At 69.8% G+C, this 56317-nt stretch carries 55 protein-coding genes and 2 riboswitches (2 of these 57 running past the window's edge); of the genes, 26 read left to right on the top strand and 29 right to left on the bottom strand.

Features of this window, described 5'->3' with window-relative positions:
• The 10 genes from typA to Q9S78_RS09975 form a co-directional block, all read right to left on the bottom strand.
• Positions 1-35 carry the 5' end (the start) of a translational GTPase TypA gene (typA, locus tag Q9S78_RS10020; RefSeq protein ID WP_018188281.1) on the bottom strand. 1879 nt of this gene lie to the left of the window's left edge, so 35 of the gene's 1914 nt are visible here — the first part of the coding sequence; it begins with the start codon at positions 33-35; its stop codon lies beyond the left edge, outside the window.
• A gap of 126 nt (positions 36-161) precedes the next feature.
• Positions 162-1847 carry an ABC transporter family substrate-binding protein gene (locus Q9S78_RS10015; RefSeq protein ID WP_311870136.1) on the bottom strand — a complete coding sequence of 562 codons (1686 nt, stop codon included), beginning with the start codon at positions 1845-1847 and terminating at the stop codon, positions 162-164.
• Between the two features lie 65 nt (positions 1848-1912).
• Positions 1913-4042, bottom strand: a complete 2130-nt coding sequence (locus Q9S78_RS10010; RefSeq protein ID WP_311870135.1) for an ABC transporter ATP-binding protein — start codon at positions 4040-4042, stop codon at positions 1913-1915.
• A complete protein-coding gene (locus Q9S78_RS10005) occupies positions 4035-4961 on the bottom strand; it encodes an ABC transporter permease (protein ID WP_018188284.1) in 927 nt (308 codons plus the stop codon). The genes Q9S78_RS10010 and Q9S78_RS10005 overlap by 8 nt, the downstream gene beginning before the upstream one ends.
• 1 nt (position 4962) lies before the next feature.
• Complete coding sequence (locus tag Q9S78_RS10000; protein WP_018188285.1) at positions 4963-5946, bottom strand: ABC transporter permease; 984 nt, start codon at positions 5944-5946, stop codon at positions 4963-4965.
• 228 nt (positions 5947-6174) lie between these two features.
• Positions 6175-6783, bottom strand: a complete 609-nt coding sequence (locus tag Q9S78_RS09995) for a hypothetical protein (protein WP_311870134.1) — start codon at positions 6781-6783, stop codon at positions 6175-6177.
• On the bottom strand, positions 6780-8501 hold the full coding sequence (locus Q9S78_RS09990; RefSeq protein ID WP_116228937.1) for an ABC transporter ATP-binding protein: 1722 nt from the start codon (positions 8499-8501) through the stop codon (positions 6780-6782). The genes Q9S78_RS09995 and Q9S78_RS09990 overlap by 4 nt, the downstream gene beginning before the upstream one ends.
• Positions 8498-9439: an ABC transporter permease gene (locus tag Q9S78_RS09985; RefSeq protein WP_018188288.1), complete on the bottom strand. Its 942-nt coding sequence runs from the start codon at positions 9437-9439 to the stop codon at positions 8498-8500. The genes Q9S78_RS09990 and Q9S78_RS09985 overlap by 4 nt, the downstream gene beginning before the upstream one ends.
• On the bottom strand, positions 9429-10358 hold the full coding sequence (locus Q9S78_RS09980; RefSeq protein WP_311856997.1) for an ABC transporter permease: 930 nt from the start codon (positions 10356-10358) through the stop codon (positions 9429-9431). Before Q9S78_RS09980 ends, Q9S78_RS09985 begins: the two co-directional genes overlap by 11 nt.
• Before the next feature lie 188 nt (positions 10359-10546).
• Positions 10547-12187, bottom strand: coding sequence for a peptide ABC transporter substrate-binding protein (locus Q9S78_RS09975; RefSeq protein ID WP_256335291.1), 1641 nt, complete (start codon positions 12185-12187; stop codon positions 10547-10549).
• Between the two features lie 196 nt (positions 12188-12383).
• Here Q9S78_RS09975 and Q9S78_RS09970 point away from each other — a divergent pair, with 196 nt between their 5' ends.
• Together Q9S78_RS09970 and Q9S78_RS09965 are read left to right on the top strand one after the other, a co-directional pair.
• A complete protein-coding gene (locus Q9S78_RS09970; protein WP_311870133.1) occupies positions 12384-13178 on the top strand; it encodes a CPBP family intramembrane glutamic endopeptidase in 795 nt (264 codons plus the stop codon).
• Between the two features lie 247 nt (positions 13179-13425).
• Positions 13426-14448, top strand: a complete 1023-nt coding sequence (locus tag Q9S78_RS09965) for a hypothetical protein (protein WP_311870132.1) — start codon at positions 13426-13428, stop codon at positions 14446-14448.
• Between the two features lie 189 nt (positions 14449-14637).
• Here Q9S78_RS09965 and gcvP read toward each other — a convergent pair whose 3' ends face one another.
• The 5 genes from gcvP to Q9S78_RS09940 all read right to left on the bottom strand — a co-directional run bounded on the left by gcvP (position 14638) and on the right by Q9S78_RS09940 (position 21840).
• Positions 14638-17427: an aminomethyl-transferring glycine dehydrogenase gene (gene gcvP, locus Q9S78_RS09960; protein WP_376716549.1), complete on the bottom strand. Its 2790-nt coding sequence runs from the start codon at positions 17425-17427 to the stop codon at positions 14638-14640.
• Positions 17428-17480: 53 nt separating this feature from the next.
• On the bottom strand, positions 17481-17861 hold the full coding sequence (gene gcvH / locus Q9S78_RS09955) for a glycine cleavage system protein GcvH (RefSeq protein ID WP_018188294.1): 381 nt from the start codon (positions 17859-17861) through the stop codon (positions 17481-17483).
• Complete coding sequence (gene gcvT / locus Q9S78_RS09950; RefSeq protein WP_311870130.1) at positions 17858-18976, bottom strand: glycine cleavage system aminomethyltransferase GcvT; 1119 nt, start codon at positions 18974-18976, stop codon at positions 17858-17860. The genes gcvH and gcvT overlap by 4 nt, the downstream gene beginning before the upstream one ends.
• A gap of 11 nt (positions 18977-18987) precedes the next feature.
• Positions 18988-20352 (bottom strand): L-serine ammonia-lyase, encoded by a 1365-nt coding sequence (locus tag Q9S78_RS09945; protein ID WP_311857008.1) that lies wholly within the window; start codon positions 20350-20352, stop codon positions 18988-18990.
• A gap of 74 nt (positions 20353-20426) precedes the next feature.
• Positions 20427-20518: riboswitch (glycine riboswitch) on the bottom strand.
• Between the two features lies 1 nt (position 20519).
• Positions 20520-20605: riboswitch (glycine riboswitch) on the bottom strand.
• Positions 20606-20667: 62 nt separating this feature from the next.
• Positions 20668-21840: a MarP family serine protease gene (locus Q9S78_RS09940; RefSeq protein WP_311870129.1), complete on the bottom strand. Its 1173-nt coding sequence runs from the start codon at positions 21838-21840 to the stop codon at positions 20668-20670.
• Positions 21841-21991: 151 nt separating this feature from the next.
• Here Q9S78_RS09940 and Q9S78_RS09935 point away from each other — a divergent pair, with 151 nt between their 5' ends.
• The 6 genes from Q9S78_RS09935 to Q9S78_RS09910 are packed head-to-tail and all read left to right on the top strand — an operon-like array spanning position 21992 to position 28502.
• Positions 21992-22669 carry an NUDIX hydrolase gene (locus Q9S78_RS09935; RefSeq protein WP_311870128.1) on the top strand — a complete coding sequence of 226 codons (678 nt, stop codon included), beginning with the start codon at positions 21992-21994 and terminating at the stop codon, positions 22667-22669.
• Positions 22670-22684: 15 nt separating this feature from the next.
• On the top strand, positions 22685-24013 hold the full coding sequence (gene nadA / locus Q9S78_RS09930) for a quinolinate synthase NadA (RefSeq protein ID WP_311870127.1): 1329 nt from the start codon (positions 22685-22687) through the stop codon (positions 24011-24013).
• Entirely contained in the window at positions 24010-25542 is a 1533-nt protein-coding gene (nadB, locus tag Q9S78_RS09925) for an L-aspartate oxidase (RefSeq protein WP_311870126.1), read from the top strand. Before nadA ends, nadB begins: the two co-directional genes overlap by 4 nt.
• Positions 25542-26399: a carboxylating nicotinate-nucleotide diphosphorylase gene (gene nadC / locus Q9S78_RS09920; protein WP_311870125.1), complete on the top strand. Its 858-nt coding sequence runs from the start codon at positions 25542-25544 to the stop codon at positions 26397-26399. Before nadB ends, nadC begins: the two co-directional genes overlap by 1 nt.
• 1 nt (position 26400) lies before the next feature.
• On the top strand, positions 26401-27540 hold the full coding sequence (locus tag Q9S78_RS09915; protein WP_311870124.1) for a cysteine desulfurase family protein: 1140 nt from the start codon (positions 26401-26403) through the stop codon (positions 27538-27540).
• The gene (locus Q9S78_RS09910) at positions 27540-28502 is read left to right on the top strand and encodes a glycosyltransferase family 2 protein (RefSeq protein WP_311870123.1); all 963 of its coding nucleotides are present in this window, start codon (positions 27540-27542) and stop codon (positions 28500-28502) included. The genes Q9S78_RS09915 and Q9S78_RS09910 overlap by 1 nt, the downstream gene beginning before the upstream one ends.
• A 7-nt stretch (positions 28503-28509) precedes the next feature.
• On the opposite strand, the gene Q9S78_RS09905 is transcribed toward Q9S78_RS09910, so the two are convergent.
• Positions 28510-30387, bottom strand: a complete 1878-nt coding sequence (locus tag Q9S78_RS09905; protein WP_376716548.1) for an ABC transporter ATP-binding protein — start codon at positions 30385-30387, stop codon at positions 28510-28512.
• A 141-nt stretch (positions 30388-30528) separates the two neighbouring features.
• Here Q9S78_RS09905 and Q9S78_RS09900 point away from each other — a divergent pair, with 141 nt between their 5' ends.
• Positions 30529-32007 (top strand): MDR family MFS transporter, encoded by a 1479-nt coding sequence (locus Q9S78_RS09900; RefSeq protein ID WP_020097078.1) that lies wholly within the window; start codon positions 30529-30531, stop codon positions 32005-32007.
• Between the two features lie 48 nt (positions 32008-32055).
• Here the strand turns inward: Q9S78_RS09900 and Q9S78_RS09895 are convergent, their stop codons facing one another.
• Positions 32056-32193 (bottom strand): hypothetical protein, encoded by a 138-nt coding sequence (locus Q9S78_RS09895; RefSeq protein ID WP_311870121.1) that lies wholly within the window; start codon positions 32191-32193, stop codon positions 32056-32058.
• Positions 32194-32279: 86 nt separating this feature from the next.
• On the opposite strand from Q9S78_RS09895, the gene Q9S78_RS09890 reads away from it, so the two are divergent.
• Complete coding sequence (locus tag Q9S78_RS09890) at positions 32280-32828, top strand: type 1 glutamine amidotransferase domain-containing protein (RefSeq protein ID WP_311870120.1); 549 nt, start codon at positions 32280-32282, stop codon at positions 32826-32828.
• Between the two features lie 30 nt (positions 32829-32858).
• Here the strand turns inward: Q9S78_RS09890 and Q9S78_RS09885 are convergent, their stop codons facing one another.
• The gene (locus Q9S78_RS09885; protein WP_311870119.1) at positions 32859-33422 is read right to left on the bottom strand and encodes a copper resistance CopC family protein; all 564 of its coding nucleotides are present in this window, start codon (positions 33420-33422) and stop codon (positions 32859-32861) included.
• A gap of 138 nt (positions 33423-33560) precedes the next feature.
• Between Q9S78_RS09885 and Q9S78_RS09880 the strand changes: the two genes are divergently transcribed.
• Positions 33561-33752, top strand: a complete 192-nt coding sequence (locus Q9S78_RS09880; RefSeq protein WP_020097075.1) for a hypothetical protein — start codon at positions 33561-33563, stop codon at positions 33750-33752.
• A 10-nt stretch (positions 33753-33762) separates the two neighbouring features.
• Here the strand turns inward: Q9S78_RS09880 and Q9S78_RS09875 are convergent, their stop codons facing one another.
• Entirely contained in the window at positions 33763-34686 is a 924-nt protein-coding gene (locus Q9S78_RS09875) for a helix-turn-helix transcriptional regulator (protein WP_311870118.1), read from the bottom strand.
• Positions 34687-34831: 145 nt separating this feature from the next.
• On the opposite strand from Q9S78_RS09875, the gene Q9S78_RS09870 reads away from it, so the two are divergent.
• On the top strand, positions 34832-35161 hold the full coding sequence (locus tag Q9S78_RS09870) for a DUF7882 family protein (RefSeq protein WP_018188311.1): 330 nt from the start codon (positions 34832-34834) through the stop codon (positions 35159-35161).
• Between the two features lie 20 nt (positions 35162-35181).
• Positions 35182-36114 (top strand): helix-turn-helix transcriptional regulator, encoded by a 933-nt coding sequence (locus Q9S78_RS09865; RefSeq protein WP_018188312.1) that lies wholly within the window; start codon positions 35182-35184, stop codon positions 36112-36114.
• A 15-nt stretch (positions 36115-36129) separates the two neighbouring features.
• Here the strand turns inward: Q9S78_RS09865 and Q9S78_RS09860 are convergent, their stop codons facing one another.
• Both Q9S78_RS09860 and ychF read right to left on the bottom strand, forming a co-directional pair.
• Positions 36130-36903 (bottom strand): alpha/beta fold hydrolase, encoded by a 774-nt coding sequence (locus tag Q9S78_RS09860; RefSeq protein ID WP_018188313.1) that lies wholly within the window; start codon positions 36901-36903, stop codon positions 36130-36132.
• A 10-nt stretch (positions 36904-36913) separates the two neighbouring features.
• The gene (ychF, locus tag Q9S78_RS09855) at positions 36914-37987 is read right to left on the bottom strand and encodes a redox-regulated ATPase YchF (RefSeq protein ID WP_018188314.1); all 1074 of its coding nucleotides are present in this window, start codon (positions 37985-37987) and stop codon (positions 36914-36916) included.
• Between the two features lie 110 nt (positions 37988-38097).
• Here ychF and Q9S78_RS09850 point away from each other — a divergent pair, with 110 nt between their 5' ends.
• On the top strand, positions 38098-38688 hold the full coding sequence (locus tag Q9S78_RS09850; RefSeq protein WP_020097073.1) for a 3'-5' exonuclease: 591 nt from the start codon (positions 38098-38100) through the stop codon (positions 38686-38688).
• A 28-nt stretch (positions 38689-38716) separates the two neighbouring features.
• The gene (locus Q9S78_RS09845; protein ID WP_311870117.1) at positions 38717-40057 is read left to right on the top strand and encodes a DNA recombination protein RmuC; all 1341 of its coding nucleotides are present in this window, start codon (positions 38717-38719) and stop codon (positions 40055-40057) included.
• Here Q9S78_RS09845 and Q9S78_RS09840 read toward each other — a convergent pair.
• Positions 40035-40316, bottom strand: coding sequence for a hypothetical protein (locus Q9S78_RS09840; protein ID WP_018188317.1), 282 nt, complete (start codon positions 40314-40316; stop codon positions 40035-40037). The genes Q9S78_RS09845 and Q9S78_RS09840 overlap by 23 nt on opposite strands.
• Positions 40317-40451: 135 nt before the next feature.
• Complete coding sequence (gene glpX / locus Q9S78_RS09835; protein WP_020097071.1) at positions 40452-41441, bottom strand: class II fructose-bisphosphatase; 990 nt, start codon at positions 41439-41441, stop codon at positions 40452-40454.
• Between the two features lie 183 nt (positions 41442-41624).
• Between glpX and fbaA the strand changes: the two genes are divergently transcribed.
• Complete coding sequence (gene fbaA / locus Q9S78_RS09830; protein WP_311870116.1) at positions 41625-42656, top strand: class II fructose-bisphosphate aldolase; 1032 nt, start codon at positions 41625-41627, stop codon at positions 42654-42656.
• A 59-nt stretch (positions 42657-42715) separates the two neighbouring features.
• On the opposite strand, the gene Q9S78_RS09825 is transcribed toward fbaA, so the two are convergent.
• The 3 genes from Q9S78_RS09825 to Q9S78_RS09815 all read right to left on the bottom strand — a co-directional run bounded on the left by Q9S78_RS09825 (position 42716) and on the right by Q9S78_RS09815 (position 46115).
• Positions 42716-44449 carry a peptidoglycan DD-metalloendopeptidase family protein gene (locus Q9S78_RS09825; protein WP_311870115.1) on the bottom strand — a complete coding sequence of 578 codons (1734 nt, stop codon included), beginning with the start codon at positions 44447-44449 and terminating at the stop codon, positions 42716-42718.
• A 110-nt stretch (positions 44450-44559) separates the two neighbouring features.
• On the bottom strand, positions 44560-45084 hold the full coding sequence (locus Q9S78_RS09820) for a DUF6264 family protein (RefSeq protein WP_311870114.1): 525 nt from the start codon (positions 45082-45084) through the stop codon (positions 44560-44562).
• A complete protein-coding gene (locus Q9S78_RS09815) occupies positions 45081-46115 on the bottom strand; it encodes a 4-hydroxy-3-methylbut-2-enyl diphosphate reductase (RefSeq protein ID WP_018188322.1) in 1035 nt (344 codons plus the stop codon). Before Q9S78_RS09815 ends, Q9S78_RS09820 begins: the two co-directional genes overlap by 4 nt.
• Positions 46116-46200: 85 nt before the next feature.
• On the opposite strand from Q9S78_RS09815, the gene xseA reads away from it, so the two are divergent.
• From xseA to Q9S78_RS09780, 7 genes are read left to right on the top strand one after another with little or no spacing between them, the layout of a single operon-like run.
• Complete coding sequence (gene xseA / locus Q9S78_RS09810) at positions 46201-47496, top strand: exodeoxyribonuclease VII large subunit (RefSeq protein WP_018188323.1); 1296 nt, start codon at positions 46201-46203, stop codon at positions 47494-47496.
• Between the two features lie 10 nt (positions 47497-47506).
• The gene (locus Q9S78_RS09805) at positions 47507-47728 is read left to right on the top strand and encodes an exodeoxyribonuclease VII small subunit (protein WP_018188324.1); all 222 of its coding nucleotides are present in this window, start codon (positions 47507-47509) and stop codon (positions 47726-47728) included.
• Positions 47728-48351 carry a DUF4245 family protein gene (locus tag Q9S78_RS09800; RefSeq protein ID WP_020097068.1) on the top strand — a complete coding sequence of 208 codons (624 nt, stop codon included), beginning with the start codon at positions 47728-47730 and terminating at the stop codon, positions 48349-48351. The genes Q9S78_RS09805 and Q9S78_RS09800 overlap by 1 nt, the downstream gene beginning before the upstream one ends.
• Positions 48348-48986 (top strand): carbonic anhydrase, encoded by a 639-nt coding sequence (locus Q9S78_RS09795; protein WP_018188326.1) that lies wholly within the window; start codon positions 48348-48350, stop codon positions 48984-48986. Before Q9S78_RS09800 ends, Q9S78_RS09795 begins: the two co-directional genes overlap by 4 nt.
• 48 nt (positions 48987-49034) lie before the next feature.
• On the top strand, positions 49035-50432 hold the full coding sequence (locus tag Q9S78_RS09790; RefSeq protein WP_026302988.1) for a class II fumarate hydratase: 1398 nt from the start codon (positions 49035-49037) through the stop codon (positions 50430-50432).
• 10 nt (positions 50433-50442) lie between these two features.
• Positions 50443-51423, top strand: a complete 981-nt coding sequence (locus Q9S78_RS09785) for a sensor histidine kinase (RefSeq protein ID WP_018188328.1) — start codon at positions 50443-50445, stop codon at positions 51421-51423.
• Positions 51420-52076: a response regulator transcription factor gene (locus Q9S78_RS09780; protein WP_311870113.1), complete on the top strand. Its 657-nt coding sequence runs from the start codon at positions 51420-51422 to the stop codon at positions 52074-52076. Before Q9S78_RS09785 ends, Q9S78_RS09780 begins: the two co-directional genes overlap by 4 nt.
• Before the next feature lie 63 nt (positions 52077-52139).
• On the opposite strand, the gene phoH2 is transcribed toward Q9S78_RS09780, so the two are convergent.
• Together phoH2 and Q9S78_RS09770 are read right to left on the bottom strand one after the other, a co-directional pair.
• Positions 52140-53450: an RNA 5'-3' helicase PhoH2 gene (phoH2, locus tag Q9S78_RS09775; protein ID WP_018188330.1), complete on the bottom strand. Its 1311-nt coding sequence runs from the start codon at positions 53448-53450 to the stop codon at positions 52140-52142.
• 258 nt (positions 53451-53708) lie between these two features.
• On the bottom strand, positions 53709-54494 hold the full coding sequence (locus Q9S78_RS09770; RefSeq protein ID WP_018188331.1) for an isoprenyl transferase: 786 nt from the start codon (positions 54492-54494) through the stop codon (positions 53709-53711).
• A 119-nt stretch (positions 54495-54613) separates the two neighbouring features.
• Here Q9S78_RS09770 and trhA point away from each other — a divergent pair, with 119 nt between their 5' ends.
• Positions 54614-55318 (top strand): PAQR family membrane homeostasis protein TrhA, encoded by a 705-nt coding sequence (gene trhA, locus Q9S78_RS09765; RefSeq protein WP_311870702.1) that lies wholly within the window; start codon positions 54614-54616, stop codon positions 55316-55318.
• Here trhA and Q9S78_RS09760 read toward each other — a convergent pair.
• Complete coding sequence (locus Q9S78_RS09760) at positions 55290-55571, bottom strand: hypothetical protein (RefSeq protein WP_311870112.1); 282 nt, start codon at positions 55569-55571, stop codon at positions 55290-55292. The genes trhA and Q9S78_RS09760 overlap by 29 nt on opposite strands.
• 60 nt (positions 55572-55631) lie before the next feature.
• Between Q9S78_RS09760 and Q9S78_RS09755 the strand changes: the two genes are divergently transcribed.
• On the top strand, positions 55632-56036 hold the full coding sequence (locus Q9S78_RS09755; RefSeq protein ID WP_311870111.1) for a DUF4307 domain-containing protein: 405 nt from the start codon (positions 55632-55634) through the stop codon (positions 56034-56036).
• A 71-nt stretch (positions 56037-56107) separates the two neighbouring features.
• A protein-coding gene (gene greA, locus Q9S78_RS09750; RefSeq protein ID WP_018188335.1) for a transcription elongation factor GreA crosses the window boundary here: on the top strand, positions 56108-56317 show its 5' portion. Its footprint extends 270 nt past the window's final position; only the first 210 of its 480 coding nucleotides appear in the window; it begins with the start codon at positions 56108-56110; its stop codon lies off the right edge, out of view.

Here is a 56317-nt window from a genome sequence, read left to right as displayed (position 1 = left end):
ACGTTACGGAGGTCAGGACGAAGGGCGTGCGCCATGAAGGGGGTTCCTTGCAGAGAGGGTGATGCCGGGATGCCGGCAGTCCACTTTACCGCAGGTGTCGACACGCCGACGGGGCGAGGACCTTTCGGTCCCCGCCCCGCCGCTGCTGTGCGTCTTGCTGCTTACTCGGCAGCCCAGCCGACGATCGTCCAGTCGATGGTCTCGAACTGGGTGGCACCCCAGTTGACGAGGCCGTCCTTGACCGCGTAGACGTTCGGGAGCGGCGCGATCGGGAACATCGGCATGTAGTTCCAGATCACATCGTTGATCTCCTTGGCGATCTCGATGCGCTTGGCGGGGTCGAGCTCGGAGTTCGACTTGTCGTACAGGTCGCCCAGCTTCTCGTCCGTCGTGCCCGTGAAGTTCGACTCGGAGTCGATCGGGTAGTACAGCGCCTCCGACGACGAGATCGGGAACGGCGTGCCGACCCACGAGAAGGACACCATCTCGAAGTTGCCGGGGATGACGTAGTCGCTGAAGTACGTCGCGGCGGGAACCGTGTCGAGGGTCACCGGGATGCCGAACGCGTTCAGGTCGGCCTGGACCTGCTCGGAACGCTGGATGTTCGTCGCCGTGTCGGCGGGAACGGTGACGCTCAGCTTGAGAGGCGTGCCGTCCTTCGTCCAGCTCTTGCCTTCGCTGCCTTCGTAGCCGGCCTCCTTGAGGTACTCCGCCGCCTTCTTGGTGTCGGTCTTGGGAGCCTTGTCCTCGTAGCCGTTCTGGCCGGGCATGAAGATGAAGTCGCCCTGGGTGATGGCGGGAGCATCGACGGGCGTGTTCGCCGAGGCGGCGATCTGCTCGCGGTTCACGATCGCCTCGACGGCCTTGCGGACGTTGACGTCCGCGAGCGGGCCCTTCTTCGCGTTCATCGTGACGTGCGTCCAGGTCGTGCCACCGGAGGTCTCGATCTTGGCGTCGGAGCGCGTCTTGGCCGTCTGGTACAGGTCGGCGTTCGCCGAGATGTACAGCGCATCGAGCTCCGAGTTCGCGAACGACGCGCCCTGCTGGTCCTGGCTGACCGCGCGGAACAAGACCGTCTCGAGCTTGGGGGTCTCGCCCCACCACTGCGGGTTGCGCTCGAGGGTGACGACCTGACCGGTCGTGTCGATCTTCGAGATCTTGAACGGACCCGAGGACGGGACGGCCTTCGTGCGGTAGCCGTCGTTGTAGGCGGCCGGGTCGCTCGAGATGGACTCGGGCAGCAGTCCGCCCGTGAACATGGCCTGCCAGTCGGCGTAGACCTTCGAGAAGGTGATCTTGACGTCGAACTCGTCCGTACCCTGCTCGACCGACGAGACGTCTTCCCAGCCCGCCGTGGATGCCGGGGTGTAGGCCTTGTTCGTGCCGTTCTGAGCCTTCCAGTAGGCGACGTAGTCCTTGACCGTGATGGGCGAGCCGTCTTCCCACTTCGCCTCGGGGTTCAGCTTGATCTCGACGACCTGCGGGTCGTCGCTTGTGACCTCGGCCGAGGCGGCGTAGTTCTCGTCGACGACGGGCGTGCCGTCTTCCTTGATCTTGAAGGGACCACCGGTGGTCGGCGCCATGATGCTGGTGGTGTCCGACTCGTTGCCGTCGACCTGGCTCGTGTTGAACTGCACGGGCAGCGATCCGACCGCGAGGGTCAGCGTGCCGCCGTCCTTGACCTTGGCCGCGTCAGCGCGAGTCCACGCCGTGGCGGGGAGCTCCGGGGCTGCTGACTCGCTCTGGGTGGGCGCACCGGTGTTTCCGGCAGCACAACCAGAGATCACGAGTGCGGCGACGCCGAGCAGCGCCAAAGACCCGAACGGCTTTGCACCTCGAATCTTCATGTGATTGTTCCTCTCGTTTACCTTTTGGTGACCACCGGCGGAATGGTGCGCCCGCCGGAGGGGGTTCAGGATGCGGTCGACAGCGCGACCTCGTCGACCAGCGTCGAGTCCTCGACGTGGTGGCAGGCGACGCGCGCACGACCGTGGGCGATCAGTTCCGGCTCGGCGGAACGGCACAGCTCCTGGCGCGTCTCGTCGAGGAGCTTGTACAGGGGGCAGCGGGTGCGGAACCGGCATCCGCTGATCTCCTGCGTCGGGCTCGGCAGGTCTCCCTGCAGGAGCACCCGGGCACGACCGCGCTCGATGCGCGGGTCGGGGATGGGAGCCGCCGAGATGAGCGCCTTCGTGTAGGGGTGCTGCGGGTTGTCGAAGACCGTCGACACCGGCCCCTGTTCCACGACGGAGCCGAGGTACATCACGGCAACGTCGTCGGCGATCTGCCGGACGACGGCCAGATCATGAGCGACGAAGAGGTACGACAGCCCCAGCTGCGCCTTGAGGTCCTCGAGCAGGTTGATGACACCCGCTTGGATCGACACGTCGAGCGCCGAGACCGGCTCGTCGAGCACGATGACCGAAGGGTTCGTCGCGAGGGCCCGGGCGATGCCGATGCGCTGGCGCTGTCCGCCCGAGAACTCGTGCGGATAGCGGTCGGCCATGGAGGGATCCAGGCCGACGAGATCGAGCAGCTCGAGAGCGCGCTTGTCGCGGTCTGACTTCTTGGCACCGATCGCCCAGAGGGGCTCGGTGATGACCTCGCTGATGGGCAGGCGCGGGTCGATCGCGCCCATGGGGTCCTGGAAGACGATCTGCACATCGCGACGGAGCGCGTGGCGTTCGCGCGGGCTGAGCGTGCCGACATCCTTGCCGTTGATCTTGATGGATCCGGACTGCGGTGCGGTCATCTCCATGATCTCGAGGATCGTCGTCGTCTTGCCGCAGCCCGACTCCCCGACCAGGCCCATCGTCCGACCCGGCTTCAAGGAGAACGAGACGCCGTCGACGGCGCGGACAGTGCCCACCCGGCGAGGGAAGACCGCGCCCTTCATCAGCGGGAAGTGCCGACGCAGGTCGGTGACCTCGACGACCGGCTCGGCACCGGAATCGACGAGCTCGCCGTCGATGATCGGGTCCGCCACCGTGAAGACCTCACCTCGCGAGATCTCGCCCCGGGCGATCTCCCCGCCGCGGATGCAGGCGGCGACGTGATCGGGACCGGATGCCGGATCGTGGGCGATCAGGTCGGGCTCGACCTCGCGGCACGCGTCCACGGCGATCGGGCAGCGGGCCGCGAAGGGGCATCCCTTCGGCAGGGCCGCGAGGGACGGCGGGCGCCCCTCGAGAGGAACGAGCCGCTGCGTACCGGCGGTGAGCATGTTCGGCACGGACCGCAGCAGCCCGATGGAGTAGGGCATCTGCGGCTCGTGGAAGACCTGATCGGTGGTGCCGAGCTCGACGAGCTTGCCGGCGTACATGACGCCCACCCGGTCGGCGTGACCCGCGACGACACCGAGGTCGTGAGTGATGAGGACGACGGCGGCGCCGGTGATCTCCTTGGCCTTCTCGAGGACCTCGAGAATCTGCGCCTGGATGGTGACGTCGAGTGCCGTCGTGGGCTCGTCGGCGATGATCACCTTCGGGTCGTTCGCGATCGCCATCGCGATCATCGCGCGCTGGCGCATCCCACCGGAGAACTCGTGCGGGAACGCTTTGGCACGCCGATCGGGATCGGGGATGCCGACGGTCTTGAGCAGCTCGACGGCCCGCGCGGCCGCAGCCTGGGACGACAGCTTCGAGTCGTGGAGGCGGAGCGCCTCGGCGATCTGGTCGCCGACGGTGTAGACGGGAGTCAGCGCCGACAGCGGATCCTGGAAGACCATGGACAGCTGCTTGCCGCGGATGCGGGACAGCTTCTTGTCGTCCATGCCCAGAAGCGACTTGCCTTCGAATTCGATCGCGCCGGTCACCTGCGCGTTGCTGGGCAGGAGACCCATGACGGCGAGCGAGGACACGGACTTGCCCGAGCCGGACTCGCCGACGATGCCGAGGAACTCCCCCGGGTGGACGTCGTACGAGATGCCGCGGACGGCCTGCACGTCGCCCGAACCGCGCTGCGGGAAGGTGACGCTGAGGTCGCGGACCGACAGGAGAGGCGTGCGACGGGACTGCGTCGGAGTGGGGAGGGATTCAGGCACGGTTGGCCCCCGAGGTCGGGTCGATCGCATCGCGCAGGGCGTCGCCGATGAGACTGATGGCGAAAAGAAGGACGACGAGGACGCCGGCCGGGAAGACGAACAGCCACGGGCGGGTCAGCGCAGCCGACGTGCCGTCCGCGAGCAGGGTGCCGAGCGAGACATCCGGCTTCTGCACGCCGAAGCCGAAGTAGCTGAGCGACGTCTCCGACATGATCATCGAGACGATTCCGAGGGTCACGTCGATGATCAGCAGCGACGCGATGTTCGGGAGGATGTGGCGGCTCAGGATCTTCCGGGTGGGGAGCCCCATATAGCGCGCGGCGCGCACGAAGTCGCGGTTGCGCAGGGAACGCGTCTGATTGCGCACGACCTGCGCCATGATCATCCAGCTGAAGATCGCCAGGAAGAACGTCAGCGCGATCCACGACAGGCTTTTGAACAGCGGGCTGAGCAGGATGAGGATGAAGAACGATGGCACGACGAGCAGCAGGTGGGTGAACCAGCTGATGACCTTGTCGGTCACGCCTCCGACGTAGCCGGCGACGGAGCCGATGACGGCAGCGAGCAACGTCCCGAGGATGCCGGCGACGAGACCGATGATGAGGGACTTCTGCAGGCCCGCCATCGTCTGGGCGAAGATGTCCTGTCCGATGCTGTTGGTGCCGAACCAGTGGCGGAGCGTCGGCCCCATCCCCATGTTGTACACGTCGCGATCGGTGATGGACCACGGCGTGAGGAACGGCCCGACGATCGACAGGACGACGATCAGGCCGAAGGCGATGGCACCGACCCAGAACCGCGGCATTCCGCGCAGCCGCTGCCAGACGAGCCCGTTGCGGGAGAGCGGTCGCCGCTGACGGGTGATCGTCTTCTCCTCGTCGAGGCCCGCTTCGACGGCTTCTTGTTGAGCGATGACCATGTCAGCTCCTCACACGGGGATCGAGGGCGGCGTAGATGATCTCCGAGAACGTCGAGGAGAGCAGCACGAGGATGGCGACGAACAGGGTGCTTCCCGCGGCCGCGTTGACGTCGTTCGTGTTCACGGCCTGAAGCAGGAACTGCCCCATGCCGCGCCAGCTGAAGACGATCTCGAGCATGGCGGACCCGGCGACGAGTGTGCCGAAGTTGTACGCGAAGAAGGTCGACATCGGGATCAGCGCGATGCGCACGCCGTGTCGGAAGAGGGCCGGCCCGCGCTCCAGGCCCTTGGACCGGGCCGTTCGGATGTAGTCGGCGCCGAGGACGTCCAGCATGACGCTGCGCTGGTAACGCGAATAGCTCGCGGCGCTGGTGAGGATGAGCGCCAGCGTCGGCAGAAGGAGGTGGACCGCTCGGTCGAGGGTCAGGTCCCACCAGCTTCCGTTGATACCGGCGCTGTACTCGCCTGTGAAGGTGATGAGCTGCACGCCGACTGCGTTGTTCAGAGCAGTCGCTCCGATCATCAGCAGGACGCCGATGACGAAGGTCGGCGTCGCGAAGATCAGGAAGGACGAGTAGGTGACGATCTGATCGCTCGCCCGGTACTGCCGGACGGCGCCCCAGACGCCGAGGAGGACGCCGACGATCGCGCCGATGATCGATCCGATGAGCAGGAGCCGAAGGCTCGCACCCGAGCGCGCGATGATCTCCTCGACGACCGGCTGCTTGCCGATCGTGATGCCGAGAGATCCCTGCGTGAACAGGCCGACGAGCCAGTGCCAGAGTCGGACGACCACGGGCATGTCCGGGCTCTGCCCGAGTTGCGCGAGCGAGGCATCGATGGACGCCTGCGGGGGGCGAGGGTTACGTCCGTAGAAGGCGTCGCCGGGCCTGAAGATCGCGCTGGCCAGGACGTAGGCCATACACGTGGCGATCAGGCTCAGGATCGCGTAGTTGACGAACCGGCGGAGGACGTACAGCGTCACCGGGAGATCCCGGTGATTCGGGTCGCTGGCACAGACATGGTGGTGCTCTTTCTCGGGCTTACGCGCTCTTGCGTTGCGTTCGAAGTGCCGGAACCGGGTCCGGCCTCAACGACCCTAACTCGCTCATCAACGCTGACAAGACCGTCTGGAGAACTGTTTGTATGAACGTAACATTGCGTGACCTGCTCGCAAAATGCCTGTGAACGCGCCGCAAAACCGCCAGTACGCTCAGCCCGCAGCGCCGCTGATGATCACGGCGCCCAGTGCCCAGAGCGCCAGTAACAGCAACACGCCGAGGGTGGGGAGATCCCACCTGCGCGAGACCCGTGTGGTGGAACCGGTTTCGGCGGCCGCCAGCCACTGCTCGCGGATCAGCTCGAGGTCACGGAGCGCGGGAGGGATGCGCGCGCGGGGGTTGTCCGCGGGCCGGACGCCCGGGCGCGCCGGGCGACCCGCCACCGGGCCGCCGAACGCATTGACGATCCGCCCGTCATCCAGGGTGAACCTGACCTGGTAACGGACGCCGACGTCGCTCACCCGGGCCCACGGGATGCGCACGATGCGCAGGAGATTCTGCACGGTCGCGCCGTCAGCGTCGATGGAGACATGTGACGCGAACGTCGCGACGTAGATGAACCAGACCACCAGCAGGAGCCAGGGGGCCAGCAGGAGCATCTCGGCCCAGCCCGCGCGCACGACCGCGTCGCCCAGGAGCAGGAGCGCGGCGATCGACGCCAGGATGAGCGCGGCCACCCCCGACGGGGCGCGGAACACTCGCGGCGAGGCGGCCGGGGATGAACCCGAGCCCGCCTCGCCGTGTCGAGGGGTGTTGCTCACAGGTTTCCGCCGAGCGGGATCTCCGCACCCGGGATGGCGGCGAGGAGCCGCTTCGTGTAATCCTCCGTCGGCGACGCGAAGATCTCGTCGACGGTGCCCTGCTCGACGACGCGACCCTGCTCCATGACGCAGACGAGGTCGGCGGCCACACGCACGACGGCGAGGTCGTGCGTGATGAAGAGGTAGGTCAGGTCGAGCTCGGACTGCAGCTCGGCGAGCAGGCGCAGGATCTGGTCCTGCACGAGCACGTCGAGCGCCGAGACTGCTTCGTCGAGGACGACGATCGACGGCTTGAGCGCGAGGGCGCGCGCGATCGCGATGCGCTGACGCTGGCCACCGGAGAGCTCGTTCGGGTAGCGCCAGGCGACCTCACGCGGGAGCGACACCTGGTCGAGCAGCTCGAACACCCTCTCGCGACGCGACTTCTCGTCGCCCACGCCGTGCACGCGCAGCGGCTCGGCGATGAGGGCGCCGATGCTGCGCAGGGGGTCGAGCGAGCCGTAGGGGTCCTGGAAGACGGGCTGCATACGGCTGCGCAGTCCGAAGACCTCCTTGCGGCTCATGCCCGACGTGTCCGCGCCGTCGACGAGCACGGAGCCGCTCGTCGGCTTCTCGAGCTGCAAGACCATCTTGGCGACGGTCGACTTGCCCGAACCGGACTCCCCCACCAATGCGAGGGTCTTGCCGCGCGGGATCTGGAAGGACACACCGTCGACCGCACGGAACGGTTCGCTGCGGAACCCGCCCGAACGGATCTTGTACTCCTTGACGAGATCGCGGACCTCGACGACGGGCTTGGCGTCCACGACCTCCTCGAGGTGCTCGACACCGCGACGCTCGGCGACCGCCTGGATGCGCTGCGAGGCGATGCTCGGGGCGGCCGCGACGAGGCGCTGCGTGTACGGATGCTGCGGAGCCTCGAGGATCGCTCGGCTCGGACCGGACTCGACGATCTCGCCCTGGTTCATGACGATGATGCGATCAGCACGCTCTGCGGCGAGGCCGAGGTCGTGCGTGATGAACAGGACGGCCGTCCCCTTCTCGCGGGTCAGCGAGGCCAGGTGGTCGAGGATGACGCGCTGCACGGTGACGTCGAGCGCACTCGTCGGCTCGTCCGCGATCAGGAGCTTCGGGTCGGCTGCGAGGCCGATGCCGATGAGCGCCCGCTGACGCATCCCGCCGGAGAACTGGTGCGGGAACTGGTGCATGCGACGCTCGGCATCGGCCAGCCCCGCCTGCTTCAGGACCTCGATCGCGCGGGCGCGGGCCTCCTTGCGGTTGGATGCCAGGCCGTTGGCGCGGACCGCCTCCTCGACCTGGAATCCGATCGACCAGACCGGGTTCAGGTTGGACATCGGGTCCTGCGGGACGTAGCCGATGTCGCGGCCGCGGATGGACTCCATCTCACGGCGACTGGCACCGAGGAGGTCCACGCCGTCGAGCGTGACGGATCCGCCCGTGACCGCTCCCGTACCGGGGAGCAGGTTGATGACGGCCGCTGCCGTCGTCGACTTGCCCGACCCGGACTCCCCGACGATGGCGACGGTCTCGCCCGGGAAGACATCGAGGTCGACACCGTGCAGGACCTCGCGCGCCTTCTTGCCCGTGCCGAACGACACGGTGAGGTCACGGATCTGCAGAAGGGGCTGCGACACGACGCTCTCCTTGGTGCTGCTGCGCAGACGCGCGCGGCTGGTGGGGTTCTCGATATCGCTCATCGCTGGGCCCTCGACTTCGGGTCGACGGCGTCGCGGAGGAGCTCACCGAGGGTGATGAACGCGAGCACCGAGATCGTGAGCGCGAGAGACGGCCAGAACAGCGCCATCGGCGCCGACCTGATCTGGTTCTGCGCCTGGCTGATGTCGAGGCCCCAGGAGACCGTCGAGCCCCCGAGACCGACGCCCAGGAAGGACAGCGTCGATTCGGCGACGATCGCCGTGCCGAGGCTCAGGGTGGTGACGACGATGACGGGTGCCATCGCATTCGGCAGGACGTGCGTGACCATGGTGCGGAACCGCGACAGCCCGATCGAGATCGACGCGGTCACGTAGTCGGACTGCTTGACCCGGAGGACCTCGGCACGGGCGATGCGCGCCGTGCTGGCCCACGAGAATCCACCGATCGCGAGGGCGAGGACGAATTCGTTCCGGTAGTCCGCCAGGACGGACATGACCACGACGGCCGCGATGATGTAGGGGATCGTGAAGAAGACGTCGCCCACGCGGGAGAGCACCGTGTCGAGGAATCCGCCGTAGAAGCCGGCGAGAGCGCCCATGATGACACCGATGACCGTGGAGATCAGCGTGGCCATCACACCGACGATCATCGACGTGCGCGTGCCGTGGACGACGCGCGACCAGATGTCGCAGCCCTGTCGATCGAAGCCGAGCGGGTGTCCCGCCGTCGGGTCGCCGTTGCTGTTGTCGAGGGTGCAGACACCGCCGGACGGCGCCACCGAGGTGAAGAGTGTCGGTGCGACCGCCATGGCGACGATGATCGCGCACAGCACGACCGAGATCCAGAACGTCGGACGGCGGCGCAGGTCGCGCCACGCGTCGATCCAGAGATTGCTCTTCTTCTCGCTGAGGCGGAGCTGGTCGACCGGGACCGATTCCGTGTTCGTCGGTGCGACGTAGTGTGCGGAGTTACTTGACATAGCGGATCCTCGGGTCGAGCAGGCCGTAGAGAAGGTCGACGACCAGGTTCACCAGAACGTAGATCACGACGAAGATCGTGACGAAGGAGACCACCGTCGGCGTCTCGCGCTGCGTGATCGCCGTGAAGAGGGTGTTGCCCACGCCCGGCACGTTGAAGATGCCCTCGGTGACCGTGGCGCCGACCATGAGGATGCCGAACTGGGTGGCCGTGTCGGTGACCATCGGGATCATCGAGTTGCGCAGGACGTGCACGGGGATGACACGACGACGCGAGAGGCCCTTCGAGTAGGCCGTGCGGACCCAGTCCTGACCGAGCGTCTCGATCATGGAGGCACGCGTCAGTCGCATGCTGGACGCGTAGATGCTGAGACCCAGCACGATCGCGGGAAGCCACAGATCGCCCCAGTCGTTGCGTCCACCCACCGTCGGCCGGAACCATCCCAGCTGCACGCCGAGGAAGTACTGCGCGAGGAAGCAGAGGACGAAGATCGGGATCGCGATGAAGATGAGCGCCGTCACGAGCGCGCCGTTGTCGAAGATCGACCCCTTCCAGATCGCCGACAGCGCGCCGATGATCAGGGCGAGCACGAAGGCGATCGCGACGGACATGACCGCCAGACGCATCGTGACGGGGACCGTGCGGGCGAGCACGTCGTTCACGCTCTGGCCCGAGAACGTCGTCCCGAAGTCGAGGCGGAAGATGCCGCCGAGGTAGTTCGCGTACTGGACGATGAACGGCTCGTTGAGCTTGTACTGCTCGCGAAGCGAGTCGATGACAGCCTGCGGCGGCTGCTTGTCGCCGAACAGTGCGGCGACCGGGTCTCCGGGCAGTCCGAAGACCATGAAATAGATCAGCAGTGTGGACCCGAGGAACACGGGAATCACCTGCAGGATCCGTCGGAGGATGTAATAGGCCACCCTCGGCCCCCTTTCAGGGAAAAGACGTGATCAGTGCTCACGCACGAAGAAGGGCCCCGCAACGCGGCGCCCCTGAGTGTCCCATCCTCAACCTCGTTTCCTGAGAGAAAGGTGAGATGGACGGGTCACGCCACGAGGCGGTGACGGGTGACCGTCACCGCCTCGTGTGAGGTGATGCTGAGAGCAGATTACTTGGTGATCTCGTAGTACAGCGGCACCGAGTTCCAGCCGAACTCCACGTTCTTCACGCCGTCGGCCCAACCGCCGTTGACGTTGGAGTACCAGAGCGGAATGGCGGGGAGGTCCTCGAAGAGGACCGACTGGGCCTCGAGGAGGGTGGAGTTGCGCGCAGCCTCATCCGTCTCGCTGATGCCCTTGGCGAGCAGGTCGTCGAACTTCTTGTCCGAGTACTTGCCGTCGTTGGAGCCTGCACCGGTCGCGTAGAGCGGGCCGAGGAAGTTGTACAGACCGGGGTAGTCCGCCTGCCAGCCGGAGCGGAAGGCATCGACCTTCTCGTTGTCGCGGGCGTCGAGGTAGGTCGCGAAGTCCGGGAACGGCTTGCCGACGGCCTTGATGCCGAGGACCTTCGAGACCGAGTTCGATACAGCGTCGACCCAGGCCTGGTGCGGACCGTCAGCGTTGTAGGAGATCGTGAACTCCTTGCCGCTGTACGGCTTGATCGCGTTCGCCTGGTCCCACAGCTCCTTGGCGAGCTCCGGGTCGTAGTCGAGGACGTCGTTGCCGGGGACCGAGTCGCTCCAGCCGTCGATGACCGGCGACGTGAAGTCCTTCGCGGGCGTACGGGTGCCCTTGAAGATCACGTCGGTGATCTGATCGCGGTTGATGGAGTGCGAGATCGCGGCGCGGCGGAGCTTGCCCTCTTCGTCGGTCTGGAAGCCGTCGAGCCACTCCGGGATCGTCAGCGACTGGAAGATGGCGGCCGGCTGGTTGACCGAGCGACCGTCGAGGTCGGTCTTGTAGTTCTCGAGAGCGCTGTCCGGGATGGAGTCGAGCACGTCGAGGTTGCCGCCGAGCAGGTCGGTGTAGGCACCGTCCGGGTTGGCGTAGAAGACGATGTCCAGGCCGCCGTTCTTCGGCTTGCGCGGTCCGTCGTAGTCCTCGTTGACGACCAGGTCGATGCGGACGTTGTGCTGCCACGCGCCGTCCTTGGCCAGCTTGTACGGGCCGTTGCCGATCGGGTTCTCACCGAAGGCCTTCATGTCGTCGAACGCGACGGACGGGAGCGGCGCGTAGGCCGAGTAGCCCAGACGCTGCGCGAAGTCGGAAGCCGGCTTGTTCAGCGTGATGGTGAAGGTCAGGTCGTCGACCTTCTTCAGACCGGTGAGCTCGGAGTCCTTCTCATAGCTGAAGCCCTCGATGTCCTCGAAGAAGTAGGAGGAGTTCTGCTTGTTGGATGCCAGTGCACCGTAGTTCCACGCCTTGATGAAGCTGTCAGCGGTGACGGCTTCGCCGTTGGTGAACTTCAGGCCATCGCGGATCTTGACCGTCAGCTGGGTGGGCGAGTCGGTGGTGATGGACTCTGCGGCGTCGTTCTCGACCGAGCCGTCGGCCTTGTACGAGATGAGGCCGGCGAAGATCGAGTCGACGACCTTGCCGCCACCGGTCTCGTTCGTGTTGGTGGGGATGAGCGGGTTCTGGGGCTCCGAGCCGTTGGTCGTGATGACCTCGGTCGTGGTGCCGCCGGACGAGTTGTCGTCCGTGTTGGTGTCGCCACCGCTGCTCGCGCAGCCTGCGAGAACCAGGCTGGTGGCGCCGAGCAGGGCGAGGCCCGCCACGCCGATCTTGTTGCGCTTCAAAGTGTCCTCCATGAGACCTAATGAAAGCCCGGGTCGAGGCTTAGCGACCCAGGCGTGATGAGAAGCACACTAAGCAGGCTGAGCGCAATGCGACAAATCCCTCACAAGACCGTTACACAGCCTTTACTTGGGAACCTCTGGATAAAGCAGTCTGATCGGTGGGGCCCCGCAGCATCCCGCACTCGTGCGGACGTGGCATCCTGACCGGATGGCCGCTTTCACGAACTCCCCCGCCGCCACGTCCACGCCGTCACGCGCGCGTCTGTGGTGGGAGATCGGGATCGTTCTCGCCCTTTCGCTGGGCCGGTCGGCGGTGTATTCGGTGCTCGCACTCATCGAGGCGCTGACCCGCGCGCCCCTCGGCGATCAGCAGACCTCGCTCAATCCGGGTGCGGCGCCGTCCGCGGTGTGGGACGTCATCGGCCAGTTCCTCGACTCGTTCTTCGCCTTCGCGCCCGTGGCGCTGGCGATCTATCTGCTCTGGGAGCCGGCCCGTTCCGGCTTCGCCAAGATCGGCCTGACCTTCGAGCGGTTCGGACGCAACCTCGGTGGTGGCGCGCTCCTCGTCCTCGTGATCGGCGTGCCGGGTCTCGGTCTCTATGCGCTCGGCCGCGTCATGGGCATCACCGTCCAAGTGGATGCCTCGCCGATCGATTCCTCCTGGTGGACGGTGCCGCTCCTGCTTCTCGCCGCGCTCCGAGCCGGCCTTCTCGAAGAGGTCATCATGGTGGGATACCTGTTCGACCGGCTGCGTCAGCTGGGCTGGAACACGTGGGCGATCATTCTGTCGACCGCCGCGCTGCGGGGCTCGTACCACGCGTACCAGGGCTTCGGTCCGCTCGTCGGCAACATGGCGATGGGGGTCGTGTTCGGCTGGGTCTACTCGCGGTGGGGCCGGGTCATGCCCCTCGTCGTCGCGCACGTGCTGATCGACATCGTGGCGTTCGTCGGGTACCCCCTCGCCGCCGCGTGGTGGCCCGGGGTGTTCGGACCGCCGGCGTAGGGTTCCGGGGTCGGGTTCCGGGTTCCGCGAGACTGCACGCTCGCGCCGAGACTGCAGGCGCGCGCCGAGACTGCACGCTCGCGCCGAGACTGCGGCGTGGGGCCGCGGTCTCGTGGTCCGCGTGCAGTCTCGTGGAGGGGACCGGGGGCGGCGGGCGGTTCCTCCACCGCGAGGGCGGCGGGCGGGGTGTCCACGGGGCGTGCTGCTGTGGCGGTCAGGACGGTGACGGCTCGGGACCATCGGGGCCATGCCCGTGATCGCCGATCCCCTGCCCGTCGTCCGTCGCACTCCCGTCGCGTGCCCCGTTCCGCTCCTGCGGGCGCGGGACGTGCCCCACGCCGCCCGCATCGCGGCACGCGGCGAGCTCGTGTCCGTCGTGCGCGGCGTCTACGCGCCGACCACGGAGTGGCGACCGCTGGCCCCGTGGGACCGATACGTGGCCCGCATCCACGCCACGATCCTCGTGCACCCGGGGCTCGTCCTGAGCCATGAGTCGGCCGCGGCGATCTGGGGGATGCCGATCCTCGGCGATCCCGGCGTCGTCCACGCCCTGAGCGATCCGACCCGCACCTCGCGCCTGCACGCGGGCCTCCGCATGCACACGACGACGGGCGCGCGGGACGTCGTGGACCTCGGCGGGTTCGCCGTCGTCTCGCCGTCGGACTGCGCCGTCGATCTCGCGCGAGCTCGGCACGTCGTGGTGGGGCTCATCGCAGCCGACGCCGCCCTGCGACTGGATCCGGCGGCATCCGTGGAGTCGCTCGTCGAGCAGAACGAGCAGCGACCGAGTTCGCGGGGGCGCCGCATCGCCCGGTGGCCCTTGCATCGTGCCCGGGCGGAGGCGGAGTCCACGCTCGAGTCCGCGAGCCGGGCGATCATCGAGCTGCTCGGCTACGAGGAACCCGAACTGCAGACGGAGTGGAGCGGACCGGGCGCGACCTATCGCTCCGACTTCTGGTGGCCCGGATCGGAGATCGTCGGCGAGGCGGACGGCGACCTCAAATACGACGGCCGGTTCGGCGACCCGGCGTCGTTGTTGCGCGCGCGCCGTGAGCGGGACCACAGACTCCGGTCACGCGGCATCCGGTCGGTCCTGCACTGGGGCTGGTCGGACCTCGTCGACCCCGATGCGCTGGACGGGATCCTCCGCGGCGCGGGTCTTCCGCGCATCGCGCTCCCCGACCCGTACCGTCTCGCGACGGCTCGCGCCGCGCTCGCGCCGCGTCTCCCCGCCGCGAGACTGCACGCACGCGCCGACACCGGGGCCTGAAGCCGCGGTCTCCTACGCTGCGTGCAGTCTCGGGGGCGGGGCGGGCTCGTGCGACGGCGCTCCGGGGTCCGCGGGGGCGGCAGCATCCCTCGCCGCGAGACTGCACGGACGCGCCGAGACCGAGGTGTTAGCCCGCGGTCTCGGCGTCAGCGTGCAGTCTCGCGAAAAGGGGCCGGGCGCCCGGCCGCCTCAGGCGAAGGCCTCGATCGGGGGGCAGGCGCAGACGAGGTTGCGGTCGCCGTAGGCGTTGTCGATGCGGCGGACGGGCGGCCAGTACTTCGTGCGCACGATGCCGGGTACGGGGTACACGGCGATCTCGCGGGGGTACGGATGCGCCCACTCGCTGGTGATGACGGATGCCGCGGAGTGCGGCGCGTTCACCAGCGGATTATCGTTCGCCGGCCACTCCCCCGCAGCCACGGCATCCGCTTCGGCCTTGATCGCGATCATCGCCTCGACGAAGCGGTCGAGCTCGGCGAGGTCCTCGGACTCCGTCGGCTCCACCATGAGAGTCCCCGCGACCGGGAACGACATCGTCGGGGCGTGGAAGCCGTAGTCGATGAGCCGCTTGGCGACGTCGTCGACCGTGATGCCCGTGGACTCCTTGAGCGGACGCAGGTCGAGGATGCACTCGTGCGCGACAAGCCCGCCCTCACCCGCGTACAGCACCGGGTAGTGGCCCTCCAGGCGACGCGCGACGTAGTTCGCCGCGAGCACCGCGGCGGCGGTCGCCTGCCGGAGTCCGTCGGCGCCCATCATCCGCACGTACGCCCACGAGATCGGCAGGATGGATGCCGAGCCGTAGGGCGCCGCCGAGACCGGACCGCCGTCGAACACGTGACCGCCGGCGTGCTCGGCTCGCTGCGCCATCGGGTGGGAGGGCAGGAACGGGGCGAGGTGCGCTTTCGCCGCGACGGGGCCCACACCGGGTCCGCCGCCGCCGTGCGGGATCGCGAACGTCTTGTGCAGGTTCAGGTGCGACACGTCGCCGCCCAGGTCGCCGAAGCGGGCGAACCCGAGCAGCGCGTTGAGGTTCGCACCGTCGACGTACACCTGACCGCCGGCGGCGTGGACGGCGCCGGTGATGTCCATGACGTCGTGCTCGTAGACGCCGTGCGTCGACGGGTACGTGATCATGAGCGCCGCGAGGCTGTCGGCGTGCGTCTCGACCTTGGCTCGTAGATCCGCCAGGTCGACGTTGCCGGCCTCGTCGCACGCGACGACGACGACCCGCATCCCCGCGAGGACGGCGGATGCCGCGTTGGTGCCGTGCGCGGACGACGGGATGAGGCAGACGTCCCGATGCAGGTCGCCGCGCGAGTGGTGATAGCCGCGGATGGCGAGGAGCCCCGCGAGCTCGCCCTGCGACCCGGCGTTCGGCTGCAGCGAGACCGCGTCGTACCCGGTGACCTCGGCGAGCCACGCCTCGAGCTGCTCGATCATGACGAGGTAGCCCGCGACGTCGTCGGCCGGCGCGAACGGGTGGACCCGCGCGAACTCGGGCCACGACACCGCCGCCATCTCGGTCGCCGCGTTGAGCTTCATCGTGCACGAGCCGAGCGGGATCATGCCGCGGTCGAGCGCGTAGTCGCGGTCGGCGAGCTGCTTCAGGTACCGCATCATGGCGGTCTCGGAGCGGTGCGTGTTGAACACCGGATGCGTCAGGTACTCGTCCACGCGACGGAGAGCCGCCGGCAGGTGGGCGTTCCGGTCCCGGAGGGGAACGAAGACCTTCGACGAGTCGACGCCGAAGACGGATGCCACGGCCTGCAGGTCCGCGACGGTCGTCGTCTCGTCAACCGAAATCCCGACGGAGTCGCTGTCGCGGAACCACAGCTGGTAGCCGCGGCGGCGCGCATCGGCGATGACGTCCTCCGCGCGTCCCGGAGTGCGGACCACGAGCGTGTCGAAGTACGCCTCGTGCAGGACCTCGGCGCCCGACCCGACCAGCCAGTCGCGCAGGAGCGACGCCTTGGCGGTGGTCTCCTCGGCGATCCGCTTGAGCCCGTCGGGGCCGTGGTAGACGGCGTACATCGCGGCCATGACGGCCAGCAGCACCTGGGCGGTGCAGATGTTCGACGTCGCCTTCTCGCGGCGGATGTGCTGCTCCCGGGTCTGCAGCGACAGACGGTAGGCGGGCTGGCCCGCGGCATCCATCGACACGCCGACCAGGCGCCCCGGCAGCTGACGCTCGAGACCGGCGCGGACGGCCATGTAGCCGGCGTGCGGTCCGCCGAAGCCCATGGGCACGCCGAAGCGCTGCGTCGTCCCGACGGCGACGTCCGCGCCCATCGATCCCGGGGAGCGGAGGAGCGTGAGCGCGAGGAGGTCGGCCGCGACGACGACGAGTCCCTTCTGCGCCTGCACGGCGGCGATGACGTCGGACGGGTCCCAGACCCGACCGGTCGCGCCGGGGTACTGCACGAAGGCGCCGAACGCCTCGGGGACCTCGGAGAAATCGGTCTCGAGGATCTCGACGCCGACGGCGGCGGCGCGGTGGTGCAGCAGCGCTTTCGTCTGCGGCATCGCGTCGGCGTCGACGAGGAACACGTTCGACGCGGACTTCGAGGCGCGGCGGGCGACCAGCATCCCCTCGACGACGGCCGTCGACTCGTCGAGCATCGACGCATTGGCGGTCGCGAGTCCCGTGAGGTCGGTCACCATCGTCTGGAAGTTGATGAGCGCCTCGAGACGGCCCTGCGAGATCTCGGGCTGGTACGGCGTGTACGCCGTGTACCAGGACGGGTTCTCGAGGACGTTCCGCTGGATGACCGACGGGGTCAGCGTGTCGTAGTAGCCGAGGCCGATCATCGCGCGCGCGGAGCGGTTCTGCGACGCGAGTTCGCGGAGCTCCGCGAGTGCCTCCGCCTCGGTCGCCGCGGGCGGGATGATGCTGTCGCGCTCGGCGACGTGGATCGCATCGGGCACAGCCGTGTCGACGAGACCCTCGACCGAGTCGCGGCCGAGGACGCGGAGCATCTCGGCCTGCGCGGCCGAGTCGGTGCCGATGTGGCGGTCGCGGAAGGTCGAGCTCACGCGTCGCCGCCCGTCAGTGCGACGTAGGCGTCGCGATCGAGGAGGTCGCCCGAGGGCGCCCCGTCGACCTTGATCTTGACGAGCCACGCGTCGAAGGCACCGGCGTTGACGGAGGATGGGTCGTCCACGACGGCGTCGTTGACCTCGACGACCTCTCCGGTCAGCGGCGCGTAGAGCTCGCCGACGGACTTGGTCGACTCGATCTCGCCGCAGGTGTCGCCCGCGGTGACGGCGGTGCCGACGGCGGGGAGCTCGACGAAGACGACGTCACCGAGCTTCTCGGCGGCGTAGTCGGTGATGCCGACGGTCGCGACGTCGCCGTCGAAGGCGATCCACTCGTGCTCGGCGGTGTAGGACAGGGCGGTGAGGTCGGTCATTTCTGTCTCCGGTAGAAGGGGAGGGCGGTGACGGTCGCGGGGATGCGGGTCCCCCGGACGTCGATGGTCAGGACGGTGCCCTCAGCGGATGCCGAGGGGTGGACGAGGGCCATCGCGACGGGATGGCCGAGGGTCGGGCTGAGGGCTCCCGAGGTGATCTCGCCGACGGTCTCGTCGCCGGAGAGCACGGCGTAGCCGGCACGACCGGCGCGGCGGCCCTCGGCGGCGAGACCGACGAGGACGGAAGCGCCGTCGAGGTCGCGGGTGGCGAGACCGTCCTTGCCGACGAACTCCTCCTTGTCGAGGGCGACGACGCGGCCGAGCCCGGCCTGCGCGGGGGCGATGTCCCGCGAGAGCTCGTGGCTGTAGAGCGGCATCCCCGCCTCCAGGCGGAGCGTGTCGCGGGCGGCGAGGCCCGCGGGCACGAGCCCGTGCGCGGCGCCCGCCTCGGAGACGGCGTGCCAGAGGCCCTCGGCGGTCTCGTTCGGCACCATGAGCTCGAAGCCGTCCTCGCCGGTGTACCCGGTGCGGGCGACGAACAGGCTCCGACCCTGGAACGACCCGAGCGCCCAGGAGTAGTAGGTCATGTCCGCGAACGCGGGATCGACGTCCTCGATCCCCGCGGTGGCTTCGAGGATGCCGCGGGCCGCTGGGCCCTGCACGGCGATGAGCGACATCCGGTCGGTGATGTCCTCGATGCGCGCGTCACCGGCCTCGACGGCGGCGAAGGCGGCCGCGACCTCGGCACGGTTGCCCGCGTTGGAGATGACGAGGAACTCGTCCTCGGTGATGCGGTACACGATGACGTCGTCGACGATGCCGCCGTCGTCCGCAAGGACGAGGGAGTACTTGGCCTTTCCCACCTTCATCGTCGAGAGCCGACCCGCGAGGGCACGGTCGAGGAAGTCCGCCGCCCCCGCACCCTCGATGCGGAACTCCGCCATGTGCGAGATGTCGAACAGTCCCGCGCTCCCCCGCACGGCGTGGTGCTCCGCGAGGTCCGACGTGTAGCGGACGGGCATCAGCCAGCCGCCGAAATCGGTGAAGGATGCGCCGAGCCGCTCGTGCAGCTCATGCAGCGGCGATCGCCGCGGCTCGGTCGTGGTCTCGGTCATGCCGTCTCCGCTCAACATTCCACGACGCTGACCGCGAGGCCGCCGAGCGCCGTCTCCTTGTACTTGCTGCTCATGTCCCGCCCCGTCTCGCGCATGGTCACGATGACCTCATCGAGCGAGACGCGATGGGTGCCGTCGCCCCACAGCGCCATCTTGGCGGCGTTGATCGCCTTCGCCGCGGCGATCGCGTTACGTTCGATGCACGGGATCTGCACGAGACCGCCGATCGGGTCGCACGTGAGGCCGAGATTGTGCTCCATCGCGATCTCGGCGGCGTTCTCGACCTGCCGAGGCGTCCCTCCCAGGACCTCCGCGAGTCCCGCGGCCGCCATCGACGACGCGGAACCGACCTCGCCCTGGCAACCGACCTCGGCACCCGAGATCGAGGCACGCGCCTTGTAGAGGACGCCGATCGCGGCCGCGGTGAGCAGGAAGGGGATGACGACCTCGTCGCGAGACCGCCCCTTCGCCGCGTAATGGGTCGCGTAGTGCAGGACGGCGGGGATGATCCCCGCGGCGCCGTTCGTCGGTGCGGTCACGATCCGCCCGCCGGACGCGTTCTCCTCGTTGACCGCGAGGGCGACGAAGTTCACCCACTCCTGCCAGAGGGCGGGATCGTCGCCCGTCGGGTCGTCGAGGCGCAGCCTGTTGCGCCAGGCGGGCGCGCGGCGCGGGACCCGCAGGCCGCCCGGCAGCATCCCCTCGCGCGAGGCACCGGAGACGACGCTCTCGCTCATGACATCGGCGAGATGCAGGATGCCGCCGTCGATCTCGTCGCCGGTGCGGGAGACGAGTTCGTTGCGGCGCTGGATCTCGGCCATCGACAGGTCCTCGCGGTCGCAGTGGGCGAGGAGCTCCGCCGCGGTCTCGAAGGGGAACGGGACGGATGCCGTCGCCGCCGCCTGCGCCTGCTCGCCGTCGCGCACGATGAAGCCGCCGCCGGTCGAGTAGTAGACGGCGTCGTCGAGGAGGACATCCGCGGCATCCCAGGCCCGCAGCCGCAGCCCGTTGGTGTGCCCCGGGAGGATCGTGAGGGGGTGGAGGATGACGTCGTCCTCGCACAGCGGGACGGCGCCCGTGCCGCCCACCCGCACCCGACGCTCGTCGGCGATCGCGGCCGTCCGCTCCTCGACCTGGGCGGGCAGGACCACGTCGGGCTCGAGGCCCTCGAGCCCGAGCAGGACGGCGGTCAGCGTGCCGTGTCCGCGACCGGTCGCCGCGAGGGAGCCGTACAGATCGACCTGCACGCGGTTCGCCGCGTCGGCATCGATGCGGGAGACGAAGTCCGCGGCGGCTCGCATCGGTCCCACCGTGTGCGAGCTGGACGGCCCGATACCGACGGTGAAGAGGTCGAAGACGCCGATGCTCGGAGTCATCGCGATGATCGAGCGGGTGGGTGTGACGGTGGGAACAACGGAACTCCTGACGGCGCAGCGGGATGCGGGTGAGTTCCTCCCCCTCTGTCATCGGCCTGAGAGATTTCACGGGCGATGCCCGCTTGCCCCGTCGGCGGGCATCCGAGAATGCCGCTTTTCAGAGTGACCATGTCGGCTCGGTACGGGGGCCTGAGAGATTCCGGGGAGGGATTGCTCCTTCGGCAGCCACGAGGGCTTCTCCCGAGCAGACGCGATGGTCCGGTGTGCGATTGTGAGCGCGAGCCTATCATCGGGGCCCGCTGCGCCGATACGGCGTCAGTCGCTCGTGCACTCCCCCGACGAGACCGTCGCCGCGTCGGGTGAGACCTCCAGCGCGGGGCGGAGCTCGTCGGTCGTCATCGCGTAGCCGCGCGATGCGTCGTCCTGGCCTCGGGCGAAGACCACACCGGTTACTTCGCCCGCCTCGGTGAGCAGCGGTCCGCCCGAGTTGCCGGGCCGAACGTCCGCCTGGAGCGCGTAGATCTCGCGGGGCTGCGAGCTCTTCTCGTAGATGTCCGAGACGATCGCGTCGCCCACCGACAGCACGTATGCCGCACTGCTGGTGAACGGACCGCCGAGGGGGTACCCCTGCACGGCGACCGGTGTGCCGGCCGCCACGTCGCCCACGATCGGGAGCGGGCGGGCGTCGAGCCCCGAGACGCTGATGACCGCGAGGTCGTCGATCGGGTCGAAGTAGACGATTCGCCCCTCCTCGGCATCGCGACCGGGGAGCTCCACGAGCGGGGTGTCGACACCGGCCACGACGTGGGCGTTCGTGACGACGAGGTCGGTCGCCACCACGAAACCGGATCCCGTCAGGGACGCGCCGCACGCGTACGCGTTGCCGCTGATGCGGGCGACGGATGCCCCGGCCCGCTCGAGCTGCGGATCGTCGAGCGCCACCGGGGGCGCCGTCGGCTCGACTTCGGGGGCGAGCAGTTCGCCGACGCGCGGGATGCCCTCGTCGACGATGAACCCGCGGAACTCGGCGAGCGCCGAATCGACCGCCGGCGGGGTCAGCGCGTCGATGGCGCCGAGCACGCGCGAGGAGGCGACGGCGGGGGCGACCACCGGCATCCCGGATCCGACGATCGCCCCGCTCGCGAGGAGGAGGACGAGGGCGGCTGCGGCGGTGTTGACGAGACCGCCCAGGATGCGGTCGAGCGGGGCGAGTTTGACCCGATCGACCCGTCGGCGCACGCGAGCGCCCACCGCCGTGCCGAGGGAGGCGAGGAGGACCACGATGGCCAGCGCGATGATCGCGAGCACGAGGCTGCGGTACTCCCACCCCGCGAAGGTCGGAGCGATGACGGGCGCCAGCCAGACAGCGAGGACGGCGCCGAGCACGACGCCGATCAGCGTGCCCGCCGTCGCGACGAGACCGCGCAGGAGTCCGCCGAACAGTGCGGCGATGAGCACGAGCACGACGATGATGTCGACGACGAGCACGGCGGCCTCCCTTGACGAGTCCGCCCGGGAGAGCCGGCGGTCACTCGTGATCAGCGTAGGACGCGGCTGCTGGGAAATCGGTTCGTGTCATCGTCCATGTTGCGGTTCGTGTCGAAGTGACCTTAAGATCGGTCCCGTACTTAAGGTCACCATGACAAGAACAACTCCCCCCGCTTCCATCGGCGTCGCCGTGTCGACGGTCATCTTCCGCCTGCGCCGCGAGGCCGACGACGCCCGCATCGAGCTGCCGCTCGTGCGCCGGACGCGCGACCCGCACGAGGGTCAGTGGGCTCTGCCCGGCGGGTGGGTGGACCCCGCGGAGAACCTCGAGGCCACGGCATCCCGCACCCTCGCAGAGACGACCGGGCTCTCACCGAGCTATCTCGAACAGCTCTACGCGTTCGGCGACCTCGGCCGCTCCCCCGGTCGGGTCGTCTCGATCGTGTACTGGGCGCTCGTGCGCGAGGATGTCACCGAAGCGACGGAACAGCACAATGTCGCCTGGTTCGATGCGACGGCCCTCCCCGCGCTCGCCTTCGATCACAACCACATCGTCGACTACGCCCTGTGGCGGCTGCGCAACAAGGTCGGCTACAGCCGCATCGCCCACGGCTTCCTCCCGGCCCGCTTCACGCTCGCCGAGCTGCGCGAGGTCTACGAGGCGATCCTCGGCAGGCGCCTCGACCCCGCCAACTTCCGCCGCCAGGTGGAGGGATCCGACACCCTCATCCCCACCGACGACTTCCGCACCGGAAGCCACCGGCCCGCCCGCCTCTACCGCTACAACCAGGACGTCGAGTTGGCCGACCGCGGCCCGCTCCCGCAGTGAAGGACCCGAACCGACATGAGCGCAACCCCCGTCACCCTGCAGCCGCGACCGATCGATACCCGACCGATCGATCCCAGCGTCGATCACGAGATCCAGGCGATCGTCGCCGGCGAGACCACCGCCGAGACCTGCAACACCGACCTCGCGGCCGGCCCGTGGACCTTCGACACCCGCCCCGGTTACGGACCCGGCTCGTCGATGGGCGACGTCATCCCGACCGGTGCTCCGCGACAGGGGCAGCTCCCGGCCGAGTACCGCGAGGCGGATGAGGCCGAGCTCGCGGCCCGCATCGTCGCCGCGAAGCACACCCTCGGCGAGCGCGTCGTCGTGCTGGGCCACTTCTACCAGCGCGAGGAGGTCGTCACCCACGCGGACTACGTCGGCGACAGCTTCCAGCTCGCCAACGCCGCCCTCGAGCACCCCGACGCCGAGGCGATCGTCTTCTGCGGTGTGCACTTCATGGCCGAGACCGCCGACCTCCTCTCCCGCCCCGAGCAGGCCGTCATCCTCCCCAATCTCGCCGCCGGGTGCTCGATGGCCGACATGGCCGACATCGACCAGGTCGAGGAGTGCTGGGAGCAGCTCTCCGACGTCTACGGCGACATGGATGCTCCGGATGCCGAGGGGCTGCTCCCCGTCATCCCCGTGACGTACATGAACTCCTCCGCCGCGATCAAGGGCTTCGTGGGCCGACACGGTGGGATCGTCTGCACCTCGTCCAACGCGCGGACGGTCCTCGAGTGGGCGTTCGCCCGTGGACGTCGCGTGCTCTTCTTCCCCGACCAGCACCTCGGCCGCAACACGGCGAAGGCCATGGGCGTCCTCCTCGAGCAGATGCCGATGTGGAATCCGCGGAAAGCGCTCGGCGGATCGAGCGAGGCGGAGCTCGCCGACGCCCGGGTCATCCTCTGGCACGGCTTCTGCTCGGTCCACCGCCGGTTCACGGTCGACCAGATCACCGCCGCGCGGGCGGAGCACCCCGGCGTCCGGGTGATCGTGCACCCCGAGTGCCCGATGAACGTCGTGGACGCGGCGGACGAGGCGGGATCGACGGACTACATTCGCAAGGCCATCGCCGCCGCCACCGAGCCCACGACGTTCGCGATCGGCACCGAGATCAACCTCGTCCAACGCTTGGCGGCGCAGTTCCCGCAGCACGAGATCTTCTGCCTGGACCCGGTCGTCTGCCCGTGCTCGACGATGTACCGGATCCACCCGGGCTACCTCGCCTGGATCCTCGAGGGGCTCGTCGCCGGAGAAGTCCGCAACCGGATCACCGTGCCGGCCGATGTCGCCCAGCCGGCGCGCGTCGCCCTCGAGCGGATGCTGGCGGCCAAGCCGTGACCACCGTCGTCGTGGTCGGCTCGGGCATCGCCGGGTTGACCGCCGCACTCCATGCGGATGCCGGTGGCTCGACGGTCACGATCGTCACCAAGAGCGAGCTCGCCGAAGCCAACACACGGTACGCGCAGGGCGGCATCGCGGGCGCGCTCTCCCCCGACGACCGGCCGATCGACCACGCGCGCGACACCCTCGTCGCCGGAGCGGGACTCGCCGATCCGGGCGCCGTCGACGTCCTGGTCACGGAGGGCCCCGATCGCATCCGGGACCTCATCGCGGCCGGCGTCCGGTTCGACCGGGACGCCGACGGGACGCTCCGCGCGGGCCTCGAGGGAGCGCACTCGTTCCCCCGCATCCTGCACGCCGGGGGCGACGCGACCGGTGCGGAGATCGAGCGCGCCCTCGTCGAGCAGATCCGCCGGAGCGGTATCCGCGTCCTCGAGCACACGTACGTGACCGACCTGGTCCGCCGGGAGGGTCGCGTCGCCGGTGTGGAGACCCTGGGCGGCGGGCGCCTCGAGGCGGACGCCGTGATCCTCGCGACCGGTGGCGCAGGCCGGCTGTTCGCCCACTCGACCAACCCCGCCGTGGCGACGGGTGACGGCATCGCCCTCGCCGCCCGGGCGGGCGCTGCCGTCCGAGACCTCGAGTTCGTGCAGTTCCACCCCACGGTGCTCGCCACGGGCGACGCTTTCCTCGTCTCGGAGGCCGTGCGCGGCGAGGGCGCTGTCCTCCGCGACGAGAGCGGACGCCGGTTCGCCCTCGACGTCCACCCGGACGGCGAGCTGGCGCCCCGCGACGTCGTCGCCCGTGCGATCACCGCCGCGATGGCGCACCAGGGCGGGCGTCCCGTCCTCCTCGACGCCACCGCGGTGCACAGCTCCGACCCCGACGAGCGATCACGGTTCCTCGCCGCCCGGTTCCCGACCATCGACGCCGCGGTCCGCTCGCGCGGGCTCGACTGGGCGCGCGAGCCGATCCCCGTGACGCCGGCCGCGCACTACCTGATGGGCGGCGTGGTCACCGACCTCGACGGCCGCACCGACGTTCCGGGCCTGTACGCGGTCGGAGAGGTCGCGCGGACCGGCGTCCACGGGGCGAACCGTCTCGCCTCGAACTCCCTCCTCGAAGGCGCCGTGTTCGGCGCCCGCGCCGGTGATGCCGCGGCCACGGACGGCGCGGCGTGGCCGGTGCCCGCCGGCACCGCCGCCGTCGTCGATGCGGCACCCGACGGCATCCCGCACCCGCCCTTCACCCGGCGCGCACTGCAGGAGCTCATGTGGGCGGATGCCGGGGTGACGCGTGACGGCGACGGCCTCCGCCGCGCGGCCCGCACCCTCGCGGCCTGGCGCACCTCCGCCACGCCGCCGGTGTCCCTGGCGGAGCACGAGGACGCCAACCTCCTGCTCGTCGCGGAGCTCATGGTCGCCGCCGCGCTCGCGCGGACCGGCTCGGTGGGTTCCCACCAGCGCACGGACGACCCGGCCTCCGCCGATGCGCGCGTCCGAACCGACCTGGAAGGGGCTGCGTGATGCTCTCACCCGCCGTCATCGAGACCACCGTCCGCGCAGCGCTCCTCGAGGACGCCCCGTGGGGCGACATCACGAGCGAGGCGCTGATCCCGGCATCCGCCACCGCGACGGCCGAACTCGTCGCGCGCGAAGCCGGCGTGTTCAGCGGCGGAACCGTCTTCTCCGCCGCGTTCACCCTCACGGACGACCGGGTCGAGGTGGACGTGCGTGTGACGGACGGCGCCCGCTTCGCGCGGGGCGACGTCCTCGCGGTCGTGACCGGACCCGCCCGCGCGATCCTGACCGCGGAGCGGATCGGCCTGAACTTCGTCCAGCGCATGTCGGGCATCGCGACGGTGACGGCCGCCTACGCGGATGCGGTGGCCGGGACGGGCGTGCGCATCGCCGACACCCGGAAGACGACACCGGGCCTGCGCGCCTTCGAGCGCCACGCGGTCCGCAGCGGCGGCGGCGCCAACCACCGTCATTCGCTGTCGGATGCCGTCATGGCCAAGGACAACCACCTCGCCGTCCTCACCCGCTCGGGGCTGTCGGTCACCGAGGCGATCGTCGACGCCAAGACCCGCCTGCCCCACACCGCCCACATCGAGGTCGAGGTCGACCGTCTCGACCAGATCGAGGCGGTGCTCGCCGCCGGCATCGGCACGATCATGCTCGACAACTTCACGCTCGAGGGCCTCCGGACGGGAGTCCTCCAGGTGGCGGGGAGGGCCACCGTCGAGGCGTCCGGCGGGGTCACGCTCGACACCGTGCGTGCGATCGCCGAGACCGGGGTCGACGTCATCTCGGTCGGTGCGCTGACACATTCCGCGCGGGCTCTCGACCTGGGACTCGACGTCCGCATCGACGAGGCCTGAGGTGCTCTACCTCGATCACGCGGCGACGGGCCCCGTCCGTCCCGAGGTGCGGGAGGCGATGCTGCCCTTCCTCGGCGAGCGCTACGGCAACCCGTCGAGCCACCACACGGTCGGAGAGGACGCCGCCGCCGTCCTCGCCGATGCGCGACGTCGCGTCGCGACCGTCCTCGGGATGCGACCGGGCGACGTGATCTTCACCTCGGGCGCGACGGAGGCGAACAACCTCGCGATCAAGGGTGTCGTCCTCGCGGGACTCCTCCGTCACGGCCGTCCCGGACACGTCGTGACGAGCGCTGTGGAGCACGAATCGATCCTCGCCTCCGTCGACTACCTCGAACGGGTCCACGGCACGGCGGTCACGCGACTCCCGGTCGATGCGGACGGCCTCGTCTCCCCCGAGGTCCTCGCCGACGCGCTGCGCGACGACACGGCGCTCGTGTCGCTCGGCTACGCGAACAACGAGATCGGGACGGTGCAGGATGCCGCCCGCCTCGCCGCCGTCACGGCGAACGCACGCGTCCCCTTCCACCTCGACGCCGTTCAGGCCGCCGGTTGGCTCCCCCTCGCGGGAACCGGCGCCGACGCTCTGTCGATCGCCGGCCACAAGATCGGCGCACCGCAGGGCATCGGAGCACTCGCGATCCGCGGCCGCATCCCCCTGGAACCGCTCCTCCACGGGGGCGGCCAGGAGCGCGATCGCCGCAGCGGCACGCAGAACGTCGCGGGCGCCGTGGGACTGGCGGTCGCCCTCGAGCTCGCCGAACGGGAACGCGGAACGTCGTCGGAGCGGGTCTCGGCGCTCCGACAGGCTGTCACCGAGCGCGTGCTCGCCCTCGTCCCCGAGGCCCGTCTCACGGGGCATCCGTCGCGCCGGCTCCCCGGGACGGCCAGCTTCACCTTCGCCGGGGTCAGCGGAGAGGCGGTCCTCCTCGAGCTCGAGCGTCGCGGTGTCGTCTCTTCGAGCGGATCCGCGTGCGCGGCCGGCAGCGACGAGCCGTCGCACGTCCTCCTCGCTCTCGGCGTCGCCCCCGAGGTCGCGCAGACGTCGGTCCGGTTCAGCTTCGGGCACCGCGCCGAGATCGACCCGGTGCCCCTCGCCGACGCGGTCGCCGCATCGGTCGCGGCGGTACGATCGCGGTGATGAGCACCCCGACCGTCACCGTGATCGTGCCCGGACGCGACGTCGGCGCGTTCGCCGAGGAAGCCCTCGCCTCCCTGCGCGCACAGACGCGTACGGATTTCCGCGCCCTCCTCGTCGACGACGCCTCCCGCGACGCGACGGCGGAGATCTTCGCCGCCACCGCCGCCGACGACCCGCGCTTCACGCTCTTGCGCCACGAGGTCGCGCAGGGACTCGGCGCCTCGCGCAACGAGGCGCTCGCCCTCGTCGACACCCCCTACGTCGGGTTCTTCGACGCCGACGACGTCATGACCCCCGGGGCGCTGGACCTGCTCGTCGGCAGCCTCGAGGACTCCGGCAGCGACATCGCCGTCGGCGCCTACGTGCGGTTGCGCGCGGATGCCGCCGGTCACTACTCCCCCGGTGTCGTCCAGCCGTGGGTCGCGGCATCCACCTCCCCCGGCCGGCGACGCACGACCCTCGCAGACCACCCCGACGTGTCGGGGAACATCGTCGCCTGGTCGAAGGTGAGCCGCACCGACCTCTGGCGTCGCGCAGGACTCCGCTTCACCGAGGAGCGCGCCTACGAGGACCAGGTGGTCGCGCAGCAGATGTACGTCGCCGCCTCGGCGATCGACGTGGTCCCCGACGTCGTCGTCCATTGGCGCGAGCGCGCCGACGGCACCTCGATCACCCAGCGCCGTCACGCCGTGTCGGTGCTGCGGGACTACCTCGATGGGATGCGCGGCGGGATCGACGTCCTCGACACCGCCGGATACCCGGCCGCCGCTCGCTCCCGCGTCCGCCTCATCCTCGACATGGACGTCCCGGGCCTCGTCCGGGTCGCCGAGCATCACCCCGACGACGCGTACCGGCAGCTGCTCGGCGCCTTCACACGCGATCTCGCCGATCGCGCCGCGCGCGAGGGCGTGACGGTCGACGAGTCATCCGCTCCGCTCGTGACCGCCGCGAGCGGGTGGTGAGCGCGCTCTAGCCCGCGCCCTCGATCCGGCCCGCCGCGACCTGTTGCGCGGCGAGCTCTGCATAGAGGCCGCCGGCGGCCAGCAACTCGGCGTGGGTGCCGGATTCGACGATGCGCCCCGCCTCGACGACGTGGATGACGTCGGCGGCGATCACGGTCGACAGTCGATGCGCGATCGACAGTGTCGTCCGGCCCCGCGCCGCCTCGTCGATCGCCTCTTGGACGACCCGCTCCGAGACGGTGTCGAGCGCGGAGGTCGCCTCGTCGAGCAGCAGCACCGGCGGGTCCTTCAGCAGCACGCGGGCGATCGCGATCCGCTGCTTCTCGCCGCCCGACAGGCGGTATCCGCGCTCTCCCACGACGGTGTCGTACCCGTCCTCGAAGCCGGCGATGACGTGGTGGATGTTGGCGGCGATGCACGCCGCCTCGATCTCGGCATCCGTCGCGTCTGGCCTCGCGTACCGCAGGTTGTCGCGGATCGTCGCATGGAAGAGGTAGGTCTCCTGCGACACGATCCCGATGCGGTCGATCACCGACGCCTGCGCGAGCGAGCGCAGGTCGGCTCCGGCGAACAGGACCGTCCCCGCGGTGGGCTCGTAGAGCCGCGGCGCCAGGTACAGGATCGTCGTCTTGCCGGCACCGGACGGCCCCACGAACGCGACATGCTGCCCCGGCTCGGCGACGAAGGACACGCCGTCGAGTGTTGCCGGGCTGTCGGGGCCGGCATCCGGATACCGGAACGACACGCCCCGGAACTCGATCCGCCCGACCGGGCCGGGTGCGTCCGCGACGTCGACCGCGGCCGCGGTGTCGGCGATCGCCGGCCGCAGGTCAAGGTACTCGAAGATGCGGGCGAACAGTGCCCGCGAGGTCTGCACGTCCAATGCGACGCGCATGAGCCCCATGAGCGGCATGAGAAGACGCGCCTGCACCGTCGTGAAGGCGACGACCGCGCCCGCGGTGATGGGCACGGCGTCCCCCGCGATGAAGAAGCCCGCGACGAGGTAGATGATCGCCGGGACCGACGACATGATGATCTGCACGACGGCGAAGAAGCCCTGCCCGCTCATCGCCTGCCGCACTTGCAGCCCGATCTGCGTACGGTTCTCGGTGGCGTAACGGTCGGACTCGGCCCGCTGGCGGTTGAAGGACTTCGACAGCAGGATGCCGGAGACGCTCAGGGTCTCCTGCGTGATGGCGCTGAGCTCCGACAGGGACTCCTGCGTCTGTCCGGCGATGCGCGCGCGCACCTGACCGACGCGTCGCTGCACGAGGATCAGCACGGGCATCATGACGACGGCGATGAGGGTCAGCCGGACGTCGATGAGGAGCATCGCGACGAGCGCGGAGATCACCGTGACCGTGTTGCCGAGGATGCTCGTGACCGTGTTGGTGAGGACGCCGGACACCCCGCCCACGTCGTTCTGCAGCCGCGACTGGATGACGCCCGTCTTCGTCCGGGTGAAGAAGCCGAGGTCCATGGCCTGCAGGTGGGCGAACATGCGCACCCGCAGGTCTCCCGTCACCTGGTTGCCGACGGTCGAGGTGAGCCAGGTCTGCGCGATCCCGAGCGCCGCGCCGAGGACGAACAGCCCGATCATCGAGAGGACCAGGACGCCCAGGAGCCCAAGCTGCGGCGCCGACCCGTCGACGGGGAAGAGCGCGTCGTCGAAGATGCGCTGGACGAGCAGCGGCGGGATCACCCCGACCGCCGCACCGAGGACCACGAGGATCGCCGTGACGACCAACCGGCGACGGTAGGGACGGAAGAGGGCGACCACGCGTCGACCGAGATCCGGGATGCGGGGAGCCGACGCGTTGCGCTCTCGCTGCGCCACCTCGTCGACAGCGCGGAACCCGCCGCGACCGCCTCCGGGTCCGCCCATGCTCATCCCGTCACCCTAGCCCCGCCGCGACACCACCGGCCGCGCGGGAATGCGCGGCGGTGCGCGCCGGTTAGGCTGAACGACCCGCGTCGCATGCGCTCTCTCGCGCCAGCTGCCCCGCCCCTCTGTCGAAGGACTCACGTGCCCCTGTCGGACACCGCCTCCACGCCCACCCTCTCGTCCGAGTCGGCTCCGCGCCGGACCGGGCCGGTCATCGCCCTGCTCGTCGTCGCCGCCTTCGTCGTCATCCTGAACGAGACGACCATGAGCGTCGCCCTGACCGACATCGTCGCCGACCTCGGGATCACCGTCGCCACCGGCCAGTGGCTCACGACGGGCTTCCTCCTGACGATGGCGGTCGTCATCCCGCTGACCGGTTTCCTGCTCGAGCGCTTCCCCCTCCGCACGGTCTTCTTCACCGCCATGAGCCTGTTCGCGGCGGGCACTCTGATCGCCGCCCTCGCCCCCGACTTCGGGTTCCTCCTCGCGGGGCGCATCGTGCAGGCGAGCGGCACCGCGATCATGATGCCGCTGCTGTTCACGACGGTCCTCAACATCGTCCCGCCGTCTCACCGCGGCCGGATGATGGGCACCATCACCGTGGTCATCGCCGTCGCCCCCGCGATCGGACCCACGGTCTCGGGTCTGATCCTGTCGACGCTGACCTGGCACGCGATCTTCTGGGTGATGCTCCCCATCGCCCTCATCGCGATCGCCCTCGGCGCGGTCTGGGTGAAGAACGTCACCGAGACGCGCGCCGACGCCCGCTTCGACGTCCTCTCCGTTCCGCTGTCCGCGCTCGGCTTCGGCGGGCTCATCTACGCCTTCAGCGCGATCGGCGAGTCCGCGTCGGGGCACGCTCCCATCCCCGTCGCGATCCCCCTCGCGGTCGGCGCCGTGGCCCTCGTCCTGTTCGTGCTGCGCCAGCTGCACCTGCAGAAGACCGACAGTGCACTCCTCGACCTCCGCACGTTCCAGACCCGGACCTTCTCGCTGGCGGTCGTGCTGGTGGTCGTGGTCTTCGCGGCGCTGTTCGGCTCCATCGTCCTGCTGCCGATCTACCTGCAGCAGGTGCTCGGCCTCGACGTCCTCGGCATCGGGCTCATGCTGCTTCCCGGCGGCATCCTGATGGGTGTCATGGCGCCGTTCGTCGGCAACGCCTTCGACCGTTTCGGCCCCACGCCCCTGGTGATCCCCGGCATGATCATCGCGGCCGCCGCCCTGTGGGGCATGACGCTGTTCGACGTGAACACCGGGGTGCCCTTCGTCATCGCGGTGCACCTCGCCCTGAACCTCGGACTCGGCCTGACGTTCACGCCACTGCTGACCTCGGCGCTCGGCTCACTTCCCCGCCGGTTCTACCCGTACGGGTCGGCGACCGTGGGGACTCTCCAGCAGGTCGCCGGTGCTGCCGGGACCGCGCTCTTCGTGACGATCATGACCGTGACCACCGCCGCGCGGATGGCGGACGGGACCGATGAGGTGCTCGCGAAGGCGGACGGCGTCCACGCGGCGTTCGTGGTCGGGGCCATCGTCGCGACCGCAGCGGTCGGGCTCGCCCTGTTCGTCCGCAAGCCCGCCGAGACCGACGCGGACGGAGCCCCTGCGCTCGCGCACTGACCGCGGCGAAGCGACGCCTCAGGCCGCCTCAGGCTGAGGCAGCGCGGGTCAGTTGGTGCTGCAGCAGCCCCCGCCGCAGCACGATGCGCCCTCGTCCAGGAGTTCGAGGGCGTCCGTGTCCTCCGTCACGTTCGACAGCGTCGAGATCGGCTGCAGGGACGGGGTCGGCAGGTTCGAGGTGGCCATGCCGTCCATGCTACGCCGCGTAACCGGCACCGGCTCAGGGGTCAAGGGCCTGAACCTCCCGCGCCGCGCCGCTTAGCGTCGAGGGCATGAGCACCCTCACCGGAAAGCGCGTCGCCTTCCTCGCGACCGATGGATTCGAAGACAGCGAACTGACCTCCCCCTGGCAGGCCGTGACGGATGCCGGGGCCGCAGCGATCATGATCGCTCCCGACTCGGGCAGCATCACCGGCAAGAAAGGGCACGAGCAGCGCGTCGACGTCACCTCCGACGACGCCGACGCAGCCGAGTACGACGCGCTCGTCCTCCCCGGAGGCGTCGTGAACGCCGACGACCTCCGACTGGATGCCTCGGCCGTGCGCTTCGCCCGCGACTTCTTCGCCCAGCACAAGCCGGTCGGGGCGATCTGCCACGCGGCGTGGCTGCTCGTCGAGGCGGACGTCCTCGGGGGTCGCACGCTCACGAGCTACCCGAGCCTGCACACCGACCTCGTCAACGCCGGGGCCACCTGGCACGACGAAGAGGTCGTCGTCGACGCCGGGCTCGTCTCGAGCCGCACGCCCGACGACCTGCCGGCCTTCAACGCCAAGCTGGTCGAGGAGATCGCCGAAGGACGTCACGCGGCGCAGACCGTCTGATCCCCCGCGCTCGACGCCCCCGGCCGCGACTCAGTCGCGCGGGGGCGTCGTGCGTCGACGGGCCACCGCGATCGCGACGACCACCGCGACGACGACCACGACCACGATGCCGCCCACGACGAACGGCACCACAGAGATGCCGTCACCACCGGCATCCGGGGTCGCCTGCGAGGACTGCAGAGGCGTCGCGTCGCCGACCGCGAAGGGGATCGTGCCGCTGATCGGGTGACCGTCGCTGGAGACGACCCGCCACTCCACGAGGTACCCCGCCTCGGGCATGCCCGAGGCGACGGGGACGGTGAGCGTGTTCGTGTCGATGGCGGGGTCCCCGTCGGTCCAGTCCTTGCCCGAGGCATCCAGCACGACGATCTCGGCCCCCTCGTGCAGGATCGCGGCGGAGTAGGTGAGGACGACCGATGTGGGGGCCGTGCTCAGCTGCTCGTTCGGCGAGGGCGTGCTGCCGAGGAGTTCGTCGTGCGCGGACGCGGGGCCGGCGACCGTGAAGATGAGGAGTGCCGCGAGACCGGCCGAGAACGCGGCGATACGGGACCACGCGGATCGAACGGACGTCGGAGGCGGCGAGGCGACGGGCATGCGTCCAGCCTGCCATCCCCGCCTGTGCGTCGCCTGCCTCGCGGCGGCTTACCCGGGGTCCCGGTCCGGAGCAAGCCCCGAGCACCGCCTCGGCGCGGCATCTATCGTGACGACCGAACCCACCGGAAGGACACCGAGATGGACACGACCGACAGCGGACCCGAAGACCTCGCCCCCGACGTGGAGGGTCCCGAGGACCGGGGCGCCCCCTCCGCCGAGGCGCATTATCTGGTGACGGAGCACGATGGCGTCACCCGGGTCGACATCGCCGACGATGCCGCGTTCCGTCCGGGACCCGGACAGGGGCAGCCCGAAGCCGACGCGGAGTAGGGCTGGAGCGTCAGACGCCGAGCAGATCCTCGGGGCGGGTGCCGTACGCGGCCAGGTGATGCCGACGGAGCCCCTCCTCCGTGAACCCCCACCGCGACGCGATCTCACTCAGATCGTCGACCGACCCCATCGCGGTTCCGACGATGTCTGCGTGGGCGGCGTCCAGTCGGACGGCCGTGAGGTGTTCCAGTGGAGAGCGCCCCGCGACAGAGTGCGCCCGGAATGCGCGTCGGAGCGCACCGCTTCCGACACCGGCCGCCGCCGCCGCGTCGTCGACCGTGATCGGGAGTGAGGCGTTCTGCTCGAAGAACGACACCGCAGCGCGGTAGGCCCGCTGCTGCTGGGCGACGCTCTCCACGCGCTGGGCGCGATCGCCGATGAGCGGGAACGCTTCGAGCGTCGACACCGCGATCGAGCGGAACATGGAGGCGCGCGCGAGATCGTTGTCGAGAGTCGCCTCAGCGGAGAACGCCAGAGCGGACGCCGATCGCCAGGCACGCAGGAGCGTCGGGTCGGCGGGACGCGTGCCGTCGAAACGTACCGCGAGGGTGTCATCGTTGTAGACGGTCCGGGCGAGGTCCGTCAACGCGTCCATCGGCAACGCGACCACCTGCACGCGAGTGTCCTGGAGGCGGCAGGCGAGGGTCGATCCGGGTTGGAAGAGGACGGGATCCGCCGCGTCGCCGCGTTCGCCGTCGATCTCCCACTCGTACCGTGCGTCGCTGTGCACCACGATGATCGCGTCGAGGTCGCACTCCGCGCTGTACCCGCCACCGATGTTCAGCCGCCGCAGCGCGAATCGCTCGTCCCCGACGCTCGATTCCTCGAACGTGAGGTCTTGTGCGTCGAGATCGACGCTCCCGTAACTGCGGGTGATGTAGGCCTCCGCCTCACCGAGATCGGCGGAGCGGAAATGCTCACGGAGCGCGGGCACGCTGTCCTTCTCTCCCCTGTCGACTGCGGTCCGACGGGACCCTCGTTCCCAGGGTACGTCCCGCGGTGCATCTCGGGACGACTCTGATACTGCGTATTACGGATGATGTGCGCATAATGGATATCACGAACCCCGAAAGGACCCCGTGGGCAAGTTCATCTACAACGACCGCATCCGAGCCGACTTCGAGGATCGCCTGCTGGCGCACCTGCAGCTGGTCATCACCACGAAGCTGCGCCGCGGCGAAGCGTTCACATTCATGTGGCGGAACGATCAGAGCCTCGGCGACGGGCGTCAGGTCGTGTGGCTGCATCCTGGTGCAGACCTGCACTGGCAGTACTTCGGCAGCCGACAGCCTTCGCTCAACCCCGCCTGGCTCGACGCGCTGAGCCACGTCGCGAACTCCCCGACGGGCCTGTACGTCGTGCCCGAGCCGCAGGGCGCCTCGGTGCCGGCATCCAGCGGATCCATCTGATGAGGTCGAGAAGATGAGGCATGCCAGCTGACGGCGCCTCCCGCGTCCTCGACACGACGCGCGAGGCGTTCGACATCAAGTCCGCCGGAGAGGCGCTCCGTCATGTCGCCTCGGGCGTGACCATCCGCGAGGCGGATTCGGCCTTCTCACTGCATCAGCGGACCCTCGGGGACGACAGGCTCAGACTCACCCGGCTCCGCACCACGGGCTTCCTCCACGCGCACGTCGACGTGTCGGGATACGTCGCCGTGGGTCGCGTCGCCAGCGGCGGGGTCCGCGCCGTGAGCAACGACTCACCTCTGGACGTCAGTGCCCCCTTCCTCCTGACGCCCGGCTCAGCCGAGACATGGTCCTCGACGGCCGATGCGGAGGCCATCGGCCTCGATCTCGCGGCGCTCGGAGCGTTCTCGGGCCGTGACCTCAGCTCCGCCGGACGCTTCCCGCATCGGGGCGCCCTCACGTCGGACCTGCAGGACCACTGGGAGGCGACGATCGCTCATGTGAGTCGGATCTTCGACGACGAAACCCTCCTTCGCAACGACCTCATCCGACAGGCTGCCGTCGACGCCGTCTTCGCCGCGACGGTCAGCACCTTCGGCATCGACGCCGAAACGGGCGAGTCGACTGGCGGCTCCGCGGCCGTCACCCGTGCGACGGACTTCATCGACGACCACCTCGGCGAGCCGCTCAGCGTCGCCGACATCGCCGCCGCGGCCCGTCTCAGCGTCAGGGGCCTCCAAAGCGCCTTCCAGCGGACGCTGGGCGTGACGCCCGCGTCGTACGTCCGTGCGGCTCGGCTCGTGGCTGTGAACCGCGACCTGACGTCAGCGGATGCCGAGGCGATCACCGTCGCAGAGATCGCCCGACGGTGGGGGTTCGCCCACCTCCCGAGGTTCGCTCAGCACTACCGGGCGGAGTTCGGGGAACTCCCCCACGAGACGCTTCGCCGCTGACCGGCGCCGCGGGCGTCAATCCCAGCCGAGGTAGTCCTCGATCTGGAACGCCGTCTCACCGGGATGCGTCATCGGGAACAGGTGTCCCGCATCCGGCAGACGGACGACGCTCGTCCGGTCTGCTGCGGTCGCCTGGAGGTCATCGCCGTTCGCGGGCGGCGTGATCGGGTCCACGGCGCCCTGGATGATGAGGATCGGCAACGACGACGCGAGGCTCGCCCATTCGGCGACCGGCGTCGAGGCGAGCGCGGCGCTCTGGAGTTCCTCGACGTCGAGGTCGCGCGACCGCGCGAAGACATCCCAGGCCACCGGGATGGAGATCCCGGGCCCGACCAGGGCGCGGACGGCGTCGGTGTCCGGCGCGTCCACGGGGGCGGAGAAGGCGCTGTGCAGGGCACGGGCCGCGTCGTCATCGAGGGCGCGGGCCGCTTCGACGCCGAGCAGGAGCACGCCGCTGGCGCGACCGGGGTGATCGAGCGCCACGGTGCGCGCGACGGCGCCGCCGAAGGCGTGACCGCCGATCCACGCGGAGCCGACCCCGAGGTGGTCGAGGACGTCGACGACATCCTGCGCGAGATCGTGCATGGACGCCGCGGCGCCGCCGGGACGGCGGGAGCCGATGCGGACGATCCGGAACCCCTCCTCCTCGAGGATGCTCGCGAGGCCGCCGAGGTAGGCGACGTCGAGACCCTGCGCGGGGATGAGGACGAGAGCGGGACCCTCTCCCTCGTCGATGAACGGGATGGCACGAGCCTCGGCGTCGAACACCTGGCGCTGAATCTGTGTCATGGGAGGATCCTCAGTTGTTGAAACGGAACTCGACGACGTCGCCGTCCTGCATGACGTAGTCCTTGCCCTCGAGGCGCGCCTTGCCCTTGGCGCGGGCCTCCTGGACCGAGCCGGTCGCGACGAGGTCCTCGAACGAGATGACCTCGGCCTTGATGAAGCCCTTCTCGAAATCGGTGTGGATGACGCCCGCAGCCTGCGGCGCCTTCCAGCCCTTTCCGATGGTCCAGGCACGGGCCTCTTTGGGGCCGGCCGTCAGATACGTCTGCAGGCCCAAGGTGTCGAACCCGACGCGGGCGAGCTGGTCGAGGCCGGATTCCTCCTGACCGGTCGACGCGAGCATCTCCGCGGCGTCCTCCGGGTCGAGCTCGGCGAGCTCCGACTCGATCTTCGCGTCGAGGAAGACGGCCTGAGCGGGCGCGACGAGGGCGGCGAGTTCCGCCTTGCGGGCAGCATCCATCAGGACGGCCTCGTCCACGTTGAAGACGAAGATGAACGGCTTGGCGCTGAGCAGGCCGAGCTCGCGAATGGGGGCGAGGTCGATGCCGGATGCGGCGAGGAGCTCACCGCGCTGGAGGGCGTCCTGCGCGGCCTTCGCGGTCTCGAGCACCGAGGGGTCGAGCTTCTTGCCGCGGACCTCCTTCTCGTACCGCGTGATCGCCTTCTCCAGCGTCTCGAGGTCGGCGAGCTGGAGCTCCGCGTTGATCGTCTCCATGTCGTTCTTCGGGTTCACGGCCCCGTCGACGTGGACGACGTCGTCGTCGGCGAAGCCGCGGACCACCTGCGCGATGGCGTCGGCCTCGCGGATGTTGGCGAGGAACTTGTTGCCGAGGCCCTCACCCTCGCTCGCACCGCGGACGATACCGGCGATGTCGACGAACGAGACCGTCGCGGGGAGGATGCGCTCCGAGGAGAAGATCCCGGCGAGCACGTCCAGACGCGGGTCCGGCAGGTTCACCACGCCGACGTTCGGCTCGATCGTCGCGAACGGGTAGTTCGCCGCGAGCACGTCGTTCTTGGTGAGGGCGTTGAAGAGGGTGGACTTGCCGACGTTGGGCAGTCCGACGATTCCGATGGTGAGAGCCACGGGCATCCACTCTACGCGGCGGGCGGGCCGCCGCCGTGCGGTCCGCCGGTCCGGACCGGCGGCGGCGCGCCTCCGCATCCCCGTCGGGATCGGCGGTGAAGGTGGATCACATGGGCCTGGACTTCACCGCGATCGACTTCGAGACGGCGAACTCCTCGAACGCCTCGGCCTGCGCGGTGGGGCTCGCCCGGGTCCGCGACGGCCGCGTCGTCGCCTCCGAGGGCTGGCTCATCCGCCCTCCCGCGGGTCACGACCGGTTCTTCGAGATCAACGTCGGCATCCACGGCATCCGAGAGAGCGACGTCGCATCAGCCGCGACGTGGGTCGAGCAGTTGCCGCGCCTCCTCGACTTCGTCGGCGACGACATCCTCGTCGCCCACAACGCGGGGTTCGACATGCGGGTGCTGCGCAGCGCCTGCGAGGTGACGGGACACGTCGCCCCGCCCGCGCGCTACCTGTGCAGCCTGCACGTCGCACGGAAGACCTACGACCTGCCGTCCTATCGCCTGCCGTTCGTCGCGGCGGCCGCCGGTCACCTCGACTTCGCCCACCACGACGCGACCGCCGATGCCCTGGCGTGCGCACAGATCGTCATCGATGCGGGCGCGCGAGCCGGTGCCGGCGACCTCGTCGAGCTCGCGATGCTGCTCGGCGTCCGCATCCCGCAGATCCCGCAGCCGGTACCCGCCTCCGCGTCCTGAGGCCCTGCCGCCGCGCGGCGACGGGGCGATGTCCGACCCCTCGGGCACGATGAACGTCATGGATGCCGCTTTCGCCACCGTGCTCGCCGTGATCTGCCTGATCGCCGGCGCCCTGGCCGCCGGTGCGTTCGTCGCCGCTCGTGAAGCGAACCGCCGCACGGACCTGCAGGCGCGCGCCTCGGCCGCCGAGGCGGCACGGGACGCGCTGCAGACCCAACTTGACCAGCAGCGGGCTCTTCACCGAGAGGTCACGAGCCGGGTGCACGCCGAGCAGGCGGCTCGGGACGAGCGGGAGCGTCGCGAGCAGACGGTGCTCCGCGCCCTCGCCCCCGTGCAGGAGACCCTGACGGCGATGCAGCAGAAGGTGGATCACCTCGAACGCGACCGGCAGGAGCAGTTCGGCTCGCTCGCCGAGCAGCTGCGACGGTCGCAGGAGTCGGACGAGGCGCTGCGAGCCACGACGGAGTCGCTGGCGGGCGCCCTCCGCTCCAATGGGACGCGCGGTGTCTGGGGCGAGACGCAGCTGCGCCGCATCGTCGAGTCCGCCGGCCTCACCCGCTACGTCGATTTCGACACGCAGGCCTCGATCTCCTCCGACGCCGGCAGCGGTCGCCCCGACCTCATCGTGCGCCTCCCCGGCGAGAAGGCCCTGGCCGTCGATGCGAAGGCGCCGTTCGACGCCTATCTCGAAGCCAGCGCGATCCCCGTCACGGCGGTGGGCGAAGAGGGTGCACGGCGCAGCCGCCTGCTCGCGAAGCACGTCGCCGCGGTCCGCGCCCACATCGACGCTCTCGCGAAGAAGCGCTACTGGGCGGGGATGCCGTCGAGCCCCGAGTTCGTCGTCTGCTTCATCCCGAGCGAGTCCCTCCTCGCGGCGGCCCTCGAAGAGGATCCCGCCCTGCTGGAGTACGCGTTCGGACGGAGGGTCGCGCTCGCGTCCCCCGTGAACCTCTGGGCGGTCCTCAAGACGGTGGCCTACACGTGGACGCAGCAGGACGTGTCGACCGAAGCGCGCCGGCTGTTCGATCTGGGCAACGAGCTGTACCACCGGCTCGGGTCGCTCGCCGGCCACGCCGACGATCTCCGCCGCGCCATCGAACGGACAATCGACAGCTACAACCGCTTCGCGGGCTCCCTCGAGACGCGGGTGCTCGTCAGCGCACGGCGGTTCCCCGGCATCGACGACACCCAACTCGACACGCTGTCGACACCGCGTCCCATCGAATCCACGACGAGACGGCTGACCGCTCCCGAACTCCTCGACGGAGTCGAGCGCGGTGACGGTTCCGCGCACACGTCGGCCGACCTCGGAGCTCTCCGCGACCGGTTGACCGACGAGGGTGAGCTCAGGAGGGGAAGAACGTCATGAGGCCGACGACGCCCAGTGACACCGCCACGAACGCGCCGATCATCCACCATGCGCTGATCTCGTGCCCGGGAGGCATCCGTCGACGCAACAGCACGTCCGGACGACGTGCGGGGTCGTCGATCACCGGGATCTGAGCCGTCACCGGACGCGGCCCCGCTGTCGTCTGCCCCACGACCGGGATCTGTCCCGTCGGCGTGACGGGCAGGTGACCGGTGAGCGAGAGCTGACCCGTGCGCGGATCGCTGGATGCGGTGGACATGTGGACTCCTGAGGGGCGGTGGCGAGTGCCGGGGATCTCTGACACCACGGCCCATTGTGCCAGAGGCCTCGTCCGCGATCCTGGGTTGACGCCCGGCGCGTGTCCGCTACGCGGTCGTCCGGCGAGCGACTCGACTCAGAGCCACTTCGAGGTGAGGTGCTCCGACGAGATGCGGCGAAGCGTCCCGGATGCCCCGCGGAGCACGACGCTCTCGGTGTAGACGAAGTCACCCGCGCGACGCACCCCCGCCACGAGTTCGCCGTTGGTGACGCCCGTCGCGACGAAGAGCGTGTTGTTGCCGCGGACGAGGTCATCCGCTTCGTAGACGTGGTCGTCGAGCTTCAGGCCCGCGTCGATCCCGCGCTGCTTCTCGTCGTCGTCGCGCGCCCACAGACGACCTTGGATGTGGCCGCCGAGCGCCTTGATGGCGCAGGCGGTGACGATGCCCTCGGGGCTGCCGCCGACACCCACGCACATGTCGGTGCGCGCGTTGTGACGCGCGGCGTTGATGCCGCCGGCGACGTCGCCGTCGCTCATGAGGCGCGTGCCGGCACCGGCATCCCGGATCTCCTCGATAAGCCGCGCGTGCCGGGGGCGGTTCAGCACCGAGACGACGAGCTCGTCGACGGGCTTGTCGAGCGCCTTCGCCAGGCGGCGGATGTTCTCCGCGATCGGCAGGCGGATGTCGACCACTCCGACGCCCTCGGGACCCGTCACGATCTTGTCCATGTAGAAGACGGTCGAGGCGTCGAGCATCGCGCCGCGGTCGGCCACGGCGATCACCGAGAGGGCGTTGTTGCGTCCTTCCGCGGTGAGCGTCGTGCCGTCGATCGGATCGACCGCGATGTCGCACTGCGGCCCCCGCCCCGTGCCGACACGCTCGCCGTTGAAGAGCATCGGGGCGTTGTCCTTCTCCCCTTCGCCGATCACGATGACACCGTCGAAGTTCACCGTGGTGAGGAACGCCCGCATGGCGTCGACGGCGGCGCCGTCGGCGAGCTCCTTCTTCCCTCGCCCGATGAACGGAACGGATCGGATCGCGGCTGCCTCGGTCGCGCGAACGAGCTCCAGCGCGAGGTTGCGGTCGGGATGCAGCGGACTCATGTCGGCAGTCAGGCTCACCATGGGCTCAGCCTAGGACCGTTGCCGCCGCCGACCACGTGTTTCCCGGCCTCGCCTGACGAAGGAATGCGGAATCTTTCCCATCCGGAAGGGAGGCTGTCTTCTTGGCGAGCGTGCCGGCTCGGGAGGGAGCGGCATCCCTTCGATAGAGTTGCGGTGAATCACTGACTTTCCCGAGGAGCTGACATGCCCGTCGCCACACCCGACCAGTACGCCGACATGCTGGAGCGCGCGAAGGCAGGCGGCTTCGCCTACCCCGCGATCAACGTCTCGAGCTCGCAGACCATCAACGCCGTCCTCCAGGGCCTGACCGAGGCCGGCTCCGACGGCATCCTCCAGGTCACCACCGGCGGCGCGGACTACTTCGCCGGCCACACGGTGAAGGGTCGTGCGACCGGCGCCCTGGCGTTCGCCAAGTACGTCACCGAGGTCGCAAAGAATTACCCGATCACGGTCGCCCTCCACACCGACCACTGCCCGAAGGACGCCCTCCCCGGCTTCGTGCTGCCGCTCATCGAGGCCTCCGAGGCCGAGGTCAAGGCGGGCCGCAACCCGATCTTCCAGTCGCACATGTGGGACGGCTCGGCGGTTCCCCTCGACGAGAACATCGAGATCGCACGGGACCTGCTCCCCCGGATGAAGAACATCAACGCGATCCTCGAGATCGAGGTCGGCGTCGTCGGCGGCGAAGAGGACGGCGTCCAGCACGAGGGCTCGAACGACGCGCTCTACACGACCGTCGCCGACGTGACCAAGGCCGTCGAGGCCCTCGGTCTCGGCGAGAACGGCCGTTACATCTCGGCCCTCACCTTCGGCAACGTGCACGGTGTCTACAAGCCGGGCGGCGTGAAGCTCCGCCCCGAGCTCCTCGGTGAGATCCAGGAGGGCATCGCCGCGCACTTCGGTACCGGCCCGAAGCCCCTCGACCTCGTCTTCCACGGCGGCAGCGGCTCGTCGGACGATGAGATCGCCACCGCGGTCGCCAACGGCGTCGTGAAGATGAACATCGACACCGACACGCAGTACGCCTTCACCCGCTCCGTCGCCGGCTTCATGCTCGCCAACTACGAGGGCGTCCTGAAGCTCGACGGCGAGGTCGGCAACAAGAAGCAGTACGACCCGCGCGCGTGGGGCAAGGTCGCCGAGTCGGCGATGGCGCAGCGCGTCGTCGCCGCCACGCAGCAGCTCGGCTCGGCGGGCAAGTCGCTCGGCGTCTGACCTCCCTCGTACGACGAAGCCCCGGTTCTCTGCGGACCGGGGCTTCGTCGTGCGGAGCGTCAGTAGGAGGCGGTGCCCAGGACGTCGCGCGGGTAGAGCTCGTAGCGCACCCCGTCCACGGCGAACGCCGTGTGGAGGTGCGGCCCGGTGGAGCAGCCCGTCGAGCCGACCGAACCGATCCGCTGCCCGGCCGCCACGGACTGGCCGGTCTTCACCGAGAACGCGCTGAGGTGGGCGTACACCTGCTCGAAGCGGTGGCCGTCGACGGTCGAGGTGACGACGACCTCCTTCTGCTTCGTCTTGTTCGGAGCCCACGAGGGGCATCCGCTCGTGATCCACACCTCGCGCACCGAGACCGTGCCGCCGCGCATCGCGTAGATCGGCGTCCCCGTGGGAGCGGCGATGTCGTCGCCGCTGTGGCCGGCGTAGGTGGTGAACTTCCCGTTCGGGCGCAGCGGGTACGCCCAGCCGTAGCGCCCCGGGACGGATGCCGCGGCTCCCGTCGCGTCCGGCAGCGCCGCCATCTTCTCGCTCGTCCACACATCGTCTCCGTTGCCGTCGACCAGGCGCAGGACACCGTCGTTGCCGAGCACGGCGCCCGTGGCTCCGAGGCCGGCCGTCCGCGAGCTCCAGAGCACGACGTCGTACTGGTTCAGCAGGAGGAGTTCGCCGTCCTTGGTGAACGAGAGCCGGCCGTCGAAGGCGAACGTGGTCCTCGCGGTCCTCGTCAGTGCGTATCCGCGGGTGAGGCCGACGTTGCCGTCGCCGAGGATGCCGAAAGCGGAGCGACCGTCGGGAGAGGTCAGCTTCACTCCGGGCCGGAGCATCGTCCCCGGGGTCATGGATGTCCCGAGCGACCACGACACGGACCGCGCTGCGGACGTCTTCGTGACCGGCCGATGGTTCGCGCGGTACGCCGTGACCGAGACGGACACCGACCGCCCGGCGACCCCGGTCGGCACTTCCCAGCTCGTGCCCGTCGCACCGTCGACGGGGTTGCCGTCGACGCGCCACTGGACGCCGAACTGCGTCGGCGCAGGCTGCCAGGTGCCGGTGTTCACCCGGAGCACACCGCCCGCGGTCGCGGAACCGGAGATCGTCGGCGTCGGCGTCGTCGTGAAGGAGGCGAGGACAGCGACCCCGCCTGACGTCCGGGACGCGGTCGTGTACCCGGACTTCACGCCCGTCACGCGGACGGACACGGTCGTGCCCGCATCGGCGGCAACCATCCGGTAGGTGCGAGCCGTCGCTCCCGGGATCACCCCGCCGTTGCGCAACCACTGATACCCGACGGTCACGCCCGCGGGCGTCCACGTCCCCGGGTTCGCCGTGAAGGTTCCCCCGACCGTTCCCGCCCCCGAGATGGTGACGCCCGACGGCGCGCCGAGGACGCGCTCGACCGTGACGCCGCTGCTCGAGCGGACGAGCGACGTGTATCCCGCCTTCGACACGGTCACGCGGACCGAGACCGTGGCCCCGGCATCCGCGGAGACGAGTGCGTAGGTCGACGCCGTGGCTCCCGGGATGGCCGCCGTGCCGCGCAACCACTGATAGGTCAGGACGACCGGGGCGGGCCCGAAACCGGCGACCGCGGCGGTCAGCGTGCGGCCGACGGCGGGAGCACCCGTCACGGCCACGGTGCCGGGCGTCAGCGCGGCGGCTGTCGCTGCGGGGGTGGCGATCGGGGCCGGCGTCGCCGCCGTCGCCGCCGCCGACGGCGAGGCGAGCAGCAGCCCGACGGTGCAGGCCACGGCGATGGCGGTGGAGGCGAACCTCCGGTGTGTGCCGGTCACAGTTCCCCTCCCGAGATGAGCGCGCGAGGGAGAACCCGCAGCAGCCGTAAAAGTATCAGGCAGGGAAGGCGTTCTCCAACCGTCCGGAGCGGCGGTCGGGGCCGCCGGCCTCAGGAGGTGAGCGCCAGTCCGCGGACGAGCCCCGGGTCGCCGAACAGCGGCACGACGAGGCAGATGCTGACGATGACGAACGTCACGATCGCTCCCACGAGCGGGATCCACCAGCTCACTCGCCCGCGTGCGAGCGACCACCACGACAGAACGGCGGTGAGCACCCACCCGACGGCGAACACCGTCGCGCCGACGCCGCCCCACAGCGCGCCCTGCGCCGTATTGGTGAACTCGCCCTCGACGCCCGCGACCTCCATCCACGTCTTCGCGAACGCGGTGAAGTCGACGAGTTGCGGGATCGCGCTCACGACGGTGACGAGCCCGTACACCAGGAGCGCGACGGTGATGATGCGGTCCGCCGTCCGGGTCGGGCGCGCCGCGACAGTGGTGGCGGGAGCCGTCGGCGGATGCGGGGCGTCGACGGGTGCCGGCGCTGCCGGCTCGGGCTGACGGATCGCCGCCCGCTGCTGCTCGGGCGTCGCGTACTCCCCGTACTGCGGTCGCGGTCGGGGTTCCTCGCTCACGAGCGGTTCCGTCCCCCGAGAGCGCGCTCGTCACGGCGACCTTCGAGGTCCTGACGCAGTTCCTTCGGGAGCGAGAACATGAGGTCCTCCTCTGCGGTCTTCACCTCGGCGACGTCGCGATAGCCCGCTCCGGCGAGATCCTCGAGAACCTCGGTCACGAGGACCTCGGGAACGGATGCGCCGGACGTGACGCCGACTGTCTCGACACCGTCGAGCCACTCCTGCTTGATCTCGTGCGAATAGTCGACGCGGTAGGCCGCCTTCGCGCCGTACTCGAGGGCGACCTCGACGAGACGGACGCTGTTCGAGGAGTTCGCCGAGCCGACGACGATCACCAGGTCGGCATCCTGCGCGACCTTCTTGATCGCGACCTGGCGGTTCTGCGTCGCGTAGCAGATGTCGTCCGACGGGGGGTCCTGCAGGTTCGGGAACCGTTCTCGCAACCGGCGGACGGTGTCCATCGTCTCGTCGACCGACAGCGTCGTCTGCGAGAGCCAGACGACCTTGTCGGGGTCCTTCACGACGACGCGGTCCGCCTCGTCGGGCGAGTTCACGACGGTGACGTGATCCGGTGCCTCCCCGGCGGTCCCCTCTACCTCTTCGTGGCCGTCGTGCCCGATGAGGAGGATCTCGAAGTCGTCGCGGGCGAAGCGGACGGCTTCACGGTGGACCTTCGTCACGAGAGGGCAGGTGGCGTCGATCGCCTGCAGTCCGCGGTCCGCGGCGGCGTTGACGACGGCGGGCGACACCCCGTGCGCGCTGAAGACGACGTGCGCACCCTCGGGGACTTCGTCGACCTCGTCGACGAAGACCGCGCCCATCGACTCGAGCTCGGTCACGACGTGGATGTTGTGGACGATCTGCTTGCGGACGTAGACGGGGGCGCCGTACCGCTCCAGCGCCTTCTCGACGGCGATGACGGCACGGTCGACACCCGCGCAGTACCCGCGGGGTGCGGCGAGGAGGACGCGCTTGGCGCCCTGGACGGGAAGATCGACGAGCCGCCCGCGGGCTCCCGGGATCCGGGGCATCGGCAGCGAAACGGCAGGTGAGGTCACCCCTTGATTGTACGAACCCCGGGCTGGGTGGGGGACGTGTGCGCCAAGATGGGTCACCGTGACGACTTTCCAGACCGAGGCGGGTGCCGTCCCGCCGCCGGATGCGGTGCACCCGCGGGACTCCTCCCCCGACACCCCGACTTCGGTCTCCCGTCTGAACGAGACCATCCGCGACTTCGTGCAGAAGTGGGGCGCGGTCTGGGTCGAGGGCGAGATCACCGCGTGGAACCTCCGCGGTGGTCACGTCTTCGGACGATTGAAGGATGCCTCGGGCGACGGCATGCTCTCGTTCCGCATGTGGTCCTCCACGCTGCAGCGCACCCCCGGCGACCTGAAGATCGGCGACCGTGTGGTCGCGTGCGTCAAGGCCGACTACTTCGTGAAGACGGGCGACTTCAGCTTCACCGTCTCCGCCATGCGTCACACCGGTCTCGGGGATCAGCTCGAGCGGCTCGAGCGACTGCGCGCGACGCTCCGCGCAGAGGGTCTCTTCGACCCGGCACGCAAGCAGCCGCTTCCCTTCCTGCCCCACGTCATCGGGTTGATCACGGGTGAGCGCAGCGACGCGGAGAAGGACGTCCACCGCAACGCGGAGCTGCGCTGGCCGCACGTCCGGTTCCGGACGATCCATGCGGCCGTACAGGGCGACCGCTGCGTCCCCGAGACGCTGGCCGCTCTCCGCGAGCTGGACGCCGATCCCGAGGTCGACGTCATCATCATCGCCCGCGGCGGCGGCGATCCGCAGACCCTGCTCGGCTTCAGCGACGAGAGGCTCGTCCGCGCGGTGGCCGCGGCATCCACCCCCGTCGTCTCCGCCATCGGACACGAGAACGACCACCCGCTCCTCGACGAGGTCGCCGATCTCCGGGCCTCCACGCCGACGGACGCCGCCAAGCGGGTCGTGCCGGACGTGTCCGAGCAGCGGGCGCTCGTGCAGCAGTTGCGGAGCCGCGCTCGCACCCGGCTGACCCAGCGTGTCGGCCACGACATCGCCGCGCTCGCCCAGCTGCGCTCGCGCCCGGTCCTGCGGGATCCGGAGTCCCTGCTGACCGGCCGCGCGCAGGAGATCGTCGCGCTGGCGTCCCGCGGTCGCGACGTGATGACCCGCAGATGGGATGCCGCGGCCCGCTCGACCGCTGAGCTCCGGGCATCCCTCCGCGCCCTCTCCCCCGGCGCCACCCTCGACCGCGGCTACGCGATCGCGCACCTCCCCGGCGGCGGCATCGTCCGCGACGCGGAGCAGGCGCCCGCGGGGACCGACGTCGTCGTGACGGTGGGGCGCGGCTCGTTCGCGGCGCGCTCGGCGGGCGAGATCGCCGAGACGGGGGCGGATGCCGCTCCCTCCGCGATCTAGGATGGGAGCCATGACGAGCGACGCGGGTGATGTCTCGAGCCTCACTTTCGAGCAGGCCCGCGACGAGCTCGTCCAGGTCGTCGCGAAACTCGAGCAGGGGTCGCCCACGCTCGAGGAGTCGCTCAGCCTGTGGACGCGCGGCGAGGCCCTCGCGGCGCGCTGCGAGGAATGGCTGCTGGGCGCCAAGCGGCGGCTCGACGAGGCGCGTCCCGACGGCGGGACCGCGTCCTGATGGCCAAACCCCGCGTCGTCGCCGAGCTCGGCCGACCCGAGACACCGGACGAGACCGCAGCCCGCAAGGCCGCGTCGTCGCAGCGCTACCGCTCCAGCAAGACCTTCCGCAACCTGATCGCCGCGCTCATCGTCTGCCTCGGCATCATGGCCGTCGTCTACCTCGGCGTGCCACGGGGCACCCCCGCCGACACTCCCGAGGCGGATGTCCCCGCCGCGGCAGCGGCGGCCGAGAAGACCGTCGGACGCGGTGTGATCGTCCCCGAGGTGCCCGGATCGTGGCGCGCCAACTCCGCGCTCGTCGACGGCGGTGAGTGGCGCATCGTCTACGCCCCGTCGAGCGGCTACGTCGAGGTCACCCAGGCGTTCGACCCGCCCGCGCAGTGGGTGTCGCGAGAGCTGGGCGGCTACGCACCGACCGGCACGTCGACCATCGACGGCATCGAGTGGGACGTCTACGACCTGCCGTCGTCGGTGGAGAAGATCACCTACGCACTGTCCACGACCATCGGCTCCGACACGGTCGTCATCGGCCTGGCCGAGTCCACCGACCAAGGCGCCGCCACGACGGTCGCCGAGAGCCTCGGCGATCAGATCCGCACCCTGCGAGAGGAAGCGCGATGAGCGAGAACCCCCGCCCGTCCGACGTCTGGTCCGCCATGCTCGCCGGCAACCGCCGATTCGTCGCCGGAGAGCCCCAGCACCCCCGACAGGATGCGGAGCGTCGCCATGAACTGGCGCACGTGCAGCGTCCCACCGCAGCCCTGTTCGGCTGCTCCGACTCCCGCCTCGCGGCGGAGATCATCTTCGACGAGGGACTCGGCGACCTGTTCGTCATCCGCAACGCCGGGCAGGTGATCTCCGACTCCGTGGTCGGCAGTCTCGAGTACGCCGTCGCCGTGCTGGGTGTGCCGCTGATCGTGGTCCTCGGGCACGACGAGTGCGGCGCCGTCCGCGCCGCCATCGAATCGACGGCTCCCGACGCGCCCGCCCTCCCGGCCGGCATCTGGCGCCAGGTCGCACCGATCGTCCCCGCCGTCCGCCGCGTCCTGCAGGCCACCCCCGGCTCGAGTGCAGCGTCGGTGGATGCCGAGGAGGTCGGCCGCGAGCACCTGCGCGACACCGTCGCCGGCATCCTGCACTCCTCCGAGCTGATCAGCGACGCCGTGGCCGAGGGACGCGTGGCGGTGGTCGGGGCGAACTATCGCCTGGCCGACGGCACCGCGATCCCCGACGTCGTGGTCGGCGAAGCCGGCTGACGCCCCCATCCCCCTTCCGCAGACACGTGAAACGAGGACGTGAACGACATGACTGACGAGACCGACTACCGCATCGAGCACGACACGATGGGTGAGGTGCGCGTGCCGAAGGACGCGCTCTACGCCGCGCAGACCCAGCGCGCCGTCGAGAACTTCCCCATCTCGGGCTCGGGACTCGAGTCGACGCAGATCGCGGCCCTGGCGCGCATCAAGAAGGCCGCCGCGCTGGCCAACAAGGACCTCGGCACCCTCGACGGTTCGATCGCCGACGCGATCGCCTGGGCCGCGGACGAGGTCGTCACCGGCGCCTACGACGCGCAGTTCCCGGTCGACACGTACCAGACCGGTTCGGGCACCTCGTCGAACATGAACATGAACGAGGTCCTCGCGACCCTCGCGACCCGCAAGCTCGGTTCGAGCGTTCACCCGAACGACCACGTCAACGCGTCGCAGTCGTCCAACGACGTGTTCCCCACGTCGGTGCACATCGCCGTCACCCAGGCCCTCATCGACGACCTGATCCCCGCCCTGGACCACCTCGCCGTGGCCTTCGAGGAGAAGGCGCAGGCGTGGAAGAGCGTCGTCAAGAGCGGCCGTACGCACCTCATGGACGCGACACCGGTCACCCTCGGTCAGGAGTTCGGCGGCTACGCGCGTCAGATGCGTCTCGGTATCGAGCGCGTCCAGGCCGTCCTCCCGCGCGTCGGCGAGGTCCCCCTCGGCGGCACCGCCGTCGGCACGGGCATCAACACCCCCCTGGGCTTCCCGCAGAAGGTCATCGAGCTCCTGGCCGCCGAGACCGAGCTGCCGATCACCGAGGCCAAGGACCACTTCGAGGCGCAGGCCAACCGCGACGGTCTCGTGGAGGCATCCGGGGCACTCCGCACCATCGCCGTCTCGCTCACGAAGATCAACAACGACATCCGCTGGATGGGGTCGGGACCGAACACCGGCCTTGGAGAGCTGCACATCCCCGACTTGCAGCCGGGGTCGTCGATCATGCCCGGCAAGGTCAACCCCGTCGTCCCCGAGGCGACCCTGATGGTCGCCGCCCGCGTCATCGGCAACGACGCCACGGTCGCCTGGGCCGGGGCATCCGGCTCGTTCGAGCTCAACGTCGCGATCCCCGTGATGGGTACGGCGCTGCTCGAGTCGATCCGGCTGCTCTCCAACGCCATGCGGGTCCTCGCCGACAAGACGGTGAGCGGGCTCGAGGCGAACGTCGAACGCGCCGCCGCGTACGCGGGGATGTCGCCCTCGATCGTGACCCCGCTCAACAAGCTCATCGGGTACGAGGCCGCCGCGAAGATCGCCAAGCACTCCGTCGCGAAGGGCATCACCGTCCGCGACGCCGTCATCGACCTCGGCTACGTCGAGCGGGGCGAGCTGACCGAGCAGCAGCTCGATGAGAAGCTCGACCTCCTCTCGATGACCCACCCGGGTTGATAATCGGAGCGTGAACAGCGCCGCCGCACCACCGCGACGGGGCACGCCGGGACTCGGGATCCTTCTCGCGGTCGCCGCAGCGGGCCTCGTCGGCGTGGGCGCGGCGGCGTTCGTCGTCGTGCTGCTGGTCGCCCCGGCCGCCGCCGGGTGGACCGCGCTGATCTGGGCGATCGCCACGGTCCCCGCCCTGGCGGGCGTGGGTGTCGTGGGCTGGGCGGTCCTCGAGCGCCGAGGGCTGGCCGCACTGGCCGCCGGCGACACGGTGGAAGGCGCGTTCGAGGCCCAGCAGCGGTTGCTCGACGATGTGCGTCACGAACTGAAGACGCCCATCACGATCGTCCGCGGCCACCTCGAGATGATGGATGCCGCGGACCCGGACGACGTCGAGGCGATCCGCGCGCTCGGCATCGCCGAGCTCGACCGTATGACCCGCCTCATCGGCGACATCGACGTGCTGGCGGCCGTCGAGGGCGGACAGCTCTCCACGGGCGAGGTGGACCTCGCCGCGCTCACCCAGCGGGTCTTCGAGATGGTCGGGGTGATCGGCGACCACGACTGGCGCGTCGAGCAGGGAGCGGATGCGGTGATCCGCGCCGACGGCGATCGTCTGCTGCAGGCGTGGGTGCAGCTCGCCGACAACGCCGCCAAGTACTCCCCCACCGGCACGGTGATCGAGATCGGGAGCGCCGTCCACGCCGCCGGAGCGCAGCTCTGGGTGCGCGACCACGGCCCCGGCATCCCGCCCGCCGTCCGCCACCGGATCTTCCGCCGCTTCGACCGCGGAACGGGCAAACGACATGTCGGCGGCTCGGGTCTGGGCCTGGCGATCGTCGACGCGATCGCGAAGGCCCACGGCGGGTACTGCGCCGTCGCCGACACCCCCGGTGGCGGTGCTACGTTCACCCTGGAGATACCCATCGGCACCCGGGGGGCGCTGCCGTCACCCATCCGCGCCGGCGATGTTCTGCTGCAGCGAGAGGCCACTGAATGACCCGCATCCTGATCGTCGACGACGAACCGCACATCGTGTCGCTCGTCTCGCGCGCCGTGCACGCGGAGGGATTCGAGGCGGTCGGCGCCGAGGACGGACCCGACGCCCTCGAGATCGCGCTCTCGGGCGACGTCGACCTCATCGTGCTCGACGTCGGACTGCCCACCATGGACGGGTTCGACGTCCTCCGCGAGCTCCGCGGCGCGGGCCACACGACGCCGGTGATCATGCTCACCGCGCGGAGCGGGACGAACGACACGATCGAAGGATTGGATGCCGGGGCCAGCGACTACGTCCCGAAGCCCTTCGCGGTGGCCGAGCTCATGGCACGCGTGCGGTCCCGGCTGCGCGACAGTGCCGCGAGCGCTCCCACCACGCTCACGCGCGGAGACGTCACGCTCGACATCCTGTCGCGCCGAGCCACCGTGGCCGGCCGTGAGGTGGAGCTGTCGTCGCGCGAGTTCGCCCTCGCCGAGCAGTTCGTCCGGAACGCGGGCGAGGTCCTCACGCGGGAGGTCCTGCTGAGCCGGGTGTGGGGCTTGGACTTCGACCCGGGATCGAACGTCGTCGACGTCTACGTGCGGTATCTGCGCGCCAAGCTCGGCGCCGACCACATCATGACGGTGCGCGGCGAGGGCTACCGCTGGGAGTGACCTGTCCGACACACGACGCCCCCGGTCCGTCGGCCGGGGGCGTCGTGGCGTGCAGGATGCGGCTCAGCTGAGTTCGCCGGCTTCCAGCAGGTCCGTCACGAGTGCGGCGATCGCCGAACGCTCCGACCGCACGAGCGTGACGTGGCCGAACAGGTCGTGGCCCTTGAGGGTCTCGATGACCGACGCGATGCCGTCGTGGCGTCCCACCCGCAGGTTGTCGCGCTGTCCCACGTCGTGGGTGAGCACGACGCGGGAGTTCTGCCCGATGCGGCTGAGGACGGTCAGCAGGACGTTCCGCTCGAGCGACTGCGCCTCATCCACGATGACGAAGGCGTCGTGGAGGGAGCGGCCGCGGATGTGCGTGAGCGGCATGACCTCGAGCATCCCCCGCGCGACGACCTCCTCGAGGACGTTGCCGGTGACGACGGACCCGAGGGTGTCGAACACCGCCTGGCCCCAGGGGTTCATCTTCTCCTGCTGGTCGCCGGGCAGGTAACCGAGCTCCTGTCCGCCGACCGCGTAGAGCGGGCGGAAGACGATGATCTTCTTCTGCTGCTGCTGCTCGAGGACCGACTGGAGACCTGCGCAGAGGGCGAGCGCGGACTTGCCGGTGCCGGCGCGTCCGCCGAGCGAGACGATGCCCACCTCGGGGTCGAGGAGCAGGTCGATCGCGATCCGCTGCTCGGCCGAGCGGCCGTGCAGACCGAACACGTCGCGATCACCGCGGACGAGCTTGTACGAGCCGTCGCCGGTGACCCGGCCGAGCGCGGATCCGCGCTCGGAGTGGATCACGAGGCCCGTGTTCACGGGGAGCCCGCGCACGTCCTCGCTGACGCCGATCTCGCTGTCGTAGAGGTCGCTGACCTCGTCGCCCGACAGGTCGATCGACGCGATCCCCGTCCACCCGGAATCGACCGCCTGCTCGGCGAGGTACTCCTCGGCGTGGAGGCCGAGGGAGGCCGCCTTGACGCGCATCGGCAGGTCCTTCGAGACGACCGTGACGGACTGCCCCTCCTGGCTCAGGTGCATGGCGACCGAAAGGATGCGGGTGTCGTTGTCGCCCAGCCGCATCCCCGCGGGGAGGACGGTCGGGTCGGTGTTGGTCAGCTCGACCCGGAGTGTGCCCTCGTCGCCGACGGGGACGGGGAAATCGAGCCGACCGTGCTCGACGCGCAGCTCGTCCAGGTGACGCAGCGCCTGGCGGGCGAAGTACCCGATCTCGGGATCGTGGCGCTTGCGCTCCAGCTCGGTGATCACGACGACCGGCAGCACGACGGAGTGCTCGGCGAACCGGAACAGTGCCCGCGGATCGCTCAGGAGGACGGAGGTGTCCAGCACATAGGTGCGGAGGTCCTGATCCTCGGCCCCCTCCATGGACTCGTCCTGGTAACGCTGCTTCTCAGGTGCTCGTGTGGCCACAACCCACTCCCGCCCCGGGTGGGAACCCACCCGGCAGTCACGAGTCGACCAGGGGTCACGAGTCGTGAGAGGCCGACCCGAACGGACGCTCTGCCCGTTGGGATGAACGTAGGCTCCCCCGGCGACACTCCGGGGCCACGACACGCCGCCTGATGTGTCCGACGTGTGAACTCTCCGTGTCGAGTGCACCGGCGGCATCCGCCCGTGTCGAGCTCAGCTGCCGAAGCGCCGATCCCGGTCGCCGAAGTCGCGGATCGCGCGGAGGAAATCGACCTCGCGCAGGTCCGGCCCGAGCGCCTCGACGAAGTAGAACTCGCTGTGCGCGGACTGCCACAGCAGGAAGTCGCTCAGGCGCTGCTCCCCCGAGGTCCGGATCACGAGGTCGGGATCCGGCTGACCACCGGTGTACAGGTGCTCGCCGATCTGCTCGGGGGTGAGGCTCTCGGCGAGCTCCTCCAGGGAGCCGCCCTTCTCGTTGTGCTTCGCGATGATGCTGCGGACGGCGTCGACGATCTCACCGCGGCCGCCGTAGGCGACCGCGAGGTTCACGTGGAGTCCGGTGTTCTCCCGGGTGCGCGCCTCCGCCGTCCGGAGGCCGTCGGCGAGGTCGGACGGGAGCACCTCGGCGCGACCGACGTGCTTCACGCGCCATCCCGGCTCGTGCGAGAGGGTCTCGGCGAGGTCGGCGATGATCTCGATGAGGTCCGTGAGCTCCTGCGAGTCGCGCTTGACGAGGTTGTCCGTCGAGAGCAGGTAGAGCGAGACGACCTGGATGCCGAGCTCGTCGCACCAGCGCAGGAACTCGTGCATCTTCGCGGCACCGGCGCGGTGGCCGTGCGACACGGTCGTGTACCCGAGCTGGCGAGCCCATCGGCGGTTGCCGTCGATCATCATCGCGACGTGGTGCGGAACCGTGCCCGCCTCGATCTCGCGCCGCAGCCTCGAGCTGTAGAGGCGGTACAGCAGTCCGCGTCCTTGGGTCGAAGGGGCGCGGGTCACAGGGCTACGCTACTCCGGCCGGGCGATCGGAGTGGGAGGGGCGCGTATTCAGCCGCCGGTATGACGGCGCGCGTAGGCTCGGGAACGTGACCCGAAACCTTCCCGACGACGGAGCCGAGATGCCTCAGCTGCCCCTCCTCGAAGCGGCGGCGGTCGACGAGCAGGTCGAGATCAGACCCACTTGGCGCGGGTGGATCCACGCGGGCACATTCCCCGTCGCGATCGTCGCGGGAGTCGTCCTGATCGCGCTCGCGCAGGGAGCCCCGGCGAAGTGGGCGGCCGCCGTGTTCATGGTGACCTCGCTGCTGCTCTTCGGCAACTCCGCGCTCTACCACCGTTTCGACTGGGGCCCGCGGACCAAGATCGTGCTCAAGCGCATCGATCATGCGAACATCCTCTTGCTCATCGCGGGGACGTACACTCCGATCGCGACCCTCGCCCTCGCCCCCGGTCAGGGGACGCTGCTGCTCGTCCTGGTGTGGTCGGGCGCCCTGCTCGGCATCCTGTTCCGGGTGTTCTGGATCAACGCGCCGCGCTGGCTCTACGTCGCGCTGTACCTGCTGCTCGGCTGGGCCGCCGTCATGTACCTGGGCGACCTGCTGCGCGCGAGCGTCGCGATGATGTTCCTCGTGATCGTGGGCGGACTGCTCTACACCGGCGGTGCGATCGTCTACGCCCTGAAGCGCCCCAACCCGTGGCCGGGGCACTTCGGGTTCCACGAGATCTTCCACGTCTGCACGGTGCTGGCGTTCCTCTGCCACTGGACCGCGTGTCTGTTGATCTCGCTGTCGCCGCTCAGCCCCTCGCTGGGCCTCCCGGCGTGAGGTCCCCGGGTCCGTCCTCGTCGCGGGGCGCGTCCTCTCGAGCGGCTGCCTCTTCGGCATCCAGCATCTCGTTGACGTCCGACCGGTACTGAGCACGGCGGATGCGGCGCAGCATGTCGATCGCCAGGAGGACGATCACGATCGCCACCACCGCGATGGCGACGAATCCCGCGATACCCGGCGTCACCAGCTCGGCGGGCGGTCCGGTCGGGGTGGGAGACGGGGTGGCTGCGAGCCCTCGCAGATCCGGCATGTGACCTCATTCCTCAGCCAGAGCGAATAGCCTGGGATCCCAGCCTAGAACGGATGCCGCATGACCCTGACCGACGTCGACCGCAAGCTCGCCGAGCGGTACGGGCGCACCCGGTCGGCGGCATCCCGCCGCATGACCTGGGTTCTCGTCGGTGTCGTCGCCGTCGCCGCGACAGGTCTTCTCGGCTGGTCGACCGTGTCGGATGCGATCAACTCGGTGGACGCCGACTCGACCGGATTCGCCGTCGTCGACGAGCACACCGTCGAGGTCCGATTCCAGGTGTCGATCCGACCCGACACGAAGGTCGCGTGTGCGCTCGAGGCGCAGGATCCGGATCACGGCATCGTCGGGTTCAGAGTCGTCGAACTGGAGTCCTCGAACGACCACACCCGCGCCCTGACCGAACGCATCCGCACCACGGCCGAAGCCACGACAGGTTTTGTCCGCTCCTGCTGGATCCTCTAAGCTGGGATTTCTCGCGCCCCGGTGACTTGCCGGGGCGTTTGGCTTACCCATCGACCGCACCGGGAGATCACGTGTCCGAGACGTTCCTGACCCAGGAGGCCTACGACCGCCTCGCCGCCGAGCTCGAAGAGCTCTCGACGACGGGCCGCGAAGAGATCGCCAAGCGCATCGAGGCCGCCCGCGAAGAAGGCGACCTCAAGGAGAACGGCGGCTACCACGCGGCGAAGGACGAGCAGGGCAAGCAGGAGGCGCGCATCCGCACGCTCCAGCAGCTGCTGAAG

This window comes from Microbacterium aquilitoris (assembly GCF_031932285.1).
GTDB classification, from domain to species: domain Bacteria; phylum Actinomycetota; class Actinomycetes; order Actinomycetales; family Microbacteriaceae; genus Microbacterium; species Microbacterium aquilitoris.
The sequence above is the reverse complement of the archived record's forward strand: the minus strand, read 5'-3'. Positions and strand labels throughout refer to the sequence as shown.

Coding starts and splice junctions, on each gene's coding strand:
- fbaA (WP_311870116.1), top strand. CDS start 41,625: ATGCCCGTCGCCACACCCGACCAGTACGCCGACATGCTGGAGCGCGCG.
- Q9S78_RS09985 (WP_018188288.1), bottom strand. CDS start 9,439: ATGTCAAGTAACTCCGCACACTACGTCGCACCGACGAACACGGAATCG.
- Q9S78_RS09850 (WP_020097073.1), top strand. CDS start 38,098: ATGGGCCTGGACTTCACCGCGATCGACTTCGAGACGGCGAACTCCTCG.
- Q9S78_RS09780 (WP_311870113.1), top strand. CDS start 51,420: ATGACCCGCATCCTGATCGTCGACGACGAACCGCACATCGTGTCGCTC.
- Q9S78_RS09885 (WP_311870119.1), bottom strand. CDS start 33,422: ATGCCCGTCGCCTCGCCGCCTCCGACGTCCGTTCGATCCGCGTGGTCC.
- Q9S78_RS09795 (WP_018188326.1), top strand. CDS start 48,348: ATGAGCGAGAACCCCCGCCCGTCCGACGTCTGGTCCGCCATGCTCGCC.
- Q9S78_RS09890 (WP_311870120.1), top strand. CDS start 32,280: ATGAGCACCCTCACCGGAAAGCGCGTCGCCTTCCTCGCGACCGATGGA.
- gcvP (WP_376716549.1), bottom strand. CDS start 17,427: ATGCTCCGCGTCCTCGGCCGCGACTCGGTCGAGGGTCTCGTCGACACG.
- Q9S78_RS09990 (WP_116228937.1), bottom strand. CDS start 8,501: ATGAGCGATATCGAGAACCCCACCAGCCGCGCGCGTCTGCGCAGCAGC.
- Q9S78_RS09805 (WP_018188324.1), top strand. CDS start 47,507: ATGACGAGCGACGCGGGTGATGTCTCGAGCCTCACTTTCGAGCAGGCC.
- Q9S78_RS09970 (WP_311870133.1), top strand. CDS start 12,384: ATGGCCGCTTTCACGAACTCCCCCGCCGCCACGTCCACGCCGTCACGC.
- nadC (WP_311870125.1), top strand. CDS start 25,542: ATGCTCTCACCCGCCGTCATCGAGACCACCGTCCGCGCAGCGCTCCTC.
- Q9S78_RS09760 (WP_311870112.1), bottom strand. CDS start 55,571: ATGCCGGATCTGCGAGGGCTCGCAGCCACCCCGTCTCCCACCCCGACC.
- Q9S78_RS09880 (WP_020097075.1), top strand. CDS start 33,561: ATGGACACGACCGACAGCGGACCCGAAGACCTCGCCCCCGACGTGGAG.
- Q9S78_RS10015 (WP_311870136.1), bottom strand. CDS start 1,847: ATGAAGATTCGAGGTGCAAAGCCGTTCGGGTCTTTGGCGCTGCTCGGC.
- Q9S78_RS09800 (WP_020097068.1), top strand. CDS start 47,728: ATGGCCAAACCCCGCGTCGTCGCCGAGCTCGGCCGACCCGAGACACCG.
- trhA (WP_311870702.1), top strand. CDS start 54,614: ATGCCTCAGCTGCCCCTCCTCGAAGCGGCGGCGGTCGACGAGCAGGTC.
- Q9S78_RS09905 (WP_376716548.1), bottom strand. CDS start 30,387: ATGGGCGGACCCGGAGGCGGTCGCGGCGGGTTCCGCGCTGTCGACGAG.
- Q9S78_RS09935 (WP_311870128.1), top strand. CDS start 21,992: ATGACAAGAACAACTCCCCCCGCTTCCATCGGCGTCGCCGTGTCGACG.
- Q9S78_RS09790 (WP_026302988.1), top strand. CDS start 49,035: ATGACTGACGAGACCGACTACCGCATCGAGCACGACACGATGGGTGAG.
- phoH2 (WP_018188330.1), bottom strand. CDS start 53,450: ATGGAGGGGGCCGAGGATCAGGACCTCCGCACCTATGTGCTGGACACC.
- Q9S78_RS09840 (WP_018188317.1), bottom strand. CDS start 40,316: ATGTCCACCGCATCCAGCGATCCGCGCACGGGTCAGCTCTCGCTCACC.
- gcvH (WP_018188294.1), bottom strand. CDS start 17,861: ATGACCGACCTCACCGCCCTGTCCTACACCGCCGAGCACGAGTGGATC.
- Q9S78_RS09895 (WP_311870121.1), bottom strand. CDS start 32,193: ATGGCCACCTCGAACCTGCCGACCCCGTCCCTGCAGCCGATCTCGACG.
- Q9S78_RS10005 (WP_018188284.1), bottom strand. CDS start 4,961: ATGGTCATCGCTCAACAAGAAGCCGTCGAAGCGGGCCTCGACGAGGAG.
- Q9S78_RS09975 (WP_256335291.1), bottom strand. CDS start 12,187: ATGGAGGACACTTTGAAGCGCAACAAGATCGGCGTGGCGGGCCTCGCC.
- glpX (WP_020097071.1), bottom strand. CDS start 41,441: ATGGTGAGCCTGACTGCCGACATGAGTCCGCTGCATCCCGACCGCAAC.
- Q9S78_RS09860 (WP_018188313.1), bottom strand. CDS start 36,903: ATGACACAGATTCAGCGCCAGGTGTTCGACGCCGAGGCTCGTGCCATC.
- gcvT (WP_311870130.1), bottom strand. CDS start 18,976: ATGACCGAGACCACGACCGAGCCGCGGCGATCGCCGCTGCATGAGCTG.
- Q9S78_RS09965 (WP_311870132.1), top strand. CDS start 13,426: ATGCCCGTGATCGCCGATCCCCTGCCCGTCGTCCGTCGCACTCCCGTC.
- Q9S78_RS09865 (WP_018188312.1), top strand. CDS start 35,182: ATGCCAGCTGACGGCGCCTCCCGCGTCCTCGACACGACGCGCGAGGCG.
- Q9S78_RS09815 (WP_018188322.1), bottom strand. CDS start 46,115: ATGCCCCGGATCCCGGGAGCCCGCGGGCGGCTCGTCGATCTTCCCGTC.
- nadA (WP_311870127.1), top strand. CDS start 22,685: ATGAGCGCAACCCCCGTCACCCTGCAGCCGCGACCGATCGATACCCGA.
- Q9S78_RS09845 (WP_311870117.1), top strand. CDS start 38,717: ATGTCCGACCCCTCGGGCACGATGAACGTCATGGATGCCGCTTTCGCC.
- Q9S78_RS09910 (WP_311870123.1), top strand. CDS start 27,540: ATGAGCACCCCGACCGTCACCGTGATCGTGCCCGGACGCGACGTCGGC.
- Q9S78_RS09945 (WP_311857008.1), bottom strand. CDS start 20,352: ATGACTCCGAGCATCGGCGTCTTCGACCTCTTCACCGTCGGTATCGGG.
- Q9S78_RS09755 (WP_311870111.1), top strand. CDS start 55,632: ATGACCCTGACCGACGTCGACCGCAAGCTCGCCGAGCGGTACGGGCGC.